Source organism: Clostridium tagluense (genome assembly GCF_003865095.1).
Taxonomy (GTDB): Bacteria; Bacillota; Clostridia; order Clostridiales; family Clostridiaceae; genus Clostridium_AD; species Clostridium_AD tagluense.
This window is the reverse complement of sequence record NZ_BHYK01000025.1, coordinates 1-57,671: the sequence shown is the minus strand read 5'-3', so window position 1 is coordinate 57,671 and position 57,671 is coordinate 1. Positions and strand designations below refer to the sequence as shown.

Genomic DNA, 57,671 nt, shown 5'->3' with positions numbered 1-57,671 from the left:
AATCTCTCAGCAGATAAGCAGCACCTGCCAGGGAAGCTAAGCCCCCACCAATGAAGTAAACTTGCCTATGATCATTATCTTTATTCTCAGGTAAATTTTTTTCTTTTTTATGTTTTTTATTAAACTCCTTTACACTAATAGTTGCTACAGCAGCGGCTCCAGCTATTGCACCTAGTGTAAGTAATATATTTATATTATTCTTGTTTGATTTTTTAGACATAAAAATTACCTCCATTTTCTATTTCATTAATAATAAATACCTTATTCATTATTATAACGCAATTAAAATTAATTGTATTTATACACTTTCCAGTATTTGTCCAAAAAACACTGAATTCATGCTTTATTCATGATTTATTTATGTTAATATTTATTTAATAGTTATATTATAAATATAATCACAATTTATTACGGAGGACAATAATGATTAAAAATGTAATCTTTGATATTGGAAATGTATTACTAGAATTTAAACCACTAGATTATCTTAAAAGAACCTTCAACGATGATAACATTGAAAAATTTCTATACAAAGAAATATTTCAAAGTGAAGAATGGCTTGACCTAGATAGAGGAACCTTAACTCAAGAGGAGGCGATAAAAATAATATCTTTAAGAAACCCTAATTATGAGATGCATATTAGGAAGTGCATGCATAATTGGATTGACATATTGATACCTATTGAAGGCACAGTAAAAATACTCAATGAACTAAAAGAAAAGGGTTATAAACTATATCTCCTTTCAAATTTTCATTTATTAGCTTTTGAAACTATTTGTTCTAAATATGATTTTTTCAAACATTTTGATGGAGGCATAGTATCCTATAAAGAAAATCTTTTAAAGCCTGAAGCTGAAATTTACACTAAACTTTTAGATACTTATAAGTTAAATGCACCAGAATGCTTATTTATTGATGATACCTTAGTTAATATTGAAGCTGCCCATAGACTTGGTATTAAAACACTTCATTTTGAAAGTGCCACTCAGATGGCACATAGCATAATTAAATTGTAATACACTCAATCATTACAAGAAGACAAGCCCATGAATAATGACTTGTCTTTTTGTCTATATATAATGTAGCTGTTAATTATATATTCATATTAACATTGTGTTTACTTTTATATCTTCAATCTTACTTAGGTCTTCTTTTAAAGCAGCTATTTCTGTTTCTTCACCACAAAGTTGTAATAAAATTAACCCTCTTTCTGCACATAAATCTTTCGACGTTTCATGTAGTCCGAGTCTCATGCTAATAATGCAACCATGTTTTGTTAATATTTCTTGTAAATTTGGAGCAAACCTATTTCTTTTTTCTAAGGCAATAGCCATAATTGTAGTATTCATTTTTAATACCTCCTAAATTATTTCATTCTTTAATTTGGTAGATCTTACCCCCTTTCTAAACTTAAAAGTATACTTTACTATTTGATTTTTATTACAATTTTATACCTTTTTATTCATTATGTATAGTGATACAATTATAAATAATATTGTATTTTAAATTAATAATAAAACAGATAGATGCTCTCATAACTACAAAGGATGTTTCAAATAAGTGGCATCTTTAAGAAGCCTGATACCACATTAGTACTCTACGTCTTTTATTGCTGCAAAAAATAATTTTTGACTATCCATAAAAGACATCATAATATGTTTACCTTAACAGTTATAATTTATTTACACTATTGACACGTAATTTCAACAATTATTTAGTATTATATTAATTGAAGATATTATTTTCACAGAAAAATCCATTAAGTAAGTCTTAGATTAAATTTTATAGTATGGCCTTTAAAGGCAGAAATGGAGACTGTTTATTATGAAATCTGAATACGGAAATGTTCCTGAAATGTCCAGATTATCTTCTATCTTAATTGCTCTGTGTGTTGGTGCTTCAGTACTATCATTGGTTGGAATTAAAATACTTTTAACAGCTATGTAACCCATTGATATAATGTAATATCCTCATTTCCTATTGCAATAGAAACTGTACATGGTGTATTTTTTATTTTCACATAAACTCCCCTTGATTTCCACAAGATTTACATTTGCTAAAACATAGTGTTTAAGTTATAATTATCATTAATAATGGAGGTGTTTTTATGAACGTTGATTTTTCTAATATTAATCTAAATACCGTTATTATGTTTGCATTAGCTATATTACTTGCTTATCTTGGTATTGCTGTATTTAAAATGATTGGAAGGATACTAAGTATTTCAATTGGTATATTCCTTTTAATATATGTCCTTCAACAAATAGGCATTACAATACCTATATTAACGGATATTCTTAGCGCGATTTTACAGCTAATAAAGCCAATTATCGATATTGTAACAAATCTATTTAATTCTACAAAAATTAAATAGTCATATACTTTTTTATGTTGCAAAAAAACACTATACATTTATTCTTGTATAGTGTTTTTTTCGTCATATAAAATTGGCCTTTTACTTTAATAACATTAACTTTCTTATTTATTAACGATATTATCATTAATAATAATTAAATCTTGCAAAGGCTCCACCTTGAAGATTTAAGTTCAAACTTTATTTTATATATTTTTTCAATACCATCAACACTACTTTGACAAGTAAAAAGCTGCATATAATTGCCAGTAAGTTTTTCTAAATCTATTTTTAAAACCCTTCCTATAACTATAGTTTCAAAGGTATTATCATCATTCTCAATTCTAAATCTAACTGGGTGAATTTTGCCTGATTTATCAAACCAAGCGACCACCTCTATTGGTTTTGCAACTACCTTCATTTTAATTCACCTCTAATTATTAATTGTACGAATATATGTTCTTATTGTCAAATTAAAAAGAATTAATTGTAATCCAAAGAAATCATTGACAAATTACTGTGTCTATTGTATAGTAACAGTAGATAAGGAGGTGATGTGCTTGAATATTCTTATATCAACCCTTTCCCAAACCCCCATATATGAACAAATACAAACTCAGATAAAAGAAATGGTACTCAAGGGAAAGTTAAAATCCCAGGAGCAACTGCCTTCAATAAGGCTTATGGCAAAGGATTTAAAAGTTGGCATCATAACCGTAAAACGGGCTTATGAAGAACTTGAAAAAGAAGGTATCATAATCAATCTACAAGGACGAGGATGCTTTGTAGCAGATATTGACAAAAATAAAATTAAGGCAATACACATTGATATGCTTAGGGAACGGCTTCTTGAAATCAAAGAATTTGCAGACACAACAGATATATCATCTATAGAAATGTTTGAAGTTCTAAATGAAATATACGGAGGTAGTGAAAATGACAAATAAGGCTTTAGAAATCAAAAACTTGAAGGTCAGTATCGGCAATTTTTCTTTAAATGATGTAAGTTTTTCAATAGAAAAAGGAACTATTATGGGGTTTATAGGAAGAAATGGCTCAGGCAAAACCACCCTTATCAAATCAATACTTAATATGATTCCACAAACAAGCGGAAATGTGTTATTCGACGGTATCAGTATGTACGGAAATGAAGAAATAGTTAAAGCAAAAATAGGAGTTGTATTTGATAGTTTAATCTATCCTCTTAACCTCAAACCTACTAAAATAAAAAATATGATATCACCTTTTTATAAAACCTTTGATTCTAAACGGTTTGAGGAACTTATGAAACGCTTTGAACTTGATAAGAATAAAAAGCTTTCCGCCTATTCAAAGGGTATGCAGATGAAATTTGGAGTTGTAATGGCACTATGTCATAATCCTGATTTAATCATACTTGATGAACCCACATCAGGACTTGACCCTATTGCAAGAGCTGATGTTATGGATTTACTTTTAGAACTTATGCAAAATGAGCAAAGGTCTATACTATTCTCAACCCATATTACAAGTGACCTTGAAAAAATTGCTGATTATATAACAATGATTGATGATGGTAAAATTGTTTTTTCTAAGGGCAAGGATGAAATGCTTGATATGTACGCCTTGGCACACATTGATAGAGATGCTATGACAGATACAATTAAATCTGAACTTATAGGAATAAAAGAAACAACTTTTGGATATGAGGGATTATGCAAGAAAAATTTAAAGCTTCAAAATGCAGAAGGAATTAAAATTGCCAGACCTACCATTGAGGACATTATGCTTTATATGGGTTCAAAAAAATGAAGCTTACTGGAAACTACAGCATAATAAATTTTACAGGGAGGCGAAAAAATGTTAAATAGATTTTGGAATTACCAACTACTTTTAAGTGGTTCACTTGGCTTTGTTAATGATAAAAAAACTTCGAAATTACATTTTTTTATTCTATTTATTAGTATAATATTTTTGGGCATTTTCACTGGTATGCTTGATGGATGCGGAGTAATATTTTATCCCATAGTTTTTACTTTGTATGCGGATTATCACATTATAAATTCACAAAATAAATTGTTTGAAATTGTACCAGTTTCAAAGTTATATGTGCTTATAAACATTTATTTATATGTCTTTGTCATGAGTTTGTTTTTTACCGGTGGAGCTATAATCGGATTAGTGCCCTTTAAAATTTTGACACTATTTACTTCTACCTTCACTTTAGTTGACACTATTATAAGTTTGTTAGTAAATAATTGGAGAGCTATATTCGTAACAGGTTGTATATCAACCATAATAGTAAGCATTTTATTGCCCATATTTTTTATAAGGCCTAATTTACTTAGAAAAGCCCTTACAATATCAGCAGTTGCACTTGTTACAATAGCACTTCTATTATTTAGGAACACCTTGCCTGTTATAACTGAACTTGGTGAAATAAACTTTTTAGAAAGCATTACAATAATGCCTCATTATAATGAAATATTATTGATATTATGCTGTGTATGCGTAGTAATAATCCCTATTTCAATATTAATATCCTACAAACTATATAAAGGAAAGAGGTGCTTAGTATGTTAAAAAAATTTATTGCTTATCAAAAACTATTGCTAAATTCAATACCACCAATTGGTATAATACCTGAAAAGCCTTCCAAGATATTATTTTGTTGTTTCGTAATAGTATTTATGGATATACTTATATTTTCTGGAAATAAAATATCTACAAATAGTATTTTACCCATTTGTTTGCCTATTGGAAGTGTATGGATGATTAATAGAATGCTTTACAATGATCACCATCACAAACTATTCCAAAATGTTCCTGTAAGCAGAAAATATACAGTATTAAATATATTCTTACTGTATATAGTATCTATCTTTATAGTGTATTTACTATATTTGGTATCTGCTACAGCATTAATAGGTATTACCTTTGGGATTATATATCTTGCAAATCCTAAGAGTTTTAGTAATTCACCTCCAGAATCTGCGGTTCATCAAGTAATAGACACAACAAAAGGTAATATGTTAATGTTATGTATATTACTAATAATCCTTTTTATTGGCGTTGCAATTACTCTTATAAAAAATAAAAAACTCAGACTTTCCAGCTTTGCAGGATTCGCTACTATTAGTTATGGACTTTTATTTTTCCTAAAGTTTAATATGCCAATATCACCCATCTCTGACAAGGTTGAATTTCTTGAAAGTTTTTCTATAATGCCTCAGGGAAATACAATTCTGCTTTATGTATCTTTTGCTACAATTATAATATGCATTTCTTCAGTTTTTGTGGGATATAAGCTTTATGTTGGTAAATCAAATGATTCCAAGTACTATTAGTTCTCATTAAATAAACAGCTATTTACCTCATAGCTGTTTATTTATTTTTTTACCATATTATTCTATATATGCTTGTCGCAATATCTTAATTTCCTGCGCATAACCAGACAACTCATTTGGAGTTTCTAAAAAGAATGGTAAGTGACGTAGTTTTGGGTGATTAATAACTTTAATAATCACATCTTTTCCAATAGAACCTTCACCTATTTTTTCATGACGATCCTTATGGCTTTCAAATGGATTTTTGCTATCGTTTAAGTGAATTGCATATAGTTTATCAAGACCGATAATTCTATCAAATTCATCTACAACACCATCTAAATCATTGACAATATCATAACCTGCATCATAAATATGACAAGTATCAAGACATACACCCATCTTCTCCGAAAGTGTAACCCCATCAAGAATTTGTTTTAGTTCTTCGAAAGTTCGACCAACCTCCGTTCCCTTACCTGACATTGTTTCAAGAAGTACTGTAGTGGTTTGCTCTGGTTTTAGCACAGTGTTTAGCATATTTACAATATATCCTATCCCCACCTGAGCTCCTTGCTTTACATGACTACCTGGATGAAAGTTATAAAGACTATTAGGCAAATATTCCATTCTTTTCAAATCATCTTCCATAACATTAATTGCAAATTCTCTTGTGTGCTCATCAGCAGAACAAGCATTTAATGTATATGGAGCATGTGCTAAAATTATAGCAAATTTGTTTTCTTTTATTATTTGTAAAAGTGCTTCTACATCTTTCGGGTCAATTTCTTTTGCTTTACTCCCTCTAGGATTACGGGTAAAAAACTGGAATGTATTTGCTCCTATTTTAAGAGCTTCTTCGCCCATAGCTTTGTAGCCTTTTGATACTGATAAATGACAACCTATATTTAACATAATTTTTCCTCCAATATTGTAGAGATAATGTAAACACTATCGTTTTTATTTTTTTATTAAACTTTCCCCATTTGTTGAAATTACTTCTTTATACCAATTAAAACTTTTTTTCTTATATCTTTCTAAAGTACCAGTTCCATCATCATTACGATCAACATATATAAATCCATAACGCTTTCTAAGTTCTGCAGTTGTTGCACTAACAAGATCAATACACCCCCAGGAAGTATATCCCATTATCTCTACACCGTCTTCTATGGCCTCCGCTACTTGAACCAAATGATCATTTAAATACTTAATTCTATAATCGTCAATCACTGTCTTATTTCCATTTTCATCTGTTATTAATTCATCCACAGCACCTAAACCATTTTCCACAATGAATAGTGGTTTTTCATAACGATCATAAAAAAGATTAAGAATATAACGTAACCCTTGTGGATCTATTTGCCATCCCCACTGAGAAGCTTCTAAATATGGATTTGCAACGCCAGAAATAATATTCCCCTTAGAATTTTTTTTCTTCTTTGGATCTGCTGTTGCGCAAGAACTCATATAATAGCTAAAGGAAATAAAGTCCACTGTATTTTTAAGTATCTCTTTATCCCCCGGTTCCCTATGAATTTTAATATTATTATCTTTAAAGTACCTATCCATATATTTAGGATACGCCCCTCTTGCATGAATATCTGCAAAATATAAATTTTCTCTATCTTGCTTCATTGCTTCCATTACATCGCTTGGATGGGGAGTTAATGGATAATTTGGAACACCAAGAATCATACATCCAAATTTTGCACCAGGTATCATTTCATGACCAATTTTAACTGCCATTGCACTTGCTACTAATTCATGATGAATTGCCTGGTACAGATCTTGTTTTGTTAATTTTTCTTTGTCTGTGAATATACCACCACTCATATAGGGTGCATTTAATACTGAATTAATTTCATTAAATGTAAGCCAATATTTTACCTTATTTTTATATCTAGCAAAAATTGTTCTTACATAATTCTCGAAAAATCCTATTAACTTGCGGTTTACCCAGCCATCGTAGTTCTTAGCAAGAGCAAGTGGAGTCTCATAATGTGAAATTGTAACAAGTGGCTGCATTCCATATTTTAAACATTCATCAAATAAATCATCATAAAATTGTAAGCCTTTCTCATTTGGCTTTGCATCATCGCCATTTGGAAATATTCTAGACCATGCAATAGATGTTCTAAATACTTTAAATCCCATTTCAGCAAATAATTTAATATCTTCTTTATATCTATGGTAAAAATCAATACCTATTAATTTCATATTATCTTTTGTGGGCTCTTCTGTAACTCCACCCATTATACCTTTTGGTGCAATATCTTGTGTTGACAAGCCTTTGCCATCCTGATTATACGCACCTTCACACTGATTGGCCGCTACAGCTCCTCCCCATAGAAATCCTTTTGGAAAACCTTTTGTCATTTTACATCGCTCCTTAGTATATCTCGCGCAACATACGCTAAACAAATTAATTTTACTTATTTACTATTTCTGTACCTGAATTTCTTCATCAATCATTTTATTTTGCTTCCACTTAATAAATTCAATTTTTCGAGGTAGTAATCCTGCCTATAAATACTTAAACACCGTTAAATTTAAATTTGTAGAATATATTATCAATAACTAGTGTATCCGAAACTTATATATTAATATGTATAAGAGCTTCCATAAAAATTAATTTTATGGAAGCTCTTTAATTTACTGAAATAAAAAAATGGAAGTCTCATTTTTAACTTATGAAACTCCCACTTTATTTAAAATGCATTTTTATGCTATTCTACTATTATTAAATCCTTTGTATAGTGGTTTAATACTTCGCAACCATCCTGGGTCACTATTACTAAATCTTCTATACGTACACCAACATCCCCTGGTATGTATATACCTGGTTCTATTGAGAAACACATTCCTACTTCTACTTTATCTGTATTAGCAGAAGAAACATCTCCAAACTCATGATCTTCAATTCCTATAGAATGTCCTAATCTATGAGTAAAGTATTTCCCATAACCTTTTTCTGTAATATAGTCTCTTGCTGCAGCATCAATGTCGCAAAATCTAACTCCTGGTTTAACTTTTTCAATGCCTCTTTTATTAGCTTCTCTAACTATGTTGTAAACTTCTCTGCTATGTTCTGATACACTTTTATAAAAAACTGTTCTAGTCATATCTGAGCAATATGAGTCTTTTATACAACCAATATCAATAACTACACAGTCGCCTTCTTTAACAGTTGAGTTATCCATAACATGATGAGGATCTGCTGCATTAGCACCATAACCTACGATTGGGTCAAAGGAATGTCCTTCAGCTCCCATTTCTTCCCACATGTCACCAAGTAGTTTCCCCATTTTCTTTTCAGTATATTTTTTAGTTACAAGTTTTATCATCTTTTCAACGGCAATATCATTAAGTTTTGATGATGCCCTCAAAAATTCTTTTTCTTTTTCATCCTTTGAACTTCTTACTTCATCAATAATGCTAGAACCATTAACAAATGCGCTACCACCTTTTAGCTCCATTAATCTTAATAAGAAATGAGCAGCCCAGTTTTTATCTATACCCATTGGCAAATCTTTATTGATATGTTTTAAAAGAATTTCCACTGGTTTATCAGTATCGCTATACCATACCATTTCTACGCCTAAATCTTCACTTATAGGGAATAATTCATTAATAAATAACTTGTTATTTCCATTTGTATTAAGATACAATGCAAGCATTCGCTCACCAGGTAATATCCATTTGCCCGTAAGATAGAAAATAGCATTTGAATCAGAAACTATCATTTGAGGTATTTTCTTATCTCCCATAATTTTTAAAACTTTATTAAGTCTTTCCTGTATCATTAAAAATCCCTCCTAAAATATTATGATTATATTTTGATTCTCTGCCTTTGGCAGGGAAATATAAACTATTTTTTTTCTTCTTTGAATCCCGTTTTACGTACAAAATTTTTCCAAATCATATTTCCACTAACTATAACAACTAATGCTCCACCAATCATTTGCACCTCGTATATTATATTTTCTTTCAAACTTGGCATTACTGGTGCTGCTGATAGAACTATACCAAGTACGACTACAACTAATACCATTTGTGCAATTCTAATTGAAGTATTATTGTTTTTTGAAAGTTCATATGGTCTTACTTCATTCGGTCTTGTTTTTCTAAGTTTTATATAAGCTGCAAATAGTAATATATAAGGGAACAGCGCTGTAAGTGCTGTCATTGTAACAAGTACATTATATATCGTATCAACTGAAGGTAGCAAATTTATCGCAAGTAAAATTACCGATACTATTATTGCTTGAAGATAAACTGCTTTTACTGGTATATTATTCTCATTAACTTTTGTAAATTTTGCTGAGAATATACCCTTATGAACACTTCCAAAAAGCATTTTTATTGGTGATGCAATATAAAGTATTATTGCTCCAAACACTGAAAGTGATATTCCAAATGCAACAATTTTTATAAACCAAGTTCCAATTCCAAGACTTGCAGCAACTGTTGAAAGTGCTACTAAAATCCCCTGTGAAGCTGTTATCTTGCTAGCTGGTAAAATAAGTGTAATAGCAATTGAACCTAAAACATAAAGACCTGCAACTAAGGAAGCTGCAATTAATATTGCTTTTGGTAAATCTTTTTTAGGGTTGTCCATCTCTGTTACAAAGTTTGCAGTTGTCTCTGCCCCAGATAGTGCAAACATTACACTTGAAATCGCTGCAAATGAGTCCATATTTAATTTAGGGGTAAGCGTTTTCACTGTATAAACAGATGCTGGCTCATTACCAAAAACGTATACAGAAACAATACCCATAACTATTAACAATACTGCAGGTACAGTTGAACCTAAAGCTCCAATATTCGTAAATAGTTTTGCAAACCCCATCCCTCTTGTACTTATATATGATAGTATCCAGAAAATTATTAAAGACAATATCATTACAAACATCTTATTGCTAGCAAGCTCAGGTCTTCCAATAGTATAAGATATATTTACAATTAAGAATGTCAAAAATGAAGTATACCAAAATAATTTTGCAGTCCAATTCAGCCATGAAACCAAGAACCCTTGTTTTTCACCATAAGCTTCCTTTACCCACTCGTAAAGACCACCATCTCTTGGATAGGTTGCTGCAAGCTCAGCACAAATAAGTGCACCTGGTACAAAGAATACAAATGTGAAAACTATCCATGTTGGAATAGCTCCTAGTCCTAGTCCAAAGCTCGATGCCGTTGACTTTGCAATCCACCTAATTCCAAAGAGTGCTGATACATTCATAAATACTAAATCCCATAAACCAATTTTTCTTTTAATTAAACCAGTTTTTTCTTTCATTTTTTTCCCCCTGCTTTCTTTTCAGTGTTTTATTAATATTCAGTATATTGTGCTATTTGTACTTCTACTCTACCATAAAAATTTAACAATGTACAGAATTATTTAAGTATTACAATAATAATTTCAATGCTACAGTAATTTATTAAATAATTTTTTTCTTACAAATATCACAATTCATTAAATATTGTAATAACTATGCTGTTTGGTATATTGAATAATTATTTTTAGTATGGTACTATGTTGAATAATAGATGTAATCACTGTAGTAAAAAAATGAGAAGTTTTTTACTTATAAACTACTATGCACTGTAACAATTGATTAGATTTGGAGGAAAATAATGTTAACTGAAATAGCAGGAAAAATTCGTAATTTAAGAAAAGAAAAGGACTTAACGTTAAAAGATTTGAGCATAAAGACTGGCCTTTCAGTAAGCTTTCTATCTCAGGTAGAAAACGGCTATTCTTCACTTGCAATAACTTCACTAAAGAAAATTGCAGAAGCGTTGAATGTTCCAATGAATTATTTCTTCAAGCCTCCTGAAATACACAATTTTTTAGTTAAGGCGCAGGAAGAAAAAGCATTTAAAATAGAAGGATCAAATTCAGAATTTATTAGAATTAGCGGAGATTTTACTGGAAGAAAAATTGAATCTTTGATAATCATTATTCCTCCTGAGCAAATGCATGGAAGCAAATCTAGTCATCCCGGTGAAGAATTTGTTTATCTACTTGAAGGAGCACTAATTGTAAATCTTGCTGGAAACGATTATTTATTAAAAGCAGGCGATTCAATACAATATCCCTCAACCACTGATCATTCATGGACAAATCCACTTAATCAAAAAACAAAATTGATTAGCATTGTTACTCCATTAATTTTCTAATTCAATTAAAAAGGAAGGCCATAAGCCTTCTTTTTTAATTTATCTTAAGATAATTTCAAGTCTATGTTGATTTTTCCATTTACCAAACAATAAGCCGTATCGTCTTCAACCTTTAAATATACATCTAAAGTCTTAAGTTCTGAAAGTTTATGAGATTTAACCCACTCATCATGAATTTTTTCTAGTATTGTATGTTTGCTAACCTCTTTCCCCTGATATTGAACGTAAAATGAAACATCGACTTTCTTAGCTATTGTTTTTTTTGCAGCAGTTGTGGCAACGGTGGCTGCTTTAGTAGCCTTTGCTTTAACATTTTTAGCAGTAGCTTTCACTGCATTAATAGTCTTTTCCATATTTTCTTTTTTCACAACGTCAGAAGCCACTTTTATTGCTGTTTCTTCCGTAGACTTTATAACTTTTTCTGCTTTTGACTTTACAGACTCTTTAGCAGATATTAAATCACTATTTTTTTTCATATTTTTTACCTCCACTTATAATTTTTTTGTTTTTTTATTATATTCTATATGTTTTTCAAAAATCCTTTTTTGTAGGACTAAAATGATTATAATATTTATTTTCAATAATATACTATTTATAATAGTATTCTATAAATAGTATAATATGAATTTACATTAAAATAATTATATACCAAATATTAAAAGCACATGGAATTCCATGTGCTTTTAATATTTGGTACTAACTTGCCACGTGGGTGGCACTCTAAAGATAATATCTTATATTATCAATTACAACTCCTGAAACTAGAATCACAACATTTACAATCAGTAGCACATTAACAAAGTTTATAATCTGAAACCTTTCTTTCCACTGTTTTTCATTTTCTAGAGACCTTCGTGCGTCTCTCTTTAATATAAACGCAGAATAAACAATTAAACCAAGGCCTCCTACAACGAATAATGTACTACGGACAACTTCTAGTGTAACTTTAGCACCATCGCGTTTTATTAAAATAGCTCCTAATGTTGATATTAATATTAATATTAATGAAATTATTAACCCTAATATTATTGATTTAATTATATCCTTAATAAAAATTAAGACTTTATCCATATGTTATCTTCTCCTAAACTTTAATATTAAAACAACAAATTATTTTAATATAAATGACATGCTACAAAATGATTTGGAGCAGCTTCTTTAAGTGGTGGCGTTTGCTCACTACATATCTTCATAGCATAGCTACATCTTTTCCTAAATCTACATCCAAGTGGAGGATTTATTGGACTTGGAACCTCACCTTCAAGCATTATTCTTTTTCTCATTCTTTCAAGCCTTGGGTCAGCAATTGGAATTGCTGATAACAAAGCTTTAGTATATGGATGAAGAGCATTTCTATAAAGTTCTTTACTCTCTGTAAGCTCAGCCACAACCCCTAGGTACATAACAGCAACTCTATCAGACATATGCTTAACCATTGAAAGATCATGAGCAATAAATAAATAAGTAAGACCCATTTCTCTCTGAAGTTTGATAAGAAGGTTTACAACCTGTGCCTGTATTGAAACATCAAGGGCTGATATAGGTTCATCACACATTATAAATTTAGGTTCAACAGCTAATGCTCTTGCTATTCCTATTCTTTGCCTTTGTCCACCTGAGAACTCATGCACAAATCTATTACTATGTTCTTTATTAAGGCCAACTTGTTGCAAAAGATATTGAATTCTATCTGTTCTATCTTTACTATTAGCAGCTAGATTATGAATATCAATTCCTTCTGCTATTATATCTCCAACCGTCATTCTTGGATTTAATGATGCATATGGATCTTGAAAGATTGTTTGCACTTCCTTGCAAAATGCTTTCTTTTCAGCTCCATGTATTTTGTGAACATCTTTTCCCTTATATAGAACACTGCCTTCAGTTTTATTATACATTCCTATACAAGTTCTGCCACAGGTAGTCTTTCCGCAACCAGATTCACCAACCAGGCCTATGGTTTCGCCTTCTCTTATTATAAAACTCACATCATCAACTGCTTTTAAAACTGCATTTTTTCCTACATCAAAATATTTTTTTAAATTCTTAACTTCTAATACTACTTCTTTTTTATCTTGCATTATAACACACCCCCGCCAACTTCAAAAGGTAGATTTAAATTCGTAGCCATTTCATGATGTAGCCAACAAGATGCCCTATGTTCTCCTCCAAATTTGTATGCTGGAGGTTCCTTGGTTAAACATATCTTCATACAATGTGAACATCTTTGCGCAAATCCACAGCCCTTTGGAGGACAAACCATATCAGGTGGCGTTCCTTTAATCGATACTAGTTCTTCCTTATTTTCAAGATCTAATCTTGGTACTGATTTAAGCAGTGCCCAAGTATACGGATGTTTTGGGCTATAGAATATTTCCTCAAAATTCCCCGCTTCAACTATCTTTCCAGCGTACATAACAAATATCCTATTAGCAAGGTCCGCAACAACTCCAAGGTCATGAGTAATTAGTATAACTGATGTCCCTAGCTTTTCTTGAAGATTTTTAATTATATCTATAATCTGTGCTTGTATTGTAACGTCTAATGCTGTGGTTGGCTCGTCAGCTATTAGCATACTTGGATTGCATGCCAGCGCTATAGCAATCATAACCCTCTGCCTCATACCTCCTGAAAATTCATGTGGATATTGATTAATCCTTTTATCCGAATCCGGAATTCCAACAAGCTGCAACATTTTTAAAGCCTCTTCTAAAGCCTCTCTCTTACTCATTCCTCTGTGAATTATTAAATTTTCTGCAATTTGGTTGCCAACTTTCATAGTTGGATTTAAGGCTGTTAAAGCATCTTGAAAGATCATGCTACATTGAGCACCCCTAAAATCTTGCCACTGCCTTTCAGTAAATTTTAATATATCTTCACCTTTATATATAATTTCACTGCCTTCTTTAACAACGCCTTGTGGTGCTTGTATAAGTCCCATTATTGCTTTGGAAGTAACAGTTTTACCACATCCAGATTCTCCAACTATAGCTATACATTCTCCTTTTTCTACATCAAAGGACGTACCTCTTACCGCTTGAACCTCACCAGCATAAGTATTGTATGATACTGTTAAATTTTTAACTTCTATTAATTTTTCCATTGTTTGCCTCCCACTATTGACGAAGTTTTGGATCAAGTGCATCTCTTAAACCATCACCAAACAAGTTAAATGCTAACACCGTTAAACAAATTGCAGCTGCTGGGAAAAATAATTGATATGGATAAAAAGCCATTGCATTTTGTCCGTAGGATATAAGCACACCCCAACTTGTATTTGGAGCTTGGAGTCCCAGTCCTAAAAAGCTTAGTCCTGCCTCATCAAATATATACCCTGGTATGCTAGTTGAAATAGTTAATATCAATACCCCTATTGTGTTTGGTATTAAATGCTTTATTATAACTCTTGATGGTGATGCACCTAGTGCTGCCGCTGCAAGCACATATTCACTCTCCCTAAGTTGCATTAACTGTCCCCTTATCATTCTTGCTGTACCACACCACGATGTAATAGTCAGCGCAAAAATTAAAGTTGGAACACTACTACCAAAAACCACTATTATTAGTATTGTTAAAAGTAATCCTGGAATACTAGTTATTACCTCTATAAATCTCATCATAAGCTCGTCTATCCACCCACCAAAGTAGGCCATTACACCGCCGTATAAGCATCCAACAACTATTTGTATGGCTGTTGCAATTAATCCTATTGCAATGGATACCCTACCACCATACCAAACTCTTGAAAATAAATCTCTTCCCAATGAATCAGTTCCAAACCAATATTCACCACAAGGTACTATATTTTTTTTAGTTCCATCAACAGTTTTAAAATCTTTTCCATTTATGTATGGACCTACAATAACCATTATTATCAATATTATTAATATTCCTAAAGATATCATTGCTATAGGATTTTTTTTAAGTCTTCTCCAAGCATCCTGCCAATATGTTATATTGGGTCTTGTTATCACATCAGAATTCTGCTGGTCACAATCAATTAATTCAAATTCTTCCTTTTTAAATTTTGTCATTGATAACTCCCCCCCCTTATTTTTTTCCACCTATAAGCCTTATTCTTGGATCAACAACTGTATATAACACATCAGATATAAATATACATACTATATACATAGCTGTAGTTATTATAGTCTCACCCATAATTATTGGAAGATCTAGACCTTGAACTGCTTCTATATAATAGAGCCCAAGTCCAGGTATAGAAAACACTCTTTCTATAAAGAATGATCCCGTTATACACATTACAATAGTCATAGGAAGGAATGTAACTATGGGAATCATTGAATTCCTCATTATATGCTTAAAAATTAATCTCTTGCTTGATAATCCTTTAGATTTTGCAGTTAATACATAATCTTGATTAATAACATCAAGCATAGAAGTTTTTAAAAGTCTTGAATAATATGCAATATACCCAAAACATCCTGCTAATGTAGGTAGAACTGTATACTCCCATCCACCCAGCCACAAATCTTTACCCTTGGGCCATCCTATTACTGGAAACCACCCAAGATCTCCTGCAAAGTATTTTTGAAGTAGTAATGAAAATACAAAGGTTGGTATAGAAATAAGTAAAACAGCCGTGGTTATTATGCTATAGTCAACCCATGTACTCCTTTTCATAGCTGCTAAAATTCCTAGCATAATACCAATAACTATTCCCAGTAGCATTTGTTGTATTCCAAGTCTTGCAGATGCTGGTAGTTTTGTTTTTATTATACTTCCCATAGTTTGTCCAGGAAAAACTATAGATTCACCAAAGTCTCCTTTTAACATACCCGTCATAGACTTAACATATCTTTGACTAACTGGTTTATCATATCCATATTTTTTATACATTTCTTGTTTTATATTTGGTGGTAATTTTTCTACTTTTGCAACTAGAGGATCACCTGGCACAGCTTGCAATAAAAAGAATGTAGCTGTTGCTATTATAAAAAGTGTCAGTAACATTTCCACAAATCTTCTAATAGTGTAACGAATCATAAAATTCTCTCCTTTTTTTAATAACGCACAGGGCTCTTAAGAGAGCTCCTATGCATATTATTATGATTACTATTTTCTACCTGAGGTGTATGCCCATCTCCATTCATAATCTGCTCCATAAGTAGGATACATGAAATCTTTAAGGTAGTTTTGTAAAAATCTTCTTGTATCTTGATAATAGATTGGAGCTAAAGCAATATCATCTTTTATTAGCATTTCTTCAAGTTTTTGATATTGTTTTAATCTTTTTGCAGGGTCTATTTCAGTAGCAAGTTCTTTAGAAATCTTGCTGTACTCTGGGTTAGCATACCTAACCATATTATTCACACCTTTGGTTGAAAACATATCTAGGAAACCTATTGGATCGTCGAAATCTGCTCCCCATCCAGTCATTACAGCATCATACTTCATATCTTTTTTAGCTTGAGAATAAAGTGTAAGGTTTCCAAGTACTTCTACATTTAAATCTATCCCTAAATTCTTTTTAAATTGTTGTTGCCACCATTCAGACTTTTGTTTTTCATCTGATCCTGCTGCATAGGTGATATATTTAATTTTTATCTTGCTCAAATCAGTTGTAGTATTGCCAAGCTCTTTAAGCCCTTCTTTAAATAATGCCTTGAGTTTTTCAGGCTTGTTTGCATACTCAGCTGCTAGCTCTTTTAATGGCTCTTTGCTTACATCTCTGTAGACTTCTTTTCCTGATTGTACTGGCTTTGGAACCCACCCATAAGCTGGAGTAAATCTATTCACAAGTGTATTTATATAGTCTTCTCTATCAAATGACAATGCCATTGCCATTCTTATCTTTTTATTTTTCATTAATCCGCTTGGACCACCCTCATTATTGAAGCCTAAAGCCCAAGTAGTTGGTACGTCGCCTTCTGCATATTGGAATTTTCCTGCCTTAGCCTCTTCTTGCCATTTTTTAATATATTGTTGTGTGGATCCAGTAACGTCTAGTTGAGCTGTTTCAAATAATTGAGCTTGAGTTGAGAATTCCTTTATATCATTCATTTCTACAGTTTTAAGATATACATTTGCAGCATCCCAATAAGTAGGATTTTTTTCAAAGGTTATGCTGTTATTTCTTACCCATTCTTTTATTATATAAGGTCCACAATAAACTTGTTTTGTAATGTCTGTTTTCCAATTTTCCCCACCTTTTTTTATAACATCAAGTCTTATTGGTAGGAAAGCTTTAAATGTTAATTTTTTATCAAAATATGGTGTAGGTCTAACTAAGGTTATAACCAATGTCTTATCATCTTTAGCCACTACTCCAATATCTTCAACCTTTCCAGTTCCAAGATTGTAAGCTTCGGCACCTTTTATTTCATATGCATAGTATGCATACGGAAAGGCATTATCCTTTTTTAATAATCTTTGGAATGAATCCACATATTGCTGAGCTGTAACTGGTACACCATCACTCCATTTATAATCTCTTAAGTGAAAAGTCCAAGTTAATCCATCCTTAGATGTTTCCCAGCTTTTAGCTCCTGCTGGTTCTATTTTATCTTTTCCATCAACAGTCTTCAGCCTTGCTAATCCTTCTTGAACTGCATTTAATGCTGTGTTAGAGTATGTGTCTTGTGCCTGATTTGGATCTAGCGTTTCAGGTTCAAGGAATATTAACTTTATATGTTGATCATCATCCTTTTTAGCCTCAGTACTAGACTTTTTTGTTTCAGCTATTGATGGAACTGTTGCGGTCTTCTTTTTGCACCCCGCTAGGCCCGCTGAAACTGTTAGCATCATTGTTGATGCTAACAGTAAGCTAAGCATTCTTTTTGTTTTCATTAAATAACCCCCCCTTAAACATTAATAATTTCTATATATACCTTATATTATATATAAGAGAATATAGCATTTTATTCTTAATATTTTAAACTTTGCTTTACCAAAAAAACTTATTATTATTTTTAATAATATACTATTATTTCTAATTAAGTATAATAATTTTATTTATTCTATTGTATTCTATTTTATACTTTAATTCAACATTTTTCTTTATATTCCCATAAATATTTTTTCAAATATTTAATTTTTTAACTTCTTGGTACAAATTTTAATCACACTATTATATTTACAGTAAATTTCTTTTCCATACATATTTTTCAATTAAATTCATTATATTGCCTGATAATTAATATGTCAAACGTACCATAATATTGATTTTCTATTTAATTCAAATTTCACAACTGAGAATGCAATTTAAAACATTGAAAATTCAAGGCTTCTCAGCATTTTAGTATGATAATTTTTTCTTAAAATAAATATTATATTTATTTTTAATTATAATATAATTACATCTAAAACAATTAATAGAATTTATAATCAAGCTGAGTATTATTGTTCTAATGAATTTAAAACTATAAAAACAAAAAAACATAGTTAAATAAAATACTGCAGTTTCACCTGATAGGTACCAACTTACGCTATAATTTTTTATTTTAGATCTTTGCTTTATTTTATATTCACACTTAGTGAAACCCAGAATATATTAAAGTACCACCTATAATTTTTTTTATTTAATGATTTTAAAGTAGACCTCCATTACCTAGATGTGCTGGTATTAATACCAAAGCAACTACAATACTTAAGTTAAAGTGTAAAATTTCTTCCTAAAGTAGCGGGTTAAGCACTTTAGTTGATTTTCAAACTTTTAACTTAGGCACAGTCAAATAAATAGCAAGCATGCTTATCTGTTATTTATTTGACTGTACCGAAATATAAAGGGAGGGTTTTTATATGAGTCATAGACATAAAAACTGTTGTTGTAGTAATAATTGTTGCTGTAAACCTGTTTGTAGATGTGAAAACATTTGTGGAAACAACTGTGGAAATGGCTGCGGAAATGGTTGTGGAGGCGGCTTTGGGAATGGTTGTGGCGGTGGCAGTGGTATTTGGTTAGCTCTTTTACTTTTAGGCATTGGTGGACGTGGTGGTTGCGGCGGTTGTGGCGGTGGATTTGGTGGCTGCGGCTTTTAATTAATTTAAAAAGCACTTCTAATAAAATTTTTATTAGAAGTGCTTCTCTTTATTTGTACATAAGTTCTAATTCTTTTTGAATATCATCACTTTCTTGGAATTCATCATAAGACATTTGTTTATCCATTATACCCTTAGGTGTAATTTCTATTATTCTATTTGCAACTGTTTGAACTAGCTGATAATCATGAGACGTAAGTAGCATCGTTCCAGTAAAGCTAGTTAACCCATTGTTTAAAGCAGTAATAGACTCTAGGTCTAAATGATTAGTAGGCTCGTCTAATATTAATACATTAGCATTACTAAGCATCATCTTAGAAAGCATACATCTAACCTTTTCTCCACCAGACAAGACACTAGATTGTTTAAGAGCTTCTTCTCCTGAGAAAAGCATTCTTCCTAAAAAGCCTCTAATAAAGCTTTCTGCCTTTTCCTCTGAAAATTGTCTAAGCCAATCAACTAAGCTACAATCTACATCATTAAAATATTCTGAGTTATCCTTTGGTAAATAAGCCTTAGAAGTAGTAACTCCCCATTTAAATTCACCACTATCTGGCTCCATTTCACCCATTAAAATCTTAAATAATGTAGTTTTAGCTATTTCATCTGCACCTGTAAAAGCAATTTTATCTCCCTTGTTAACTATAAAAGACAAATTATCAAGAATCTTTACTCCATCTATAGTTTTACTTAGATTTTCAACTACTACTAAATCATTTCCAGCTTCTCTTTCTGGTTTAAAACCAACAAAAGGATATTTACGTGAAGAAGGTTTTATATCATCTAAAGTCAATTTATCTAATTGCTTTTTACGAGAAGTAGCTTGTTTTGCTTTAGAAGCATTAGAACTAAATCTAGCAATAAAGTTTTGAAGCTCTGCAATTTTTTCTTCTTTTTTCTTATTTGAATCTTTAGCCATTTGAAGAGCAAGTTGACTAGACTCATACCAAAAATCATAATTTCCAACAAATAATTGAATTTTACTAAAGTCTATATCTGCAACATGAGTACATATTTTATTTAAAAAATGCCTATCATGAGAGACAACTATAACAGTACTTTCAAAATTTAATAAGAAATTTTCAAGCCACTTTTTAGATTTTGCATCTAAATTGTTTGTAGGCTCATCCAGTAATAAAATATCTGGCTTACCAAATAGTGTTTGTGCAAGGAGTACCTTAACCTTTTCTGATCCTGTTAGTTCCTTCATTTTTTTGGTTTGAAGTTCTTCAGTTATGCCAAGGCCCATTAAAAGAATTGAAGCTTCTGATTCCGCTTCCCATCCATTAAGCTCCGCAAATTCACCTTCTAGTTCTGAAGCTCTAATTCCGTCTTCATCCGTAAAATCTGATTTTGCATACAATTCATCTTTTTCTTTCATTATTTCAAAAAGTCTTACATGTCCCATCATTACAGTATTAATAACTTCATGTTCATCAAACTCAAAATGATCCTGCTTTAAAACTGCTAGTCTTTCTCCTGGTGTAATTATAACTTCTCCAGTATTGGACTCAATTTCACCTGATAATATTTTAAGAAAAGTTGATTTACCAGAACCATTTGCACCAATTAACCCATAACAATTACCAGGTGTAAATTTTATATTAACATTATCGAATAATTTACGTGCACCATATCTTAAACTTATATTATTTGTACTAATCATATATTTATAAATACCTCCATACATTAAGTGATTCCATTATAGTCAAACTACTGCCCATTATACCACAGGTCAGGAAAGTAGGCTAATGAAATTTATTCCTAATTTATTTATTTTTATTGAATTTATTAGTGTTTGATGTTTTATTTTGGATCCTTTCTGCGCGCTTGGCTTTAGGGGCATCCTCTGGCTCAATAATTCTTCCCATGTAGATATCTTTTTGCAGAATTTCTATATTAAAATCTTTTTCATAAGTTTTAATAAGATCAAGTTCCCTCTCTTCTGCTATGGATAGTGCTAGCCCACGCTGACCCATTCTTGCTGTTCTTCCTACTCTATGTAAATAGTCCTTAGAGTTCTCTGGTATATCAAGGTTGAATATATGTGTTACTCCTCCTATATCCAGTCCTCTAGCCGCTAAATCAGAAGCTACCAAAAGCTGGATTTTCCCTGCATTGAAATCCTCAATAGCTTTCTTTCTATTTTCTTTTTCAGATATTCCATGAATTCCTTCTACGCTTAATCCATGATATCTAAGCTTTGAAGTTGTAATTTCTACCTCATCACTTTTATTTATAAATATTATTGCTTTTTCAGGGCTAGTAGCACTTATAAGTTTCCTTAAAAGAATCAATTTTTCTCTTCTTTCAACCAAGAAATACATATGTTCTATGTTAGGGTTTACAACACTTTTATCCCCTACTTTAATAACCTCTGCGTCCTTCATTAGTGTTTTTGAAATTTCTACGGCTTTAAGTGATACTGTAGCTGAGAATAACATGATTTGTCTATCCCTAAGGGTAGTTTTTATTATTGCTTTTACTCCCTCTATATTATTTTCATCTATCATTCTATCACCTTCGTCAATTACTATAGTCTTTACAAAGTGTGATTTTAGTTTTTTCATAGTTATAAGTTCTAAAATTCTTCCTGCAGACCCAACTACTATATGTGGTTTTTCCTTAAGAGACTCTAGCTGTCTTTTGATATTAACATTGCCTATTATGCTAGTGGATTTTACTTGCGACGCTGAGTTCTCTGATAGAAGTTCTATCTGCTTATGTATTTGCATTGCAAGCTCATGAGTAGGTGCAAGAATAATTGCTTGAATATCCTTTGATGTTATATCTATTTTTTGGAATATAGGCAGTAAATATGCTAATGTTTTACCTGTACCCGTTTCTGATTCTCCTATTATGTCTTTGTTTTCAAGTCCTAGAGGAATAGCCTTTGCTTGGATTTCTGTAGGGCTTTCGATTCCTTGTTTTTTTAAACCTTCTATAAGGTTTTCTTGTAATCCTAATTCAATAAATGATTTATCCATATTTTCTCCTTTTTTCTAAGAAATTTTATTGTTCGCGTGCTTAAATATAGTTGCTTTTATAGCTAAATAATCTACTTCCTTTGGTAGCGCGTCTTTAATAGGTTTTAACTTTGAAGCTCCAATTTTTTCTATGACCTCTATAATAAGTGCTTCATGATTTTTTGGAATAAAATCATCTAAATTCACTTCAAATCCCTCATAAGCACATTTTAATATATGATCTTGCACTGTAAGACTTTTTAATTGTCTCTCAGAAATTATATCTTCTATGCGCATGCCCTCTTTATACATATTATAAGTAATAACATAGCTAGGCAGCTTATCTTCATTTTCGCCCTTCTGTTCCACTGCCGCTTCATTTAAAGCCGTAATATCAACTTCTTCATTATATAGTATTTTTTCCTTAATTTCTATATTATTTTCATTCATATATTTTTTTATAACCTGAATAAATTCTTCTCCATACTTATTAAGTTTAGATTCTCCTACCCCTTTGATACTTAACAACTCACTCTTATTTACTGGGAAATATTCACTCATTTCTCTTAGGGCACTATCTGCAAAAACAATATATGGTGGAACTTTTTCCCGCTCAGAAATCTCTTTTCGAAGTGAGCGCAATATTTCAAATAAACCATTACCGCTAGCTGCCTTAGCTTTTCTTTTCTCAACCTTCTGATAGACCTTTTCCTGGTTTTTGAGTACTGCCACAGCTTTCTCTTTTAAACGAACCACTGGAAATTGACCATCTGCAAGGGATAAATAGTCTTCTGCCGTAAGCACATTTATAAGGTCTCTTATCTCTTTAACAGTATATTGCTTTATTATTCCGTAGGTAGATAGTTTTTCAAATCCAAGGTCCAAAACTTTTTTATTCTTAGAACCTCGAAGCACCTCTGCAATTAAGGTAGTACCAAATCTCTCCTTCATCCTAAGGATGCAAGAAAATATTTTTTGTGCCTCAATAGTTATATCTACTAGCTCACTTTCATCATTGCAAGTACTACAATTGTCGCATTTATCTCTAGTATTTTCTTCACCAAAATATTCTAAAATAAACTGCCTAAGGCATCTAGTTGTATGCGCGTAATCCACCATAGCTTGAAGTTTCTTGTATTCGCTTATCTTTCTTTCAGGAGACACGGTGCTTTGTTCTATAAAGAATTTTTGAAGTAGTACGTCTGCTGCAGAAAATAATAATATGCATTCACTAGGCTCTCCATCACGGCCTCCACGCCCTGCCTCTTGATAATAAGCCTCCATGCTCTTTGTTAAATTATAATGAATTACATATCGAACATTTGATTTGTCTATTCCCATTCCAAAGGCATTTGTAGCAATAATAATATTTATATCATCATACAAAAACTTTTCTTGGTTTTCTTTCCTCTGCGAGTCAGCTAGTCCTGCATGATATTTTCCAACATTGTATCCCTTTTTATTCAAAAGCTCATAAAGATTATCCGTTTCCTTTCTTGTAGCGGTATAGATTATACCTACCTTGTCTTTATTATCTTCAATATATTTCAAAACAAAATCTCTTTTGTTTTCTCCACGAATAACAGTAAAGCTTAAATTTTCTCTATTAAACCCAGTTACATAAATATCTGGCTCCCTTAATTCTAGTAACTTTATAACGTCTAATCTTACAGCCTGCGTTGCAGTTGCAGTAAAAGCTGCTATAATTGGTCTTACATGTAATTTTCTTATCAAACTAGAAATTGCTGAATAACTAGGTCTAAAATCATGTCCCCATTGAGATACACAATGAGCTTCATCCACTGCTAAAAGTGATATTGTTAATCTATTTAGCATGTTACAGAAAAATTCTGATTCTAGTCTTTCAGGTGCAACATAAAGCAGCTTAACCTCTCCCTTAGAAGTCTTATCAATTCTTTCATTAACTTCATTAATGCTGAGTGAGCTATTTATATATGTTGCCGGTATACCTACACTATTTAAGGTATCTACCTGATCCTTCATAAGAGATATAAGTGGTGATATCACAAGAGTTACTCCTGGTAGAAGCAGTGCCGGAATCTGATAACAAACTGATTTTCCTGCACCTGTAGGCATTACAGCAAATGTATCCTTCCCATTTATAATACTCTCAATTACACTCTCTTGTCCTTTTCTAAAACTATCATATCCATAATACTTCTTTAATTTTTCTTGTGCTTTACGTAACATACATCTCTACCTCTCATCCGTAATAATTTCTTATAATAGTATAACATTATTTAAAAAACTTTGTACTCTTATGGTGCCAAACTTTATCTTATTTTAAAGTCAAAACAAAAATATTTAAGTATAACGCTTTAAACAAAAGCCTGCTATTATTTATTTTTGTCAATTTTATCATATTTAAAACATAAAAAAATAGATTTATCCTTTCATTTTTTCAATTCGAAAAAATTAAAAGAATAAATCTAAAAATCTATAGTGACCCTAATTAAGTTTTAATCCCAGTACCTCTGTAGCTATGGCTAAAACTTCATCAAAATAAAAAGGCTTGGTAATGTATTTATCACATAATACAACCTTACCTCTATTTTTATCTTCTGCTTGTCCCTTTGCAGTTAGAAGTACTATATAGGTATTCATTAGGTTAAATTCCTTTTTCACTATATTACATACCTCATAACCATCTATTTCAGGCATCATAATATCTAAAAACACTAAATTTGGTTTCTCCCTTAGGATTATATCCAGTCCTTGCTTTCCATCTTCCGCAAGAACTATCTCTACCCCTTGCTCTTTAAACTCTTCAAGTATTTCCTCTAATAATAATCTATTATTGACTTCATCGTCTACTATTAATATTTTTTTCATTTACATCCCTCACCTTTAGCATTACATATTAATTATTTTTTTGAATTCTTTAACATAGTGTCTGCTTACAGGCACTTCCTCTTTCCATCCTTCTATTTTTAGCACAAAGGTACTATTAAACCAGGGAACTATTTTATGAATTTTATCTAAATTAACTAAATAACTTTTATGACTCCTAAAAAAATTATAATTGCTTAATTTATTTCCTAATTGATTTAAAGTGTACTGTGTTGTAAAATTGCCATCTTTAGTTAAAACAAGCACCTCTTTATTTAACACGGTACAATATAATATATCTTGTGGATTCACAAGATATATGCATTCTTCTTTCCAAAGTGGTAGCTTTTTCATGCCCGTAATTTCTTGTTTTTCAGGAAATATATTATTATAGCTAAATGGAGGTATATTTTCATTACAATTATATCTTTCATTTATTTTATCCATAGTAATCTGGAGCCTTTCCTCTGAAAATGGCTTCAAAACATAATCAATAGCATTAATTTCAAAAGCTTTTACAGCATATTTATCAAATACTGTTGCAAATACAATGTTTACTGGGAAATCCATCTTACATATCTCTTCAGCTAAAGTAAACCCATCAATCTCTGGCATTTCTATATCTAGAAATACAATTTCAGGTTTAGCTTTTTTTATAAACTCTAAAGCGGTTAAGGAATCCACATACGTACCTATAATTTCTACCCCACTGTTTTTACTTAAAATAAAACTTAGTTCATTCAAAGACAATTTTTCATCATCTACTAATACTACTCTTAACATATAAATCCCACCCATATTTAAATTTCATCATACTAATAAAATGGAAGCTATTCATATTTTATATTCTCTATTGGTATATATAATGTTATACAAGTCCCCATATTAAATTTACTAACTACTTCTACTTCCGCATTATATAACTCTTTATATTGAGAATTTAAAGTTGAAATTGAGCCCCCACTTTCATCTTTAAATAGCCTCCTTATTTGCACATCCTCCATACCAACTCCATCATCTTTGACTTTTATTACTATTTTTTCACACTTAATAGCAACCATAAAGGTTATTGTTCCCCCATGATTTTTTTTTAAAATTCCATGTATAATTGCATTTTCAATTAAATTGTATATTGAATTTTTAGGGATTAAAAAATTTACATCTCCTTGAATATCGTACACAATATTTAATCTATGGTCAAACCTAACCTTTTGAATATACAAATAAGATTTTATGCACTCTATTTCCTTATGCAAAAAAACGATTCCATCCGTTGCGTCAAATTTAAATCTTAGATAGCTACTAAGTTCTAAAATAACTTTTCTAGCTTCCTCCGAATTTTCCCTACACAATGATAATATGCTATTTAATGTATTAAAGAGGAAGTGTTGATTTATATCGGTTAACATTTGTTTAGGTTCTTTATTAATTTCAATGTTGTTTATATTTTTTAATTTGTTTTTTTCATATACTTTCACTTATTTTTCTCCTTACAAGCATTTTCGTTTTACATTATCTAACATAGCACTTATGATATATGCTATGCAATTAAAAAAACATCTTATTTTTATCTCTAGTAAGTATATCGTTAAATTTTGTAAATACCTTAGAAAAAAAATTATATCCTTTATTAATTAACTCCTTTACATTTTCATATTATTAATTTACTATTAATTAAGAGAATTCTATTAATTAGTGAATTCTATTAAAGTATAGAGGAGGTTTTTAATTATGGCAGCTGCACATTCGTTTGACATAGTATCAGATGTAGATTTGCAAGAAGTAGACAATGCAATAAACCAAGCATTGAAAGAAATCAAACAAAGATATGATTTTAAAAACACTATTACTGAAATCAACCTAGTGAAGGAAGATATCAAAATAGTATCTGATGATGATTTTAAATTAAAATCAGTTATAGAGGTTCTTGTAAGTAAATTAATTAAAAGAGGTATATCTGGAAAAGCATTAGATCTAGGTAAACAAGATGTTGCTACATTAGGTTCTGCAAGACAAACCGCTAAAATTGTAAAAGGTATTTCCACAGAAAAAGCAAAAAAAATAATTGCAGAAATTAAATCTAGTAAAATTAAAGTTCAAGCTCAAATTATGGATAACCAATTAAGAATTACCGGTAAAGACCTTGATGATTTGCAAGAAGTAATGGCACTTGTAAAATCAAAAGATTTTGATATTGCTCTGCAGTTCACTAATTATAGATAGTCACCTACTCAAAGGCTAGTACCCATGGTACTAGCCTTTTTTTTACTATTTATTTTAAACACATTTTTACTTTATACCCTATATTTTTTTACACTAATTACAATTCATTATAGATATTGTATTTATATAAAAAATTATGTATAATGTAGAGGGCATTATAATACTGTTTAAAATGACAGACTATTATGACCTTTTTGCATAATACGTAAAAGTTTATTAATTTTTATTATTATTATTAAATATTTTCATAAACCTATTGACGTTTTATGTTATTTTTGCTACAATTTAATTATAAATAAGTCGAAAGATGTTCGAGGAGGAAATTATATGAAATCAACAGGTATAGTAAGAAAAGTGGACGAACTTGGAAGAATTGTTATTCCTATAGAATTAAGAAGAACTTTGGATATAGATATCAAAGATGCTTTAGAAATCTATGTAGATGGTGAACAAATCATCCTAAAAAAATATGAGCCAGCTTGTATTTTCTGTCAAAACGCAAGAGATGTTGTAAACTACAAAGGTAAAAACATTTGTAAAGATTGTCTTGCTGAATTAGGATCAGGAAAATAATTTAAGATTTTTTTAAATAGACCCATAGCTTGAATAAGCTATGGGTCCAAAAAACAAACGAGATTTCCTTTATTGGGATATCTCGTTTATTTTTTTATGTTTTTAGTCTAAATTCGCTACAACACTTAGAACAAGTTACAATAATTTTACCCTTACCCTTTGGAAGTCTTAATTTTTGCCCACATTTAGGACAAATGGTAATTACATATTTTCTTCTTTCTTTTAATCTTTCCATAAGTTTATATTTCTTGATTTTAGCATTAAGCATTTCCATATCTTTCTTAATATTAATTAAGTTCATGTTTTTCTTGAAATTATCCATTTTATAATTAAAACTTCTTTTTGTGGTTTCAAAAACAAATTTTTTATTATTTCTACCATGTACTTTAATTGATTTGCTCCTCCAAATTGAATAGATAATAATTGCTGTTCCTAAAATCCATGCATACCCAGTTACAAACAAAAATACTCCTATTAATAAGATTATTTTTGAAAACCTATCCCAGCCATAAAATTCTCTAGCAAAGTTAACAGACATTTATACTATTCCTCCTATTATCCTCTGGAGTAATTAACAATTCACAATTGTTACTACCCTTCTTATTCTTACTTTCATTTTATCACTATAACACTTAAATCATTATTAATTTTCTGTAAAAAATATCCCTAAAAAGTTCATAAAATTTTGTAATGATTTTTATTTAATTACATATTTTATACTTTTTGTCGAATGTGTTTTGATTTTTCATTTTTAGTCTTTATCATATTAACTTTTTAAAAATTCTATTGACTATTTGTGTTAATCATGCTATTCTTAAAATAGGAAATAAGTCGAATAACAACGATAGTAACCAACTAAAGATAAAACTTATTTCGATATAAACCTACAAAGATTAAAATCCCCCAAAAACAAAAGATAAATGGAAACTACTTATTTTTTATATTTGACAATGATGGTGATTATTTGTTCTAATATTTAAGCTAACAAACAAAAAAATATTATCGTATTCGTAGTTGTAAATATCTTATATTGATGTAGATATATTTGTAGCAGTTATAAATATTTAGTTTCCTTTTCCTTATCCCCCCATGTACTTAATAAATTTTAATTGTTTATATAAAAAGAACTTGAGCAAATGCTCAAGTTCTTTTTAATTTACTCCCAAAATTCACAAACCTTTTTCCTTGCATCTTCACTACTATTTATTTTAATAAAATCATCCCATTGCTTCGGAAATAGTCGTCTATACCTTTGCTCTAGAAATCTATCATCTATTAAAAGGACCGTACCTCTATCTTCCTCCGTTCTAATTACCCTTCCCGCTGCCTGCAGTACTTTATTCATTCCTGGGTACATATAAGAATATTCATAACCGCACTTGCTTTTTTTATCATAGTATTCCACAATAATTTCTTTTTCAAAGCAAATCATAGGCAGTCCTACCCCAATTACTATTGCACCAATCAGCCTGTCACCTTTTAAATCAATTCCTTCCGAAAATATACCACCTAAAACTCCAAAGCCTAAAATATTTTCAGAGTCCCTATCACTAAAATTTTGGAGAAAAGCTTCTCTTGCATCTTCAGTCATAAAATTAGTTTGAATCCTTACTTTAATTTGTGGGTATTTTAGAACAAATATATCACTAACAACCTCCATATATTTATAAGAAGGAAAAAACACCATATAATTCCCATTCTTAGCACTTATTACAGCATATATGTATTCTACTATTTTGGAGTAACTATTTTCTCTATATTTATATTTAGTAGAAATATCCCTAGCTATCATTACTTTAAGGTTTTTTTTATGGAATGGAGAATCTAAGGTTAGATGGTAATCTTCCTTTTCTCCACCCAAAATTTCTTTAAAGTATAATAAGGGTAGGAGAGTTGCAGAGAAAAACACCACTGATTTCCCTCTTTTTGCTGCCTCTCTTAAAAGCTTGGATGGATCGAGGCAAAACATCTTTAACACTACATCATCTTCAGTACACTCTACATAAGTTATATATTTATCATCATAAAGTTCAGATATGCGAATAAAGCTCAAGGAATTAAAATACAAGTCCAAAAATTTATCATACACTTCAGACTTTTCATTTTTTGTCAGCCATACTTCTAGTATTTTAGTAAGTTTATTAAGAAGACTATATATATCCTCAGGCTGAGAATTTTGTTTATAATATCCGTCTTCATTGCACATTTTCTTCATACTAAGCATAAGTGCATTTAACTTGTTCAAAACTTTATATAAGTTATCCTGGCGACCTTTTATTTCTTTTTTTAACTCTAGAAGTGGTTTTTTATGAAACTCGCAAGAAAACATTTCGCGAGCTCTATCCACTAGATTATGAGCTTCATCAACTAAAATAGTATAATCTCCATTATTGTCCATAAAAAATCTCTTTAGGTAAACTCTGGGGTCAAACACATAATTATAATCGCATATAACACAATCAGACCATATTGTTAGATCCAATGAAAATTCAAAGGGACAAATATTATATTTATTTGAATAACTCTCAATTACTTCTCTACTAAATGTATTTTCATTTTCTAAAATGTCCTGTATAGCATCATTAACTCTGTCAAAATGCCCTTTTGCAAACTTACATTGCTCAGGATTACAGGCACTACCCTTACTAAAACATATCTTATCCTTTGCTGTTATTGTAATGGTCTTGAATTTAAGTCCATTATCCTTCATTTTATGGAAGGCATCCTGGGCAACTTGTCTTGTTATAGTTTTGGCTGTTAAGTAAAAAATTTTTGAAGTATATCCTTCTCCCATAGCTTTAACCGCTGGAAACAGAGTAGATATAGTTTTACCTACTCCAGTGGGGGCTTGCAAAAACATTTTCTTGTGTTCTACCACTGTCTTATATACAGAAACAGCCAGTTCCCTCTGACCTTCCCTGTAATTATCAAAAGGGAATTTCAAATCTTTTATGCTGCTATCTCTTGCCTTATTCCAATCACTAGTAATATTTGCCCATATAAAATAGCTAGAGATAATTTCATTAAAGAATTCTTGGAGTTCTTTAATTGAAAAGGCTTTAATAAATCTCTTGATTTTTTCACTATCTATTTCATAATATGTTAATTGCACATACATATCCTTACGGTTATTTTGAATCCCATATATATATGCATAGCACTTTGCTTGAGCCCAATGAAGACTATTGTAATCCTCATGGACCAATTCTAAATCCTTAGTAACTGTTTTGATTTCATCTACAGTGACCTCATTATCTTTTATTAGAATACCATCAGCACGCCCATCAATTACAATGTTGCCACCATTGTATGGTACAATATGCTTTAAGCTTACCTCAGAGGAATATTCTTCTCCAAGAAATACAGAATATTTTTCTCTGTTTTCCTTCTGAATTTTCTGGTGTGCAATAGTACCCTCTACCGCTCGACTGCTTCCCATAAACCTCATATCTAAGTCCCCTGCACGCATTACAAACTCTACTAAATTGCGGACTGATATTTTTATATCTCTATTTTTCTCCATAAGTTTTACCTTCTTAATAACTTTTAGTTGTTTTTCTGCGCCTCTATTTCCTCATCTAATTCATTTAGATATGTCCATCTTGTAATGTAGTGTTCAATCTCAGCTTCTATATTCTTTTGCTGCTCAACTAGTTTCTGTAAAAATTCAAAATCACTACTTCCAGCATTGATTTTTTTATTAACTTCTTCTAGCTGCTTTTCTTTTTCCTCAATTCTACCGTCAATTTCATCAAATTCCTTCTGCTGCTTAAAAGTAAACTTCAAAAGCTTATTTTCTTTAATTTCCTCAGCTTTACTGCTTTCATCCTCTGCATTTACACTTTTGAGTTCTTCTTTATCTCCGTCTATTAAATTCGGATTTTTTTCTATATATTCTTTATACTCAGAATAATTGCCTACAAATTGAATTATCTTTTCATTTCCCTCAAAACTGAATATTTTATCAGAAACTCTATCTAAAAAGTATCTATCATGAGATACAGTTATAACTACACCATTAAATCCATCTAAATAATCTTCAAGTACTGCTAGAGTTTGAATATCAAAGTCATTAGTTGGCTCATCTAAGAACAGTACATTTGGAGCTTCCATAAGAATTCTTAATAAGTATAATCTTCTTTTTTCCCCACCAGATAAACTAGAAATAAAAGAATGTTTTGTAGTTCCATCAAATAAAAATCTCTCAAGCATTTGAGAAGCTGTAATTTGTTCTCCATCGCCTGTAGTTATATATTCTGCACCTTCGCGAATGTACTCTATAGCACGCAGTTTCTCATTCATCTCACCATTTTCTTGATGGAAGAAGCCAATTTTCAATGTTTCCCCCCATTCGACGACCCCTGAATCCGGACTTAATATTCCACTTAAAATATTCATAAGCGTAGATTTCCCCATACCATTAGGCCCTATAATACCTACTTTATCTCTCCTAGTGAAAATATGGCTAAAATCACTAATTAATTTCTTCTCACCAAATGCTTTATAAATATGTTCTACATTCATAATTTTTTTACCAAGTCTAGTAGATGCCGAAGATAATTCTAACTTTTCGTTTGTTACCTCAACTTTTCCATCGCGAAGCTCATCAAATCGGTCTATTCTAGCCTTTTGTTTAGTAGTTCTAGCTTTTGCTCCACGCCTTATCCAAGCTAGTTCCTTTTTAAATAAACTCTCTCTTTTTCTCTCTACTGAATCCATTAAAGCCATTCTTTCAACTTTCTTTTCCAAAAACACACTATAATTCCCCTGATAACTATATAGATTACCCTTATCTAATTCAATTATTTTATTTGTAATTCTATCTAAAAAATACCTATCATGCGTAATCATAAGTAGTGCGCCTTTTCTACTATTTAAAAATTTCTCAAGCCAATCTATTATTTCATTATCCATATGATTTGTAGGTTCATCCAATATTAGTAAATCTGAGGGAGTAATTAGAGCACTACATAAAGCCACTCTTTTTCTTTGTCCCCCTGAAAGCTCACCAATGTGCTGCTTGAAATCAGTTATTCCAAGTTTCGTAAGTATAATTTTTGCATCATTTTGAACTTCCCATCCATTACATGCATCCATCTTAGTGTTAAGGTTCATTAAAGCATTTTGAACGGACTCATCTTCTGGATTTTCCTCCATTTTCTCTATAACTACTTCATATTCCCGTATAACCTTCATAACATCAGTTTCACTTTTAAAAATTTGCTCAAGCACTGTAGCCTCTGGGTCAAATTCAGGATTTTGAGGTAAATATTCTATATTCATCTTATTTCCCTTTAAAATTCTTCCGGCGTCCGGAACTTCAAATCCAGCTATTATTTTTAAAAATGTGGATTTCCCCGTACCATTTACTCCGATTAATCCAATTTTATCGCCATCACTTATACCAAGTGACACCTTATTAATGAGTACTCTCTCACTATAACTTTTACTCATTTCTTCTATTGTTAATATATTCATATAAGTACCACCCTTTTCATGTTATAACTTTATACCTTAATTATAACCAAATAAACACCCCAGTGATAGTGTAAATTTGTATTCGACAAATTTTTCACTACTACTGAGGCCTATTCCTTTAAAATCTAGAGTTTTTTATGAATAGTAGTTACCTATTATTAATTTTGCATCCATACTTTCATTATAATAAATAACAATAGACCCATGACTAAGGCAGCTACAACCATTATAGGCATCAATATCTGAAATTGTGCTATAACAATGGCTACAATGTCCCTCCAACCTACAGCTTGATTTTTTTCCAAATCATTACATCGTAAATCATCAGCCTTTATCCTTTCTATTTCTGTTCCCTTTGTCATACATTTATCCCCCTTGTTGGATTTTACAGTAGATGACAAGCTACAAAGTGTTCTCCCCCTACATTTTTATATTGTGGGCATTCTTCACTACATTTTTTCATAGCATAAGAGCAACGGGTGTGAAATTTACAGCCTGATGGTGGATTTGCCGGGCTTGGTATATCACCCTTAAGTATAATTCTTTCTCTCTTTAATGTTGGATCAGGCAATGGTACAGCAGATAATAATGCCTTTGTGTATGGATGAAGAGGATTATTGTACAATTCATTTTTTGGTGCGAGTTCCACCAAAGAACCTAGGTACATAACCCCTATTCTGTTACTAATATGTTTTACTACACTTAAATCGTGTGAAATAAACAAATATGAAAATCCCATTTTTTGTTGAAGATCACACATTAAATTTACTATTTGAGATTGAATAGACACATCTAGTGCAGATACAGGTTCATCTGCAACTATAAATTCTGGATTTAATATAAGAGCTCTTGCTATTCCTATTCTTTGCCTTTGCCCACCTGAAAATTCATGGGGATATCTTCTTATATGATAGGGCGCAAGGCCACAAATTTCTAGTACCTCTTGAACTCTACCAGCTATTTCACTTTTAGGTAATATTCCATGATCTATTAGTGCTTCTCCAACTATTTGGCCTATAGTAAGTCTTGGATTAAGAGAGCTATATGGGTCTTGGAAAATTATTTGCATCTTAGGTCTTATTTTTCTTAAATCTTTTTTTGAAAGTTCAAATACATTTCTATCTTTAAAATATACATCCCCTTCTGTTTTATTTAGAAGTCTTAACATAGTTCTGCCAACTGTAGTTTTACCACAGCCAGATTCCCCAACCAGGCCCAAGGTTTCTCCTTTATTTATATATAGAGATACTCCATCTACAGCTTTAACAAAGCCCACAGTCTTTTGAAGTATTCCACCTCGAATAGGAAAATATGTTTTTAAATTTTCTACTCTAACTATTGCCTCGCCCACTTACTTCCCCTCCTCATATAAAAAACAAGCTACCTTATGTCCTGGCGTTATCTCTTTAATAGGTGGTTGCTGCTTTCTACAAATATCCATAGTTTTCGAACACCTTGCACAAAAATAACATTCTTCCGGCATATTAATTGGGTTTGGAACTTGTCCAGGTATTGAATATAATCTATCCACATCTTCATTCAGTGAAGGTTTAGATTTCATTAATCCTTCAGTATATGGATGCATAGGATTCTTAAATAACTCAATTACAGGTGCTTCCTCAATAACCTTACCAGCATACATAACCACTACATATTCTGCCATTTCAGCTATTACTCCAAGGTCATGAGTAATAAGCATTATTGAAGTATTAAGTTTTTTCTTTAAATCCTTCATAATATCAAGTATCTGTGCTTGAATTGTTACATCTAATGCAGTTGTTGGCTCATCTGCTATTAAAAGCTTTGGATTGCAAGACACTGCCATTGCAATCATTGCCCTTTGGCGCATACCTCCACTAAGCTCGTGGGGATAGCACTCAACTATTTCTTCTGCTCTTGGTACTCCAACTAGCTTTAACATTTCTATTGCCTTTTCCTTAGCTTGTATCTTATTCAACTTTTGATGAAGCAGAATTACTTCTTCTATTTGATACCCTATAGTAAATATAGGGTTTAAGGAGGTCATAGGTTCTTGAAATATTACCGCTATATCATTGCCCCTAATTGCCCTCATTTCATCATCTTTAAGCTCTAATATCTTTTTATCTTCAAATATAATTTCACCCCCAACTATTTTCCCTGGTGGAGAAGAAACTAATCTCATTATAGACATTGCTGTAACGCTTTTACCACAACCTGATTCTCCAACAACTCCTATTATTTCACCTTTCTTAATATTAAAGCTAACATCGTCAACAGCTTTTACAATACCATCCTCTGTATAAAAATAAGTTTTCAGATTTTTTATTTCAACTAAATTATTACCCATTATGTGCCTCCTAAACTTTTAGTTTTGGATCGATGGCATCCCGAAGTCCATCTCCAAATAAATTTATGCCCATTACTGTTAAGAAAATGCATATACCAGGAGGCGCCCAAATCCAAGGTTTAAATTGTAATATATATGAGTTATTAACTGCTTGAACCATTTGACCCCAAGATGGTGTTGGTGGCGTAACCCCAAGTCCTAGAAAACTCAATGTTGATTCTGTTAAAATTGCACCACCTATACCCAAAGTAGCTGAAACTATAATAGACGCAAAGGTATTGGGTAATAAGTGACTAAATATTTTTCGCCTATCCTTAAGGCCTAAAGCTTCTGCGGCCTGCATAAATTCCTGTTCCCTAAGGGATAATATTTGGCCACGAACAATACGACAAAGACCCGGCCATCCAATGAATCCTATAATAAACATAACTACGTACATCCTATACTCTGGGGGAACTTTTAAATCTGACATTACTGCTGCCAGCATTATAAGTAGTGGAAGTCCTGGAAAACATAAAAATATATCAACTATTCTCATTATTATCCCATCCACTATCCCACCATAAAAGCCTGCTATTCCGCCTAATACACTTCCAATTAGCACTTCAACAAACACAGCAAGTATTCCTACAGAAAGAGAGATTCTACCCCCATACATTACTCTTACTAAAACATCTCTTCCTACATCATCCGTACCCAATAAATGTTTGAAAGATGGGTTGGCTGATACATTAAATAAATCTATACTTTCCATTTTATAAGGTGATATTAAGGGGCCAATGAAGGACATAAGTATCATAAAAGTCAGTATATACATTCCAAACATAGCTAGTTTATTTTTCTTTAATCTTTTCCTTATTATCTTCCAAGGACTCAAGATTTCTTCTTTTTTTAATTGTTTAACTTCTGGTTTCAATTCTAGTTGCATTTTGACACCTCCTATTTAAGCCTTATTCTCGGATCCACTACGGCATAAGTAACATCTGCAATTAAATTTCCAAACAAAGTTAATATTGCAAATAAGATATTTATCCCCATCATCAGTGGATAATCCCGTCCACTTACTGCACCGATATCTATAGGTCCTATGCCTGGCCAGCCAAAAATGCTTTCTGTAATAAATGCTCCAGAAAATAATGCTGGAAGCCAAAATCCAAGTAGTGTAATAACAGGAATCATCCCATTTTTAAGAGCATGTTTATATATAACAACTTTTTCCTTAATGCCTTTAGCTCTAGCAGTCCTTATGTAATCCTGCCTTATTACCTCTAGCATACTAGATCTTGTGTATCTCATAAGCCCTGCAACACTTCCTAAGGTAAGCACAATTAGTGGCAGTATCATATGACGACCTACATCTAAGACATGGGTTATACCTACTGCGGTACTCCCTGCCGTACTCATACCCGAAACTGGTAACACTAACAAATCCACCGCAAAGACTTTGATAAGAAGCATTCCAAAAAAGAAGGAGGGCATTGAAATGCCTATCAGGGCAAATATGGTGAAAAATCCATCAAACTTAGAATACTGTTTAGTAGCAGAAATCACTCCAATTGGAATTGAAATTAATACACTTAATATTAATGAGAGTATAGATAGATAAAAGGTATTCCAAATATATGTGTTCATAACTTTTCCTACTGGTTGTTTAAAGGTGGTAGATTCGCCCAAATCACCATGGAGCATTCCACCTGCCCACCTAAGATATTGCTTGTGCACCGGTAGATCTAGTCCCATTTGGTGTCTTAATTCTTGTTTTCTTTCTGGTGTTAAATGTCCATCCATTTTCCCTGTTAATGCATCACCTGGTGCCAACTGCAATATGAAAAATATTACTATAGATACCCCTATTAAAACAGGTATCATTTGCAGCAATCTTCTGGTTATATACTGCCTCATGATAATCCCCCTTTATAAACTATGCTTGGATTTAACCAAGCATAGTAAAATATATTAATAATTTTTTCACCTATTTAGCTTTAGGTTCAATTAATTCTGCCTTTGCAATTTGATGTGTAAACCTAATATATGGAGATAAGTCTATACCTTTAACTCTTGAACTTACAGCCCACATTTCTTTACTTTGATCCATAAAAATGTATGGGAGCTCTTCATTAACAATCTTTAGCCATTCTCCATATATTTTTTTTCTTTCTTTCAAGTCTGTGGTTTTAAGAGCTTCGTTCATTAATTTGTCACTTTCTTCATTTTTCCAACTTCCAGCATTATATCCACCTAGTTCTGCTTGTTTAGAAGCGAATATTCCTGATGGGTCAGGATCAATATTTAAAGTCCAGGACATATTATACATTTCAAATTTTTGTTCATCAAAAACCTTTGTACTCAAAGTGTTGAATTCCATTAATTCAGGAATAACATCTATTCCTATAGCCTTCCAATTGTCTTTTACTATTGGAATTAACATTTCAACGTATTTGCTTCCTTGAAAAGTCATCCAATGAATTTCAAACTTTTTACCATCCTTATATCTAAAGCCATTATCTTTTTTAATCCATCCTGCAGCTTCTAATAATTGATTTGCTTTTTCAGGATTATATTCATATTTGTTTATATCCTGAGTATATGCCCAAGAAACTTTTGACATAGGCACATTGCACACATCAGCATAACCCTTATATCTAGCATCTATAAATCCTTTTCTATTAAGTCCATAAGTAAGTGCTTGACGTACTTTCTTATCTTTGAATTTTTCATTTTTAAGGTTTAAACTTATAAACCCATATCCATTTTCAGGATAAAGTTGCATATTTACAAATGCTGCACTTTGAAGCATTTGAATATTTTCTGGTGCAGCTGGAATTCTATCCATATCTACTTCACCAGCAGATAACCCTTGAATATTAGTTTGGGCAGTAGTAACCTTTAAGATTACCTTGTTAATCTTAGCTACGCCATCCCAATAGCTTGGATTTTTTTCAAAGTTAGCTTCTTGTCCTGCTTTATAATTTTTAAAAATATATGGACCACATCCCATAGGTTTTAAGAACAAATCTTTTATTTTTTTAATATCACCTTTTTCAAAGTTGTAGTAGCTCTTGCACATAATTCCTGTACCAAAATCAGAACTAAGTGCTGGAGCTTTTACTTCAGTTTCAGTGAAGGAAATTGTATAATCGTCTATAACCTTTATACCTTCAACAGTTTTAGCCTCTCCCTTATGATACTCTTTATATCCAACTAATTTGTCTACAGAGTCTGACCTTGAGCCATCATACTTTGGGTCACAAATAGATGTAAACGTAAATTCAACATCCCTCGCCGTTAATTTTTCTCCATTACTAAATTTAATGTCTTTGTTTAAATGGAAAGTATAGGTTTTACTATCTTTTGAAATCTCCCATTTCTTAGCTACTTTTCCTATAGGATTTCCTTGAACATCATTTGACATTAACCCATCAAACACCATCTCAGTAACATAACTATCATCTACTGTACTTGAATATATTGGATTGAATTTCCCTTCTGGTGCTGCAAAACCAATAATTAAAGTATCTTTTCTGCCTCTTGCTGTAGGTGGTACTTTTTCTGGATTTGTAGCAGCTAAAACTTCTGATGCTTTTAAATCCTTTCCCGCTCCTCCAGAACTGCTTTTACCACAAGCTGAAAATAATAGAGTCATTGACATGGCTAAACTTAAAAATCCAGCAACTTTTCTTTTCAATGTTTTTTCCCCCTTTTATTTTATAAACTTTTGAGGTTTTAATATAACCCCTTTATATTTGCAAGTCTATTTCTAATATTTTTTTCCAATATATTTATTATCTTTTACGTCAACTTTTTTGGAAATAAAACATATTAAAAATATAACTTAAGGCAAATCATTAAAAATATACTAAAGTACCTTAATTAAGGACTTCAGAAGGATACTTATACACCACTGAAATTTTTCTACCCATATAATTATATGATTTACAGGTAATTTAATGTTATGGTTTACCAATTTAAATAAATTATAGTATCTTTGCTATAAAATGGCAATATTTTTTCTTCGACTTATATTTCCTCTCGTTTTTTTCGTATTTTTTTCAAAATAATAGTTTTTTATACAAAAATTAGTCGTAGCATTGTATAAATAATAAATTTGTAAATAGAAATTATTATCTTACAAATCTGATTATTAAATTTCATTTTTTTAACTACCTATCAATAAAGTCTTGTAACATCTATCCTGGAATAGGGTTTAGGAAAATTGACTAATAAAAAAAAGACTCACAATTTTTTTTAAAATTGTGAGTCTTTCTGGAATATATCCTCAGCCTTATATGTTTTGTTTGTTAAAGTTTTAAATCTTATACTCTTTTTTAAAAAAAAATTCTGTTTTAGGGTACTATATATTTAATTACAATACCTTGTTTTATTTTTTTTCCACTTACATCCCGTACACTATCATTAACTACTAGATAATATGTTTGTCCTTTTTTTAATTGTTCATTTGGCGTTGCTATTACTGTATTATTATTATTATTAACATCTAATTTTATTGGAATTCTTTTTCCTGTAGTCTCAGCCATAAGCTCAATTCCTTGTGACTTTATACTATCAACCTCTATAGGCATATTGAAATTAATGGTAAAATGCTTATCTACATTTATGTCCTTTTTTAAGTCACTTAATATTTTATAATTTGAAAAACCCGCAAGGCTTTTATTACTTGCCTGTTCACTCGTAATTTTTTCCCAACCTGCAATAGTTCCCAGGTAATTATTATTTAGTGAATTCTTACTTAGTATGTAAGTAAATGCAGTCCAATATTCCTCACTTCTAGCCATTTTAAGATCAATATAAAACTTTTTGCTATCAATGTCAATTCTCATATATCCACTTTTGTCTTCTGGCACACTTGTACTACTTAGTAGTAAATTTGCTACCTTCAAAGAGTCAACCTCTTCATCCTTTACTTCAAAATCTGGAGATACTCCAGTCTTATGAATTATATTTCCATAAGGTGAGTAAAACTTTTCCACAGTAAGCTTAAGGACGCTACCATCAGACAATGGAAACATTTGTTGAGCAACTCCTTTTCCATAGGTTGTTGTGCCTATAAAAACAGCCTTGTCATAATCCTTAACAGCTGCTGCTAATATTTCTGATGCACTAGCCGAATATTTATTTATTAAAAAAATAACAGGCTTTTCTATTAATTTTCCATGACCTTGAGCTTTGTATTTATATTTGCCTCCAAGCTTATCCTCTATAATAATTGCGGGCGCACCCCCAATAAAATGACCTGCTATATCTAGCGCTGTGCCCATATAGCCCCCACCATTATACCTCAGGTCTATAATGTAGCTGCTGGCTCCTAGCTGGCTCATTTTATTTACGGCTACTGAAAACAAATCACCAGTATCCTGTCCAAAAGACACAATAGATATATATGCTACCTTACCCGGTAGCATTCCACTACTTACAGTTGGTGACTTTATTTCTCTACGCTGAATGTTAAAATTTAGTGCCGTGCTATCTCTTTGCACTACTAGCTTCACATAAGTACCGGTTTCACCCTTTATATATTTTATTGCTTCCTCAGCAGATGGAATTCCGACTAAATTGTTGTTATCTGCTTGTACTATAATATCTCCCACCTTAAGTCCCGCATCTATTGCTGGAGAATTCTCAATAACCCTAGACACTCTTATTCCCTGTGGCAGCATATCAATTCCAATACCTATTCCACTAAATGTATTGTTTATGCTCCCTACAAACTCAGAATACTCCTTCTTTGCAAAGTAATCAGAATAGGGATCATTAAGTCTCTTCACCATTTCAGTTAAATCTGGTGCATCTAATACGTAATCTGATACTGTATTTACATAGTTAGTTTCTAATACTTTTTTACCTTCTTCTAGTACTGTAGGTTGAGCTAGTACTTTTGCATAAATGGGGTTTAGAAATAATATTATTAGGAATACACTTAATACCTTTTGGAACTTTTTCATATTTATAAACGATTGCTTTTTCATATCCTCTCTCCTGTCAAATAATGATTTTACCTTTGGTGCTGTAATATTAATTGTCTTTATAATCCAATAAATAGTTACAAATCTATAATACTACAATATAGATTAAGTGGCTATAAATAATAAATTATAATCTTCAAGGTTAAATCATATAGAAGTCTGTCCAATAGCATATATTGAATTCTACAGGATCTTACTTTATATAATAAAAATAAAAAAAAGAGAACTATCTCTAGTCCCCTTTAATATATAAATCTTTAAAACTATAAAATTTTTGCTAAAAACTCTTTTGTACGCTGATTTGTGGGATTATTAAAAACTTCCTCAGGAGTTCCATCTTCAACAATATATCCATTGTCCATAAATAGCACCCTACTTCCCACTTCTTTCGCAAATCCCATTTCATGAGTTACAACTACCATAGTCATACCCTCCACAGCGAGACTCTTCATAACCTCAAGCACTTCTCCTACCATTTCAGGATCTAGAGAAGATGTTGGCTCATCAAATAGCATTACATCTGGCTTCATAGCAAGAGCTCTAACAATTGCTATTCTTTGTTTTTGCCCTCCTGATAATTGAGCTGGGTAACTACTTGCCTTATCTTCCAGTCCAACTTTTTCAAGCAGTTCAAAAGCTAATTTTTCTGCACTTTGTTTTGAAAGTTTTTTAACCTTAATAGGTGAAAAAGCTATGTTATCTAGTATTGTCATATGGGGAAAAAGGTTAAATCCTTGAAAAACCATACCCATCTTCTGCCTTTGGATATCAATATTATTATGTTTACTTATTATCGAAACCTCTTGAAAATATATTTCACCAGAAGTTGGCTGTTCAAGTAAATTCAAGCATCTTAAAAAAGTGCTTTTACCTGAACCGCTTGGACCAATAACTACCACAACTTCTCCTTTTTTAACATGAATATCAATACCCTTAAGCACTTGCAATTTTCCAAAATCTTTCTTTAAGTTACAAACTTTAATCACTGATTTTCAACCTCGCTTCCACACGCTTCATGAATTTAGAAAGTGTAAATGTCATAACAAAATATATAAAAGCTGAAATTAGCAATGGCTCAAAAGGCTTAAATATATTTCCTCTTACGGTATCTGCATTATAAGATAACTCATGAATTCCTATTATGGAAACTATAGAAGATTCCTTAATAATTACTATAAATTCATTTCCTAGCACTGGTATTATAGTCTTAACAGCTTGCGGAATTATAATATTTATCATAGCCATGTTATAAGACATGCCCAGTGACCTAGCCGCTTCCATTTGTCCCTTATCAATAGAATTTATTCCTCCACGAATAATTTCTGCTACATAAGCAGAACTATTTATAGAAAGAGCAATAATACCCGCTACCATATCTGGTAATTCTACACCAACATAAGGCAAGCCATAAAAAATAATATATAACTGCACTAAAACTGGTGTTCCGCGAATAATCTCAATATATGTGGATGCGATCATGTTTAAAATCACACTTTTAGATATTTTCATTAGCGCAAAAATAGTCCCACCAATAACTCCGAGTAACACAGAAAAAAATGCAATTATCAACGTAAATTTAGCACCATTTATAAAAAACATGTAGTATTCACTTAAAAATGAAAAATCCATATAATCCTCTTCTCCTATAATTCATATAATTTTTTAGTATTCTGCACCTTTATTAGCATCTTCAACTAATTTATCAATGGTTTTATCCTTAATTAATTTAGTAATAGTAGTATTTATTGAACCTACTAAGTCTTCATTACCTTTTTTTACTGCCACTGCTGAGCCCTCTTCTTTTGTTTTAAGCTGTACTTTTGACAATGTTAGAGATGAATTTTGATTCACGTATGCTTTTGCAACAGGAAGCTCAACAATCACAGCATCTACTTTTTTAGTATTTAAAGACAGTATAAGGTCTGATACTTTCCCAAGTGGTTTTATCTCTGAGGTTGAAAGTTGCTCCTTTGCTAATTGTTCTTGCACTGCACCCTTTTGAACTCCTATTTTTTTATTTTTTAAATCTTCTAATGATTTAATCCTGCCTTCGTCTTCAGTTCTTATAACAACACATTGAATTGCTGTATAATAGATTTTAGAAAAATTCACATTCTTTTTTCTATCTTCTGTAGGCGTCATACCTGCCGCAACAAAATCTATGTTTCCTGTTTCTAAGGCAGCAAGCAGGCCATCAAACTTCATATCCTTTATTTCAAGCTTTACTCCTAAATCCTTTGCTACTTCTTTTGCTATTTCTATATCAAAACCCACAATTGTATCCTTGCCCTGGATTGATTTATGAAATTCATAGGGTGGATAATCTGCACTTGTACCAATTACTATTTTACCTTTTTCTTTAATGCTATCTATCTTCGAAACTGCAACTGATTGTTTTCCTTGTGAGCACGCAGATAAACTAAAGGCTATTAAAATTGTTACTATCATACTAATTATTTTTTTACTATTAATATTCTTCATATGTTATTCCCCCTTGTATATATATTACCTCTATAAGAATACATTATATTGCATAAATATGCAATATCTTTTTTAAACATTTATATATTATCTGCATCGTAAAGCACCCTACTCCTTTGAATTGTAAATATTTTATGAGTTTACACACAGTTTTTATAAGTTTTTTATTTGTTTATATCTTGTATATTCGTGTATATTACCGCATAAAAAAATCGCCTTTCGGCGATAATTTAATTGTATTATATGAAATTAATTTACTCTTTGTCCCTAGTTAAAAGCGGATTACTAATTTTTCTTTGTTTAGCTAAATTAATTTGGTATTCTATCAATTTGTTTTGCAAATCAATTATTTTGTACTTAGAAGATTGGAGCTTAAATCTCATGTCCTTATTTTCTACTTTTATCTTTCTATTTTCTTCAATACAAACTTTCGTAGACTCTTTCATTACTTGTAATTCTTGCGCAATCCTTATATTTTCTTGCTCTAAGGTTTTTACATACTCACCATTTTCTATATTTTTAAATTTATTGTACAATTCTTGATTATATGCTTCCATATGATTTAATTGTTTTTTAAAATCTTCTAATTGTGCAATAGATTCTTTATCATGTTTTTCTAAAGATTCGTTTTTATTTGAAAGTTCCTTGCAAAGTGAATGACTTTTAAACATATCATCGCCTAAATTTAAAGCAGTTAAAATTGCTGCTGAGGAAGTGCTAAGCTTTTCATTGTTACCCATTATGCTCTTTATTTTCTTATCCACATAGCTAGCTACCATATGTAAATATTCTTCTCTTTCGTCACCTTTTAAATTATATTCATTGCCGTTTATTTTTATTGTTACAACGTTCATCTAAAACACCCTCTTAGACAGATTAGTTATATTCATTGTACCACAATATATCCTTTAATAAAACCAATATTTTCAAATTAATTCACAGAATATTTCTTCAATATCCCAACCAATGATAAAACCCCCTTATTTCTAAGAGGGTCTTAATCTAAGATTATTATCTAAGCTGCGCACCTAATTTATGTTCTAGAGTTCTTAATATTTTTTCGTGCACCTTGTTTACTTCTTCATCTGTTAAAGTCTTATCAACACGTCTATATATTATAGCATAAGCTATACTTTTTTTACCTTCAGCTATTTGCTTGCCCTTATACACATCAAATAACTTAGTACTTTCCAAAATATTTCCACCTTGCTTTACAATTATATCTTCAATGTCTTGAACTAGAACTTCCTCATCAACTATAAGTGCAATATCTCTTGTTACAGCAGGAAATTTTGGTAGTGCATTATATTTCTTATTTAAGTCAGCATATTTATATAGTATATCTAAGTTTAATTCTGCTATATAGCACCTTTGTTCCACTTCGTAGTTCTCTGAAACACTAGGATGGATTTCTCCAACTACGCCTACAAGTTCTCTCTTTATATATAAATTTGAAGTTTTTCCAGGGTGATAAGTTGGATTCTCACTTTCTCTTTTAAATGAGATATTTTTTAATCCCAAACTGTCTATTACATTTTCCACTACACCTTTTAAATCTAAATAATCAACATTCCCATACATTCCTATAGTTAATATGTTTCTTTCTTCCGGAAGCTTATCTGAATCCTCATTTGGTATATACACTTTTCCTATTTCAAACAATCTAGCTTCTTCATTATTTCTCGAGTAATTACGACCTAAACATTCCATCATAGATGCTATGGTTGTAGTTCTCATTATACTATAATCTTCTCCTAGAGGATTTTTTATAGTAACCACGTTTCTAATTTTACTATCTTCTGGCACTAAAATTTTATTGAAAATTTTAGGACTTACAAAAGAATAGCTTATAGATTGATTAAGCGCACTAGAAGTTAAAGAAAGCACTACTTTATCTTCTAATTTTTGCTTTTCACTTTTTCCACTTTTCGAAGTGGCACAATTAGGTAACGTAGATGGTATATTGTCATAACCATATATTCTAGCTATTTCTTCAGCGATGTCTTCTCTGATATTAATATCAGCTCTATTTGTAGGCACTTTTATAATTAAATAATCACCTTTTATTTCTGTAGCTAGTTCTAATCTATCCAAATATGTTTTCATATCACGCCTCGATATATCAGTTCCTAAAAAACTATTAATCCAAGTTGCATCCACTTCTAAAGTATGAGGTTTTAGAATTTTCGGATATACATCTATACACCCTTCCATTATTTCACCCGCACCTAATTCTTGTATTAAATTACAAGCCCTATCCATAGCCATTTGGACCATATTAGGATCTAAATCTTTTTCAAATTTTGAAGATGCATCAGTTCTTAGTGATAATTTTTTAGAAGCAAATCTAATATTTACCCCATCAAAGTTCGCACTCTCTAATATTATGCTTGTGCTATCTCCTTTAATTTCGGAATTTAAACCTCCCATTATACCCGCAAGACCTATAGTTCTATCTCCATCTTTTATATTTAAAATACTTTCATCTAATTCTCTTTCTACTTCGTCCAAGGTAATAAATTTTTCGTTAGAATTAGCTCTTTCAATTACTATATTATTAGTAGTAATTTGCCTAGCATCAAAAGCATGCATAGGTTGACCAAGCTCTACCATAACAAAATTTGTAATATCCACTATGTTATTTATCGGTCTAATTTCAGCTTCTAAAAGTCTTTCTTGCATCCATTGTGGAGAAGGCTCTATTTTAACATTTTTTATACCTTTTAACATGTACCTTCTGCAAAGTTCATCTTTAATATTAACCTTATAAATATCTTCCACATTCTCAGCTGCGGTAGCTTTATAATCAAGGGCTGGCTTTCTATATTCTATACCTAAAGTCGCAGCTGTTTCTCTAGCTATGCCTAGAACACTTAAGCAATCTGGTCTATTTGAAGTTATTTCAAAGTCTATTAATACACTTTGAAGCTTTAAAACTTCTTTTATATCTTTTCCAATAGGAGTATCCCCTGGAAGTATCATTAACCCATGAACAGGTTCATCCCCAGCAATTCCTAGTTCTTCCTCAGAACAGAACATACCATTTGAAACTATACCACGAAGCTTACCTTTTTTTATTTTTAATCCTCCATGCAAACTTGATCCATGAAGCGCTACCGGTACAATATCTTGCTCTTTCATATTAGTAGCCGCCGTAACAATTTGTGTTGGAAGGTCTAATCCTATATTTACTTGACATATAACTAATGCGTCAGCATCTGGATGTTTTACTATTTCTATTATTTTACCTGTAACAACATTTTCGATTTCAGCACCTGATATAATAAGCTCTTCTACTTTTGAACCAGACATAGTTAGTTTATCGGAAAGTTCCTTTGCTGAAATATTTATATCAACATAATCTTTAAGCCATTTAACTGGTACTTTCATTTTATATCCTCCTACCATTCTATTTTAGTAAACACTTGTCAATAGTTTAGCTTCTTGTATTCTTATAACTAGTAATTATAACTTTATACTTAGAATTGTTTTAAAAATCTCATATCACTTTCATAAAGTGCTCTAATATCATCTATTCCATATTTTAACATTGTAATTCTATCAAGACCAAATCCGAAAGCAAATCCACTATAAACTTCTGGATCAATTCCACAATTTCTTAAAACGTCTGGATGAACCATTCCGCAACCTAAAAGTTCTATCCAGCCACTACCACTACAAACCTTGCAGCCTTTACCATTACACACAAAACAAGTAGCATCCATCTCAGCTGAAGGTTCTGTAAACGGAAAATGATGTGGTCTAAACTTCATTTCCATCTTATCGCCAAACATCTTTTTGGTAAATAGCTCTAATGTTCCTTTTAAATCCGCAAAAGTAATACCCTTATCTACTACCAATCCTTCAATTTGATAAAATATCGGTGAATGAGTAGCATCTACTGCGTCTGATCTATAAACCTTACCAGGTGAAATCATTTTTATAGGTGGTTTCTGAGCTTCCATAGTCCTTATTTGTACTGGCGAGGTTTGAGTTCTTAAAACTATACTATCATTTATATAAAAGGTATCTTGCTCACCTCTTGCCGGATGATTTTTAGGTATGTTTAAAGCCTCGAAATTATAATAATCTCGCTCTACTTCGGGACCTTCTTCAATAGCGAATCCCATAGATAAAAATATATCATTAACTTTTTCAAGCGTTAAATCTAATGGATGTCTTTTCCCTACTACTTGTTTTTTTCCTGGCAATGATATATCTATAATTTCACTTTTTAGCTTTGTTTCCACTTCATGTTTTTTAAATAAATCTGAGGTTTTAGTTATAAGTATTTCTATGTCTTCTCGAACTTCATTTGCTATTTTACCAACAATTGGTCTTTCTTCATTTGATAGCTTTCCCATGCCCCTTAATATTTGTGTTAATTCACCTTTTTTACCTAAATATTTAACTCTAATATTTTCTAAATCTGCTTTAATATTTGTTTCTTTTAGTTCTTGCATTGCTGCTGCTTTTATGGCTTCTAATTTTTCCTTCATAATCAACACTCCTTTCCTATTTATGTAATTTTTACATTTAATAATTTTTTATAAAACAAAAAAAACCGTCCACAATGAAGGGACGGAAAATCCGCGGTACCACCCTAATTGACTTAAATAAAAGTCCTCTTAGATAAAGTTATCGATTCTACCCGCTAAGCAGCTACTTTATTTCGCTGTTAGAACTCTAGAGTGAACTTCGATATAAGAATTTCCTGTAGAAGCTCTCAGTCTAAGGCTTCTTATCCCTGTAAGTATTCTTATATTTACTTTCTCCGTCATAGTTTGTTATTATTTAAAAGTATACAAAATATTATAACCACAATTACAAAAAAATTCAACTATAAATTCAAAAATCCTATGTTATTTTTTTGCCTTACCACTTCATACATCATAATTGATGCAGCCACTGCTACATTTAAAGATTCTGCACCACCTGGCATAGGAATTTTAATTTTCAAATCACATAGGTCATAAACTTCGGTGCTTATTCCATTGCCTTCATTTCCAACCGATATAATAACTTTTTCTTTTAAATCTACCTCATAAAAATTTTTATCAGTGTCGAGGGAACTAGCAACGAGTTTAAATCCACTATTCCTAAGTTTTTGCACCAATGATAAATCATTATCATAAAGAACAGGTATTTTAAAAATAGAACCCATGGTTGCTCTTAAAGTTTTCTCATTATAAATATCTACAGTACCCTTTGTAATTATAACCCCTAATGCTCCTGCCGCATGAGCTGTTCTAATTATAGTTCCCATATTACCAGGATCTTGAATTTTATCAGCTAGAATATAGAACCCATGGTGATATTTAATTTCTACAGGCTTATTTCGAACAACAGCCATAATACCTTGTGGATTCTCCGTATCGCAAATACTTTTAAACAAACTGTCGCTAATGCTATAAACTTTAGTATTACTTTGTAGCTTGTTTTTCAAAGAAGAGTCTTCATATTTTAGCTCTCCTCTTGAACTTATAAAAATATTTACCACTTCGAAATCGGAATCTATTGCTTCCTCTGCAAATCTAAAACCCTCAACTAAAAACATATTACTGCTTATTCTATATTTTTTTTCTTTTAACTTTTTAATATCTTTAATCAATAAATTATCTTTACTTTGAATATTTTCCAAACTCAATACCCCTTATTTAACTAGACTTTCTAATTTATTTAATTCTTCAATACTACCTATCGCCACAATAATATCACCTTGTTCAATTACAGTATCCGGCAACGGAGAAACATCAATGTCATTATTTCTTTTTATAGCCATTACATTTATACCGTATCGAGCTCTTATATTCAATTCTCTTACAGTCTTATTATGCCACTCTTCCGGACTAACAACTTCTGCTATACTATAATCAGGAGATAATTCTATGTAGTCTAATATATTTGATGAGACTAAATTATGAGCAACGCGTACACCCATATCTCGTTCTGGAAAAACTACTCTATTTGCACCTATTTTATATAATACTTTAGCATGCAGTGCATTAGTTGCTTTTGTAACTACATATTTTACGCCTAGTTCCTTAACTAAGAGTGTTGCTAAAATACTAGATTGAATATTAGTACCTATACTAATAACTGCACAATCAAAATTACGAATACCAAGAGCTCTTAAGCTATTTTCATCATTTGCATCAACTTGAACTGCATGAGTCACTTTATCTGAAATATTCTGAACTACATCTTCATCAAAATCAACTGCTAATACATCATTCCCTAGTGAATATAAGGTCTCAGCAACGGATGTTCCAAATCTTCCAAGTCCTATAACAATAAACTGTCTTTTACTCATTAACCCCACCCCTATCCAATTAAAATTTTCCCCTCTGGATATTTTATAGTTCCAGATTTAGAATTTTTAGTTTTAGCTAATGCCAATATTATAGTAAGCAGTCCCACTCTCCCTGCATACATGGTAAGACTTATTACTATCTTACCTACAAATGTTAATTTTGTAGTTAACCCTAGGGTTAACCCAACTGTAGCAAATGCTGAAGTAGCCTCATATAAAAAGTATTCAAAAGGAATATCCTGCTGCTCAGTAATAGATAATATCATGGTAACTGTTATAACAAGCAGTAAGGAAAGAATAGTTATTACAACGGCTTTATATACAATATCCTTGCTTATGCGTTTTTTAGATATTTCAGTATCATCACGACCGCGAACAACAGACACTACCGTCATAAAAAGCAAAACCGCAGTGGTTGTTTTTATTCCACCAGCTGTTGAACCAGGAGATCCACCAATAAACATTAAAATTATTGTTAAAAACTTGCCTGCCATAGTCATTTTGTCTAAGGGAATAGAATTAAACCCAGCCGTTCTTGGAGAAACTGATGCAAAAATAGAAGATAAAAATTTGCCTTTAAAAGACATTCCTTGCATAGTGTAAGGATTATTCATCTCAAAAATATACATAAGTATTGCCCCTCCAACAATTAACACTAGGGTGGTATAAATAACTACTTTAGAATGTAAGGACAACTTTTTAAGCCCCTTGGAATTATAGACTTCTGCCCAAACATAAAATCCTAAACCACCTATTACAATTAGTGCTGAAATTGTCAATATTATTACAGAATTATTTGCATAAGCAGTAACACTACTAAAGTTCCCCATAAGGTCAAACCCAGCATTACAAAAAGCAGAAACCGCATGGAATATGCTATAATAAATTCCTTTGGCTAATCCAAATTGAGGAATAAATTGTGTTGAGAATAATACTGCACCTACTGCCTCAACAGAAAATGTAAATATCAATATATATTTAGCCATTTTAACTAACCCTTGTAGTGAATTAGCATTCATAGCTTCCTGCATTATTAATCTTCCCTTTAATGTTATCCGTTTACCTAAAATCAAAAAAACTAGTGTGGTAATAGACATGAATCCCAGTCCACCAATTTCTATAAGTAACATTATCACTGTTTTTCCAAAATATGTCCAGTATGTTCCTGTATCTAAAGTTACTAGTCCTGTAACACAGACAGCAGAAGTAGATGTAAATATACAATCTATAAAGGGCGTAATTTTACCACTCTGAGAAGCTATAGGTAGACTAAGCAATATTGCACCTACGAATATTACTATAGCAAAACCTAATGCAAGTATCTGAACAGGAGTATATATGTATTTCCTTTTAACAGCCTTAATACTTGATTCCAAATTAATCACCTCTAAATTTTGCCATTAATGTAATATTACTATTATAGCACTTAACATATTTTATTGCTAATTATATTATTTATAATATTTTTGTGAATAATGCAATAAAAAATGTAGCCTTAAAGGCTACATTTATAATAAATAGTTTTTAAGCTTGTAATTGTTTTTTTGCAACTTCTACTAATTCAGCAAAAGCTTTTGGATCATTTATAGCTATTTCAGAAAGCATTTTTCTGTTAATTTCTATGCCTGCAAGTTTCATTCCATTCATAAATCTTGAATATGAAAGGTCACTAAGTCTTGAAGCGGCATTGATTCTAGCAATCCAAAGTTTTCTAAAATCTCTTTTCTTTAATCTTCTTCCAATATAAGCATTTCTTAATGCTCTTATTACTGATTCATTAGCTGTTTTAAACAACTTGCTTTTTCCACCATAGTATCCTTTTGCAAGTTTTAATACTTTTTTATGGTTTTTACGAGCGTTAACTGCCCTCTTTATTCTTGCCATTTAATATTCCTCCTAATCACCATTCACTTATAAGTATGGTAACAATTTTCTCATTGCTTTCAGTTGAGTTGTTGAAACAAACGCAGTTTTTCTAAGGTTTCTTTTTGTCTTTGAGCTTTTGTGTGTTAACAGATGACTTTTAAAAGCTTTCGCTCTTTTTAACTTTCCTGTACCTGTCTTCTTAAATCTTTTTGCTGCGCCTCTATGTGTCTTCATTTTAGGCATAATAAAATTCCTCCTCTCGGTTATGCTCTTTTAGGAGCTAAAATCATTATCATATTTCGTCCTTCTTGCCTAGCTGCTTTCTCAACAATATAAACATCACCGATTTTTTCTACAAAAGAGCTTAGTATCTTGTATCCCACTTTTGTATTTTCAATTTGTCTTCCTTTGAATCTAATGGTTATTTTCACCTTATCTTCATCCAACAAAAATCTTTTAGCATTGCTAGCCTTGATTGCAATATCATGGTCTTCTATTGTTGCATTTAGTCGTATTTCCTTAAGATTTACAACTTTTTGCTTCTTCTTGGCTTCTTTTTCTTTTTTCTGTTGTTCGTAGATAAACTTACCAAAGTCCATTATTCTACATACTGGTGGCTTTGCAGTAGGGGACATCATAACTAAATCCATGTCTTTTTCCTCTGCTTGCTTTAAGGCATCTTTAGTATTCAAAATACCTAATGCAGAACCATCAGCGCCTATAACTCTTATTTCTATGTGTCTTATTTCCTCATTCATCATGAAATCTTTGTTTTTACTAATAATTTTCACCTCCTAGGTGTATTAAGAAAATTTTATAATATTAAAATAATAAAAAGGACAGCAAATGCCGTCCTTAATAGTAACAAGTTTAAATTACTAATTAACCTAACTAGCATTACTGTTAGGTGAGAAACGGCTGTTTCTTCTTGTTAAATACAATTCTATTATATTAAAATATTTTTTTATATTTCCATTCACAACAATTAAAACTATACTATTTAAATCTCTGTTTGTCAATATTTTTTTGTTTTTATTTTAAATATAGACATTTTCGGCTTGTTGTTTTTTGAGATATCATAATTACCGTAGTTTTATACTATTTTTTATCTTTTCACATGCAGTGCACTCTTCACAATAATAGACCTTATCCACAAAGACTTTACTTATAGTTTGTAATAGTTCTTTATTTTTACAATTATGGGCACAGTGTATAATTATCTTTTTAGGAGCACTAGTTATCATTGTACTAATTATAAGTTCTTCTGTATTTTCCTTTGAATCAAATTTAACTTTTGGTAGTTCCATTAGCATATCTCCTGCTAAATCATTTCCTTGTTCATCCCTTAAGTAATATTCTCCATTTTTTTCGATTAAAATATTAATCTCATCTACCTTGCTTTCTTGAATATCAACAAAATATTTAAGTAGCTTTATAAACTCATTATATTCTTTTTCTACCATATATTCTTCTACAACTTTATCAACCATACACTCTAAATCAGTTTTCAAGGCTTTTGTCCTAAAAGTTAAAAATCCACTTATATTAATTTCCTTATTTTCTTCTATACATTTAGTTATTTTATCCATAATACTATTTTTTCTATTCATACAATATACCGCATTAGGACCTGCTATTGATCCTTCATTGAGCAATGCCTCTTGTATTCTAGGCTTAACCTGTTTCAGTTCATCATATCCAAGAAAAAAATAAGTTTCAGTTAGAAAATCATTGATTTCCTTTTTACAAAATTCCCTTATTACTATTTTATATAACATATTAGCAATATTTAAATTAAACATTTTTATACTACTATCACTTAAGTTATCATCCCCACAAAAAAATTTTATAAAGTGAGTGTCTTCTATTATACACTCTGCTATACCTAAAATCATCTTTTTATGTTCAAAGCACTTTTTAATGTCTTTGATTTCACCAATAATGCATTCCATACTGCTATTATATACAACAGTTAATAAAAGCATTTCGCACGCTCCCTTCTCATAAGATAGTATGTGTGTAAAATTAATGGATATGCAAAATACATTAAACAATAATCGACATATTGCAATTTACAATAGCTTTATGTTATAACGTAAACTATACAAATAAAAAAATATATATGAAATAAGAGGATGAAAATGAAAAATCTTATTGTTGATTTTAGAATTCATAATGAAGAGAAAGAAAATTTAATTTCTCTGGGATATAACTTACTTATTTGCCCTCCCAGCAATCTTTTATATGAGGCTATATGTGGTCACCCGGATATGCTTATGCATATTTGGGGCCATAGTATTATGGTTCATAAAGATATTAGCAATGAATTTATACAGGAGTTAGATTTGCTAAATTACAAAGTTTATAAATCAAATTCAACCCTGCAAAGTTTATACCCTTATGATATATGCCTCAATGCATTGTGCATTGGAAATCTTTTTGTTCATTCTGTTAATTATACAGATAGTAGTCTTTTATCATTTTTTAAAGACAAAAAAATAATAAACGTAAAGCAAGGTTATACAAAGTGTTCTACTTGCATAGTAAATAATCACGCAGTCATCACTAGTGATGTTTCTATTGCCAAAGCCTTAAGTCTTGAAAAAATAGATGTTTTATTAGTGCCTCCTGGAGATATTCTCCTTCCAGGCCTTAACTACGGTTTTATCGGTGGCGCAACTGGCCTTCTTTGCGATAACGTTTTAGCTTTTTATGGTCACTTAGATAACTATTTGTATGGAAAAGAAGTATTAAAATTTTTGAATAAACACAAGGTAGAACCTGTGTTTTTAAGAAATGGGAAACTAATTGATAGAGGGAGTATTTTTAGAATCTGAAAAAAAGATGCTCTTTAGCATTTCACCATAGTCGCTTCCGTGCCATGGTTTAAACGCCAAAAAAACACCATATAATTATGGTGTTTTTCATGGAGGCGCCACCCGGATTTGAACCGGGGAATAAAGGTTTTGCAGACCTTGACCTTACCGCTTGGCTATAGCGCCATTAATTGAATTTAAAATTGGAGCGGAAGACGAGATTCGAACTCGCGACGTTCACCTTGGCAAGGTGACGCTCTACCACTGAGCCACTCCCGCAACATTGGTGGCTAGACCAGGAATCGAACCAGGGACACGAGGATTTTCAGTCCTCTGCTCTACCGACTGAGCTATCCAGCCTTAATATTTTTCCAATTTTAAAATGGCGACCCAGAACGGACTCGAACCGTCGACCTCCGCCGTGACAGGGCGGCACTCTAACCAACTGAGCCACTGGGCCATATATGGTGGGAACAACAGGGTTCGAACCTGTGACCCTCTGCTTGTAAGGCAGATGCTCTCCCAGCTGAGCTATGCTCCCATATATTTTCATCAACTATTTTATTGTACATCACTTCTTGGCACTTGTCAACAACTTTATGCATTAATTGTTTTGCACTCTTTTGTTTGTTTGCTAAGGACTAAGTACATTTATATATTATAAGATTTTCTTAAACTTGTCAACAATAACTATCATGGATATTCATATATATTTCACTTATACTCCACAATTGTCAATTTTACTCTATTTATCTGCGTTTTTCAATATATGGCAACTTAGGGGTTTAAAAATAAATAATAAGCCAAGTATACTATCCTTAATTTAGTCATATAAAAAAGTTGCGAAGCAATCTTCTCGAATGATCATTGATCATTCGTTGCTTCACAACTTTCTCCTTTTAAAAAGTATATCTTAACCTATGAATTAGCGTTTTCAAGCAATTTCCCAATATCTTCATGATTAAATTCATAATTCTTATTACAAAAATGACATTTAATTTCCTCTGTTTTACCGTCATCATATAATTCTTCTAGGTCCTTTCTACCTATACTTATTAATGCCCTCTCCACTCTTTCTCTACAACAATCGCATTTATATGTTGGCAGAATCTCTTCATGTATTTTAAGTTCCATATCTTCAAATATAAATTCTAAAATTTCTTCAATAGTCATACCTTTTTCTATAAATTCCGTTATTGATGGAATTTCTTCAAGCCTATATGTTATTATATCAGCCAAAAATTCATCTGCACCAGGCATCATTTGGATTATAAACCCTCCTGAGGCTTTAATACTCATATCCGTATCCACTAATACTCCAAGGCCCACAGCTGAAGGTGTCTGCTCGGAAACAGTAAAGTAATAAGCTAGATCATCTCCAATTTCCCCTGTGGAAATTGGTACTTGCCCTATATACGGCTCCCTTAGCCCCATATCTCTTATAACTCTTAAATAACCATCTACACCAATGACGCCACTTACATCAAGTTTTCCCTTGCTATTCGCAGGTAAATCTACATTTGGATTTCCTATATATCCTTTTACACTTGAATCTGCATGAGCAGTTACTACAACACTTCTAGCTTTTCCTCCACCATCTATTTGCAGTGTTAAACTATCACTCTGCGACTTTAGCATAGTACCCATAAGCGTCCCAGCTGTTAGCATCCTACCTAATGCTGCGGCTGCAGTAGGCGCACATTTATGCATGTTTACTCCCTCATTTACTAAATCCGTAGTTATGGCTGCAATTATTCTAACCTGTCCACCCTTTGCAGTAGCTCTAACTAATTTATCCATATACTAATTCCCCCTTATATCCTTTGAGCGTTCACGGAAACTCCTTAGTTCCTGTGATTACTCATTTTTAGTATCATTAATTTTTGTTGATTCCCCCACTTTTTTCGCATAAAACACTTGACAAGTTTGTAGAATTTTGCGGTCCTCCTATT

56 protein-coding genes, 5 tRNA genes and 2 other annotated features (1 of these 63 running past the window's edge) are annotated in these 57,671 nt (G+C 31.4%); of the genes, 12 read left to right on the top strand and 49 right to left on the bottom strand.

Annotation, left to right across the window (positions count from 1 at the left end):
- Window positions 1-220: the beginning of an oleate hydratase gene (locus Ctaglu_RS18460; RefSeq protein ID WP_125004428.1), read on the bottom strand. 1,508 nt of this gene lie to the left of the window's left edge; the window shows 220 of its 1,728 coding nt (coding positions 1-220); the start codon lies at window positions 218-220; its stop codon lies beyond the left edge, outside the window.
- A gap of 203 nt (window positions 221-423) precedes the next feature.
- Here Ctaglu_RS18460 and Ctaglu_RS18455 point away from each other — a divergent pair, with 203 nt between their 5' ends.
- Window positions 424-1,017 (top strand): HAD family hydrolase, encoded by a 594-nt coding sequence (locus tag Ctaglu_RS18455; protein ID WP_125004426.1) that lies wholly within the window; start codon window positions 424-426, stop codon window positions 1,015-1,017.
- A gap of 84 nt (window positions 1,018-1,101) precedes the next feature.
- Here Ctaglu_RS18455 and Ctaglu_RS18450 read toward each other — a convergent pair whose 3' ends face one another.
- Window positions 1,102-1,350, bottom strand: coding sequence for a CPF_0552 family protein (locus Ctaglu_RS18450; RefSeq protein WP_125004424.1), 249 nt, complete (start codon window positions 1,348-1,350; stop codon window positions 1,102-1,104).
- A 475-nt stretch (window positions 1,351-1,825) separates the two neighbouring features.
- Between Ctaglu_RS18450 and Ctaglu_RS26280 the strand changes: the two genes are divergently transcribed.
- Both Ctaglu_RS26280 and Ctaglu_RS18445 read left to right on the top strand, forming a co-directional pair.
- Window positions 1,826-1,948: a hypothetical protein gene (locus Ctaglu_RS26280; protein WP_258881004.1), complete on the top strand. Its 123-nt coding sequence runs from the start codon at window positions 1,826-1,828 to the stop codon at window positions 1,946-1,948.
- Between the two features lie 160 nt (window positions 1,949-2,108).
- Complete coding sequence (locus tag Ctaglu_RS18445; RefSeq protein ID WP_125004422.1) at window positions 2,109-2,375, top strand: hypothetical protein; 267 nt, start codon at window positions 2,109-2,111, stop codon at window positions 2,373-2,375.
- 136 nt (window positions 2,376-2,511) lie between these two features.
- On the opposite strand, the gene Ctaglu_RS18440 is transcribed toward Ctaglu_RS18445, so the two are convergent.
- Window positions 2,512-2,775 (bottom strand): hypothetical protein, encoded by a 264-nt coding sequence (locus Ctaglu_RS18440; RefSeq protein ID WP_125004420.1) that lies wholly within the window; start codon window positions 2,773-2,775, stop codon window positions 2,512-2,514.
- Between the two features lie 139 nt (window positions 2,776-2,914).
- Here Ctaglu_RS18440 and Ctaglu_RS18435 point away from each other — a divergent pair, with 139 nt between their 5' ends.
- Genes Ctaglu_RS18435 through Ctaglu_RS18420 form a run of 4 tightly spaced genes read left to right on the top strand, consistent with a single transcriptional unit; the run spans window position 2,915 to window position 5,680 of the window.
- The gene (locus Ctaglu_RS18435; RefSeq protein WP_207669499.1) at window positions 2,915-3,301 is read left to right on the top strand and encodes a GntR family transcriptional regulator; all 387 of its coding nucleotides are present in this window, start codon (window positions 2,915-2,917) and stop codon (window positions 3,299-3,301) included.
- Window positions 3,291-4,145, top strand: coding sequence for an ABC transporter ATP-binding protein (locus Ctaglu_RS18430; protein WP_185732799.1), 855 nt, complete (start codon window positions 3,291-3,293; stop codon window positions 4,143-4,145). Before Ctaglu_RS18435 ends, Ctaglu_RS18430 begins: the two co-directional genes overlap by 11 nt.
- A gap of 48 nt (window positions 4,146-4,193) precedes the next feature.
- The gene (locus tag Ctaglu_RS18425; protein ID WP_125004413.1) at window positions 4,194-4,916 is read left to right on the top strand and encodes a hypothetical protein; all 723 of its coding nucleotides are present in this window, start codon (window positions 4,194-4,196) and stop codon (window positions 4,914-4,916) included.
- Window positions 4,910-5,680, top strand: coding sequence for a hypothetical protein (locus Ctaglu_RS18420; RefSeq protein ID WP_125004411.1), 771 nt, complete (start codon window positions 4,910-4,912; stop codon window positions 5,678-5,680). Before Ctaglu_RS18425 ends, Ctaglu_RS18420 begins: the two co-directional genes overlap by 7 nt.
- A gap of 57 nt (window positions 5,681-5,737) precedes the next feature.
- On the opposite strand, the gene Ctaglu_RS18415 is transcribed toward Ctaglu_RS18420, so the two are convergent.
- The 4 genes from Ctaglu_RS18415 to Ctaglu_RS18400 form a co-directional block, all read right to left on the bottom strand.
- On the bottom strand, window positions 5,738-6,571 hold the full coding sequence (locus tag Ctaglu_RS18415; RefSeq protein WP_125004409.1) for a deoxyribonuclease IV: 834 nt from the start codon (window positions 6,569-6,571) through the stop codon (window positions 5,738-5,740).
- A gap of 45 nt (window positions 6,572-6,616) precedes the next feature.
- Window positions 6,617-8,035 (bottom strand): glycoside hydrolase family 1 protein, encoded by a 1,419-nt coding sequence (locus Ctaglu_RS18410; RefSeq protein WP_125004407.1) that lies wholly within the window; start codon window positions 8,033-8,035, stop codon window positions 6,617-6,619.
- Between the two features lie 350 nt (window positions 8,036-8,385).
- Window positions 8,386-9,462 carry a M24 family metallopeptidase gene (locus Ctaglu_RS18405; RefSeq protein ID WP_125004405.1) on the bottom strand — a complete coding sequence of 359 codons (1,077 nt, stop codon included), beginning with the start codon at window positions 9,460-9,462 and terminating at the stop codon, window positions 8,386-8,388.
- Window positions 9,463-9,527: 65 nt separating this feature from the next.
- On the bottom strand, window positions 9,528-10,937 hold the full coding sequence (locus Ctaglu_RS18400; RefSeq protein ID WP_125004439.1) for an APC family permease: 1,410 nt from the start codon (window positions 10,935-10,937) through the stop codon (window positions 9,528-9,530).
- A gap of 359 nt (window positions 10,938-11,296) precedes the next feature.
- On the opposite strand from Ctaglu_RS18400, the gene Ctaglu_RS18395 reads away from it, so the two are divergent.
- Window positions 11,297-11,842, top strand: coding sequence for a helix-turn-helix domain-containing protein (locus tag Ctaglu_RS18395; RefSeq protein ID WP_125004403.1), 546 nt, complete (start codon window positions 11,297-11,299; stop codon window positions 11,840-11,842).
- Window positions 11,843-11,886: 44 nt separating this feature from the next.
- Here the strand turns inward: Ctaglu_RS18395 and Ctaglu_RS18390 are convergent, their stop codons facing one another.
- From Ctaglu_RS18390 to Ctaglu_RS18360, 7 genes are all read right to left on the bottom strand, one after another.
- The gene (locus Ctaglu_RS18390) at window positions 11,887-12,318 is read right to left on the bottom strand and encodes a DUF6465 family protein (protein WP_125004401.1); all 432 of its coding nucleotides are present in this window, start codon (window positions 12,316-12,318) and stop codon (window positions 11,887-11,889) included.
- A gap of 244 nt (window positions 12,319-12,562) precedes the next feature.
- Entirely contained in the window at window positions 12,563-12,913 is a 351-nt protein-coding gene (locus Ctaglu_RS18385) for a hypothetical protein (RefSeq protein ID WP_125004399.1), read from the bottom strand.
- 44 nt (window positions 12,914-12,957) lie between these two features.
- Window positions 12,958-13,923, bottom strand: coding sequence for an ABC transporter ATP-binding protein (locus Ctaglu_RS18380; RefSeq protein WP_125004397.1), 966 nt, complete (start codon window positions 13,921-13,923; stop codon window positions 12,958-12,960).
- Window positions 13,923-14,945, bottom strand: a complete 1,023-nt coding sequence (locus Ctaglu_RS18375) for an ABC transporter ATP-binding protein (RefSeq protein ID WP_125004395.1) — start codon at window positions 14,943-14,945, stop codon at window positions 13,923-13,925. Before Ctaglu_RS18375 ends, Ctaglu_RS18380 begins: the two co-directional genes overlap by 1 nt.
- A gap of 13 nt (window positions 14,946-14,958) precedes the next feature.
- Complete coding sequence (locus Ctaglu_RS18370; RefSeq protein ID WP_125004393.1) at window positions 14,959-15,876, bottom strand: ABC transporter permease; 918 nt, start codon at window positions 15,874-15,876, stop codon at window positions 14,959-14,961.
- 16 nt (window positions 15,877-15,892) lie between these two features.
- Window positions 15,893-16,849, bottom strand: a complete 957-nt coding sequence (locus Ctaglu_RS18365; protein ID WP_125004391.1) for an ABC transporter permease — start codon at window positions 16,847-16,849, stop codon at window positions 15,893-15,895.
- A 69-nt stretch (window positions 16,850-16,918) separates the two neighbouring features.
- On the bottom strand, window positions 16,919-18,652 hold the full coding sequence (locus tag Ctaglu_RS18360; protein ID WP_125004389.1) for a peptide ABC transporter substrate-binding protein: 1,734 nt from the start codon (window positions 18,650-18,652) through the stop codon (window positions 16,919-16,921).
- 951 nt (window positions 18,653-19,603) lie between these two features.
- Here Ctaglu_RS18360 and Ctaglu_RS18355 point away from each other — a divergent pair.
- Entirely contained in the window at window positions 19,604-19,843 is a 240-nt protein-coding gene (locus Ctaglu_RS18355; protein ID WP_125004387.1) for a ground-like protein, read from the top strand.
- A 49-nt stretch (window positions 19,844-19,892) separates the two neighbouring features.
- Here the strand turns inward: Ctaglu_RS18355 and Ctaglu_RS18350 are convergent, their stop codons facing one another.
- The 6 genes from Ctaglu_RS18350 to Ctaglu_RS18325 form a co-directional block, all read right to left on the bottom strand.
- Window positions 19,893-21,509 carry an ABC-F family ATP-binding cassette domain-containing protein gene (locus Ctaglu_RS18350; RefSeq protein WP_125004385.1) on the bottom strand — a complete coding sequence of 539 codons (1,617 nt, stop codon included), beginning with the start codon at window positions 21,507-21,509 and terminating at the stop codon, window positions 19,893-19,895.
- A 103-nt stretch (window positions 21,510-21,612) separates the two neighbouring features.
- On the bottom strand, window positions 21,613-22,830 hold the full coding sequence (locus tag Ctaglu_RS18345; protein WP_125004383.1) for a DEAD/DEAH box helicase: 1,218 nt from the start codon (window positions 22,828-22,830) through the stop codon (window positions 21,613-21,615).
- Between the two features lie 15 nt (window positions 22,831-22,845).
- A complete protein-coding gene (gene recQ, locus Ctaglu_RS18340) occupies window positions 22,846-25,020 on the bottom strand; it encodes a DNA helicase RecQ (RefSeq protein WP_125004381.1) in 2,175 nt (724 codons plus the stop codon).
- Window positions 25,021-25,278: 258 nt separating this feature from the next.
- Window positions 25,279-25,662 (bottom strand): response regulator transcription factor, encoded by a 384-nt coding sequence (locus Ctaglu_RS18335; RefSeq protein ID WP_125004379.1) that lies wholly within the window; start codon window positions 25,660-25,662, stop codon window positions 25,279-25,281.
- Window positions 25,663-25,683: 21 nt separating this feature from the next.
- A complete protein-coding gene (locus tag Ctaglu_RS18330; protein WP_185732798.1) occupies window positions 25,684-26,442 on the bottom strand; it encodes a LytR/AlgR family response regulator transcription factor in 759 nt (252 codons plus the stop codon).
- 47 nt (window positions 26,443-26,489) lie between these two features.
- The gene (locus Ctaglu_RS18325) at window positions 26,490-27,137 is read right to left on the bottom strand and encodes a sensor histidine kinase (protein ID WP_125004375.1); all 648 of its coding nucleotides are present in this window, start codon (window positions 27,135-27,137) and stop codon (window positions 26,490-26,492) included.
- A 253-nt stretch (window positions 27,138-27,390) separates the two neighbouring features.
- Between Ctaglu_RS18325 and Ctaglu_RS18320 the strand changes: the two genes are divergently transcribed.
- Window positions 27,391-27,882 carry a YajQ family cyclic di-GMP-binding protein gene (locus tag Ctaglu_RS18320; protein WP_125004373.1) on the top strand — a complete coding sequence of 164 codons (492 nt, stop codon included), beginning with the start codon at window positions 27,391-27,393 and terminating at the stop codon, window positions 27,880-27,882.
- Window positions 27,883-28,209: 327 nt separating this feature from the next.
- Complete coding sequence (locus Ctaglu_RS18315; protein WP_125004371.1) at window positions 28,210-28,455, top strand: AbrB/MazE/SpoVT family DNA-binding domain-containing protein; 246 nt, start codon at window positions 28,210-28,212, stop codon at window positions 28,453-28,455.
- A gap of 94 nt (window positions 28,456-28,549) precedes the next feature.
- Here the strand turns inward: Ctaglu_RS18315 and Ctaglu_RS18310 are convergent, their stop codons facing one another.
- The 23 genes from Ctaglu_RS18310 to ytxC all read right to left on the bottom strand — a co-directional run bounded on the left by Ctaglu_RS18310 (window position 28,550) and on the right by ytxC (window position 54,888).
- The gene (locus Ctaglu_RS18310) at window positions 28,550-28,993 is read right to left on the bottom strand and encodes a hypothetical protein (RefSeq protein WP_125004370.1); all 444 of its coding nucleotides are present in this window, start codon (window positions 28,991-28,993) and stop codon (window positions 28,550-28,552) included.
- A 618-nt stretch (window positions 28,994-29,611) separates the two neighbouring features.
- Window positions 29,612-31,978, bottom strand: coding sequence for an ATP-dependent DNA helicase (locus Ctaglu_RS18305; RefSeq protein ID WP_125004368.1), 2,367 nt, complete (start codon window positions 31,976-31,978; stop codon window positions 29,612-29,614).
- A gap of 23 nt (window positions 31,979-32,001) precedes the next feature.
- Window positions 32,002-33,933: an ABC-F family ATP-binding cassette domain-containing protein gene (locus Ctaglu_RS18300; RefSeq protein ID WP_125004366.1), complete on the bottom strand. Its 1,932-nt coding sequence runs from the start codon at window positions 33,931-33,933 to the stop codon at window positions 32,002-32,004.
- Window positions 33,934-34,091: 158 nt separating this feature from the next.
- A complete protein-coding gene (locus tag Ctaglu_RS18295) occupies window positions 34,092-34,295 on the bottom strand; it encodes a hypothetical protein (protein WP_125004364.1) in 204 nt (67 codons plus the stop codon).
- A 23-nt stretch (window positions 34,296-34,318) separates the two neighbouring features.
- On the bottom strand, window positions 34,319-35,284 hold the full coding sequence (locus Ctaglu_RS18290; protein ID WP_125004362.1) for an ABC transporter ATP-binding protein: 966 nt from the start codon (window positions 35,282-35,284) through the stop codon (window positions 34,319-34,321).
- Window positions 35,285-36,262, bottom strand: a complete 978-nt coding sequence (locus Ctaglu_RS18285) for an ABC transporter ATP-binding protein (protein ID WP_125004360.1) — start codon at window positions 36,260-36,262, stop codon at window positions 35,285-35,287.
- Between the two features lie 10 nt (window positions 36,263-36,272).
- On the bottom strand, window positions 36,273-37,190 hold the full coding sequence (gene opp4C / locus Ctaglu_RS18280) for an oligopeptide ABC transporter permease (protein ID WP_125004358.1): 918 nt from the start codon (window positions 37,188-37,190) through the stop codon (window positions 36,273-36,275).
- An 11-nt stretch (window positions 37,191-37,201) separates the two neighbouring features.
- Window positions 37,202-38,164 (bottom strand): ABC transporter permease, encoded by a 963-nt coding sequence (locus Ctaglu_RS18275; protein WP_125004356.1) that lies wholly within the window; start codon window positions 38,162-38,164, stop codon window positions 37,202-37,204.
- 70 nt (window positions 38,165-38,234) lie between these two features.
- Window positions 38,235-39,947 carry an ABC transporter substrate-binding protein gene (locus tag Ctaglu_RS18270; RefSeq protein ID WP_233439861.1) on the bottom strand — a complete coding sequence of 571 codons (1,713 nt, stop codon included), beginning with the start codon at window positions 39,945-39,947 and terminating at the stop codon, window positions 38,235-38,237.
- Between the two features lie 658 nt (window positions 39,948-40,605).
- Window positions 40,606-42,246 carry a S41 family peptidase gene (locus Ctaglu_RS18265; protein WP_125004354.1) on the bottom strand — a complete coding sequence of 547 codons (1,641 nt, stop codon included), beginning with the start codon at window positions 42,244-42,246 and terminating at the stop codon, window positions 40,606-40,608.
- Window positions 42,247-42,506: 260 nt separating this feature from the next.
- Complete coding sequence (locus Ctaglu_RS18260; RefSeq protein ID WP_125004352.1) at window positions 42,507-43,229, bottom strand: amino acid ABC transporter ATP-binding protein; 723 nt, start codon at window positions 43,227-43,229, stop codon at window positions 42,507-42,509.
- On the bottom strand, window positions 43,222-43,872 hold the full coding sequence (locus Ctaglu_RS18255; RefSeq protein WP_125004350.1) for an amino acid ABC transporter permease: 651 nt from the start codon (window positions 43,870-43,872) through the stop codon (window positions 43,222-43,224). The genes Ctaglu_RS18260 and Ctaglu_RS18255 overlap by 8 nt, the downstream gene beginning before the upstream one ends.
- Before the next feature lie 33 nt (window positions 43,873-43,905).
- Complete coding sequence (locus tag Ctaglu_RS18250) at window positions 43,906-44,724, bottom strand: transporter substrate-binding domain-containing protein (RefSeq protein ID WP_125004348.1); 819 nt, start codon at window positions 44,722-44,724, stop codon at window positions 43,906-43,908.
- 254 nt (window positions 44,725-44,978) lie between these two features.
- On the bottom strand, window positions 44,979-45,578 hold the full coding sequence (locus Ctaglu_RS18245) for a cell division protein ZapA (protein WP_125004346.1): 600 nt from the start codon (window positions 45,576-45,578) through the stop codon (window positions 44,979-44,981).
- 157 nt (window positions 45,579-45,735) lie between these two features.
- Window positions 45,736-48,114, bottom strand: coding sequence for a phenylalanine--tRNA ligase subunit beta (gene pheT / locus Ctaglu_RS18240; protein ID WP_125004344.1), 2,379 nt, complete (start codon window positions 48,112-48,114; stop codon window positions 45,736-45,738).
- An 89-nt stretch (window positions 48,115-48,203) separates the two neighbouring features.
- Window positions 48,204-49,223 carry a phenylalanine--tRNA ligase subunit alpha gene (gene pheS, locus Ctaglu_RS18235; protein ID WP_125004342.1) on the bottom strand — a complete coding sequence of 340 codons (1,020 nt, stop codon included), beginning with the start codon at window positions 49,221-49,223 and terminating at the stop codon, window positions 48,204-48,206.
- 75 nt (window positions 49,224-49,298) lie between these two features.
- Window positions 49,299-49,514, bottom strand: a binding site (T-box leader).
- Between the two features lie 50 nt (window positions 49,515-49,564).
- Window positions 49,565-50,365 (bottom strand): TrmH family RNA methyltransferase, encoded by an 801-nt coding sequence (locus Ctaglu_RS18230; RefSeq protein WP_125004340.1) that lies wholly within the window; start codon window positions 50,363-50,365, stop codon window positions 49,565-49,567.
- Between the two features lie 12 nt (window positions 50,366-50,377).
- The gene (locus tag Ctaglu_RS18225; protein ID WP_125004338.1) at window positions 50,378-51,037 is read right to left on the bottom strand and encodes a potassium channel family protein; all 660 of its coding nucleotides are present in this window, start codon (window positions 51,035-51,037) and stop codon (window positions 50,378-50,380) included.
- Window positions 51,038-51,048: 11 nt separating this feature from the next.
- Window positions 51,049-52,413: a TrkH family potassium uptake protein gene (locus Ctaglu_RS18220; protein ID WP_233439860.1), complete on the bottom strand. Its 1,365-nt coding sequence runs from the start codon at window positions 52,411-52,413 to the stop codon at window positions 51,049-51,051.
- Between the two features lie 148 nt (window positions 52,414-52,561).
- Window positions 52,562-52,921 (bottom strand): 50S ribosomal protein L20, encoded by a 360-nt coding sequence (gene rplT, locus Ctaglu_RS18215; protein ID WP_125004336.1) that lies wholly within the window; start codon window positions 52,919-52,921, stop codon window positions 52,562-52,564.
- A 27-nt stretch (window positions 52,922-52,948) separates the two neighbouring features.
- Window positions 52,949-53,146 (bottom strand): 50S ribosomal protein L35, encoded by a 198-nt coding sequence (gene rpmI / locus Ctaglu_RS18210; RefSeq protein ID WP_125004334.1) that lies wholly within the window; start codon window positions 53,144-53,146, stop codon window positions 52,949-52,951.
- 20 nt (window positions 53,147-53,166) lie between these two features.
- Entirely contained in the window at window positions 53,167-53,694 is a 528-nt protein-coding gene (infC, locus tag Ctaglu_RS18205; RefSeq protein ID WP_125004332.1) for a translation initiation factor IF-3, read from the bottom strand.
- Window positions 53,695-53,728: 34 nt separating this feature from the next.
- Window positions 53,729-53,839, bottom strand: a sequence feature (ribosomal protein L20 leader region).
- Window positions 53,840-53,985: 146 nt separating this feature from the next.
- The gene (gene ytxC, locus Ctaglu_RS18200; RefSeq protein ID WP_125004330.1) at window positions 53,986-54,888 is read right to left on the bottom strand and encodes a putative sporulation protein YtxC; all 903 of its coding nucleotides are present in this window, start codon (window positions 54,886-54,888) and stop codon (window positions 53,986-53,988) included.
- A gap of 156 nt (window positions 54,889-55,044) precedes the next feature.
- Here ytxC and Ctaglu_RS18195 point away from each other — a divergent pair, with 156 nt between their 5' ends.
- Window positions 55,045-55,740, top strand: a complete 696-nt coding sequence (locus Ctaglu_RS18195) for a DUF6873 family GME fold protein (RefSeq protein WP_125004328.1) — start codon at window positions 55,045-55,047, stop codon at window positions 55,738-55,740.
- Window positions 55,741-55,830: 90 nt separating this feature from the next.
- Here Ctaglu_RS18195 and Ctaglu_RS18190 read toward each other — a convergent pair.
- From Ctaglu_RS18190 to hslO, 6 genes are all read right to left on the bottom strand, one after another.
- Window positions 55,831-55,905 (bottom strand) — tRNA-Cys (locus Ctaglu_RS18190).
- 18 nt (window positions 55,906-55,923) lie between these two features.
- Window positions 55,924-55,998: transfer RNA gene (locus tag Ctaglu_RS18185), tRNA-Gly, on the bottom strand.
- A 5-nt stretch (window positions 55,999-56,003) separates the two neighbouring features.
- Window positions 56,004-56,079: transfer RNA gene (locus Ctaglu_RS18180), tRNA-Phe, on the bottom strand.
- A 23-nt stretch (window positions 56,080-56,102) separates the two neighbouring features.
- Window positions 56,103-56,179, bottom strand: a tRNA-Asp gene (locus Ctaglu_RS18175).
- A 5-nt stretch (window positions 56,180-56,184) separates the two neighbouring features.
- Window positions 56,185-56,260 (bottom strand) — tRNA-Val (locus Ctaglu_RS18170).
- Window positions 56,261-56,637: 377 nt separating this feature from the next.
- Window positions 56,638-57,519 carry an Hsp33 family molecular chaperone HslO gene (gene hslO, locus Ctaglu_RS18165; RefSeq protein WP_125004326.1) on the bottom strand — a complete coding sequence of 294 codons (882 nt, stop codon included), beginning with the start codon at window positions 57,517-57,519 and terminating at the stop codon, window positions 56,638-56,640.
- Window positions 57,520-57,671: the final 152 nt, after the last annotated feature.

Coding starts and splice junctions, on each gene's coding strand:
- Ctaglu_RS18375 (WP_125004395.1), bottom strand. CDS start 14,945: ATGGAAAAATTAATAGAAGTTAAAAATTTAACAGTATCATACAATACT.
- Ctaglu_RS18380 (WP_125004397.1), bottom strand. CDS start 13,923: ATGCAAGATAAAAAAGAAGTAGTATTAGAAGTTAAGAATTTAAAAAAA.
- Ctaglu_RS18445 (WP_125004422.1), top strand. CDS start 2,109: ATGAACGTTGATTTTTCTAATATTAATCTAAATACCGTTATTATGTTT.
- Ctaglu_RS18345 (WP_125004383.1), bottom strand. CDS start 22,830: ATGGATAAATCATTTATTGAATTAGGATTACAAGAAAACCTTATAGAA.
- Ctaglu_RS18455 (WP_125004426.1), top strand. CDS start 424: ATGATTAAAAATGTAATCTTTGATATTGGAAATGTATTACTAGAATTT.
- Ctaglu_RS18450 (WP_125004424.1), bottom strand. CDS start 1,350: ATGAATACTACAATTATGGCTATTGCCTTAGAAAAAAGAAATAGGTTT.
- opp4C (WP_125004358.1), bottom strand. CDS start 37,190: ATGCAACTAGAATTGAAACCAGAAGTTAAACAATTAAAAAAAGAAGAA.
- Ctaglu_RS18405 (WP_125004405.1), bottom strand. CDS start 9,462: ATGATACAGGAAAGACTTAATAAAGTTTTAAAAATTATGGGAGATAAG.
- Ctaglu_RS18295 (WP_125004364.1), bottom strand. CDS start 34,295: ATGACAAAGGGAACAGAAATAGAAAGGATAAAGGCTGATGATTTACGA.
- rpmI (WP_125004334.1), bottom strand. CDS start 53,146: ATGCCTAAAATGAAGACACATAGAGGCGCAGCAAAAAGATTTAAGAAG.
- rplT (WP_125004336.1), bottom strand. CDS start 52,921: ATGGCAAGAATAAAGAGGGCAGTTAACGCTCGTAAAAACCATAAAAAA.
- Ctaglu_RS18320 (WP_125004373.1), top strand. CDS start 27,391: ATGGCAGCTGCACATTCGTTTGACATAGTATCAGATGTAGATTTGCAA.
- Ctaglu_RS18415 (WP_125004409.1), bottom strand. CDS start 6,571: ATGTTAAATATAGGTTGTCATTTATCAGTATCAAAAGGCTACAAAGCT.
- Ctaglu_RS18245 (WP_125004346.1), bottom strand. CDS start 45,578: ATGAACGTTGTAACAATAAAAATAAACGGCAATGAATATAATTTAAAA.
- Ctaglu_RS18420 (WP_125004411.1), top strand. CDS start 4,910: ATGTTAAAAAAATTTATTGCTTATCAAAAACTATTGCTAAATTCAATA.
- Ctaglu_RS18335 (WP_125004379.1), bottom strand. CDS start 25,662: ATGAAAAAAATATTAATAGTAGACGATGAAGTCAATAATAGATTATTA.
- pheT (WP_125004344.1), bottom strand. CDS start 48,114: ATGAAAGTACCAGTTAAATGGCTTAAAGATTATGTTGATATAAATATT.
- Ctaglu_RS18440 (WP_125004420.1), bottom strand. CDS start 2,775: ATGAAGGTAGTTGCAAAACCAATAGAGGTGGTCGCTTGGTTTGATAAA.
- Ctaglu_RS18225 (WP_125004338.1), bottom strand. CDS start 51,037: ATGAGTAAAAGACAGTTTATTGTTATAGGACTTGGAAGATTTGGAACA.
- recQ (WP_125004381.1), bottom strand. CDS start 25,020: ATGTTACGTAAAGCACAAGAAAAATTAAAGAAGTATTATGGATATGAT.
- Ctaglu_RS18390 (WP_125004401.1), bottom strand. CDS start 12,318: ATGAAAAAAAATAGTGATTTAATATCTGCTAAAGAGTCTGTAAAGTCA.
- Ctaglu_RS18255 (WP_125004350.1), bottom strand. CDS start 43,872: ATGGATTTTTCATTTTTAAGTGAATACTACATGTTTTTTATAAATGGT.
- Ctaglu_RS18305 (WP_125004368.1), bottom strand. CDS start 31,978: ATGGAGAAAAATAGAGATATAAAAATATCAGTCCGCAATTTAGTAGAG.
- hslO (WP_125004326.1), bottom strand. CDS start 57,519: ATGGATAAATTAGTTAGAGCTACTGCAAAGGGTGGACAGGTTAGAATA.
- Ctaglu_RS18195 (WP_125004328.1), top strand. CDS start 55,045: ATGAAAAATCTTATTGTTGATTTTAGAATTCATAATGAAGAGAAAGAA.
- Ctaglu_RS18425 (WP_125004413.1), top strand. CDS start 4,194: ATGTTAAATAGATTTTGGAATTACCAACTACTTTTAAGTGGTTCACTT.
- Ctaglu_RS18315 (WP_125004371.1), top strand. CDS start 28,210: ATGAAATCAACAGGTATAGTAAGAAAAGTGGACGAACTTGGAAGAATT.
- Ctaglu_RS18250 (WP_125004348.1), bottom strand. CDS start 44,724: ATGAAGAATATTAATAGTAAAAAAATAATTAGTATGATAGTAACAATT.
- Ctaglu_RS18265 (WP_125004354.1), bottom strand. CDS start 42,246: ATGAAAAAGCAATCGTTTATAAATATGAAAAAGTTCCAAAAGGTATTA.
- Ctaglu_RS18350 (WP_125004385.1), bottom strand. CDS start 21,509: ATGATTAGTACAAATAATATAAGTTTAAGATATGGTGCACGTAAATTA.
- Ctaglu_RS18360 (WP_125004389.1), bottom strand. CDS start 18,652: ATGAAAACAAAAAGAATGCTTAGCTTACTGTTAGCATCAACAATGATG.
- Ctaglu_RS18330 (WP_185732798.1), bottom strand. CDS start 26,442: ATGTTAAGAGTAGTATTAGTAGATGATGAAAAATTGTCTTTGAATGAA.
- Ctaglu_RS18355 (WP_125004387.1), top strand. CDS start 19,604: ATGAGTCATAGACATAAAAACTGTTGTTGTAGTAATAATTGTTGCTGT.
- Ctaglu_RS18310 (WP_125004370.1), bottom strand. CDS start 28,993: ATGTCTGTTAACTTTGCTAGAGAATTTTATGGCTGGGATAGGTTTTCA.
- Ctaglu_RS18395 (WP_125004403.1), top strand. CDS start 11,297: ATGTTAACTGAAATAGCAGGAAAAATTCGTAATTTAAGAAAAGAAAAG.
- ytxC (WP_125004330.1), bottom strand. CDS start 54,888: ATGCTTTTATTAACTGTTGTATATAATAGCAGTATGGAATGCATTATT.
- Ctaglu_RS18430 (WP_185732799.1), top strand. CDS start 3,291: ATGACAAATAAGGCTTTAGAAATCAAAAACTTGAAGGTCAGTATCGGC.
- Ctaglu_RS18275 (WP_125004356.1), bottom strand. CDS start 38,164: ATGAGGCAGTATATAACCAGAAGATTGCTGCAAATGATACCTGTTTTA.
- Ctaglu_RS18365 (WP_125004391.1), bottom strand. CDS start 16,849: ATGATTCGTTACACTATTAGAAGATTTGTGGAAATGTTACTGACACTT.
- Ctaglu_RS18370 (WP_125004393.1), bottom strand. CDS start 15,876: ATGACAAAATTTAAAAAGGAAGAATTTGAATTAATTGATTGTGACCAG.
- pheS (WP_125004342.1), bottom strand. CDS start 49,223: ATGAAGGAAAAATTAGAAGCCATAAAAGCAGCAGCAATGCAAGAACTA.
- Ctaglu_RS18385 (WP_125004399.1), bottom strand. CDS start 12,913: ATGGATAAAGTCTTAATTTTTATTAAGGATATAATTAAATCAATAATA.
- Ctaglu_RS18300 (WP_125004366.1), bottom strand. CDS start 33,933: ATGAATATATTAACAATAGAAGAAATGAGTAAAAGTTATAGTGAGAGA.
- Ctaglu_RS18410 (WP_125004407.1), bottom strand. CDS start 8,035: ATGACAAAAGGTTTTCCAAAAGGATTTCTATGGGGAGGAGCTGTAGCG.
- Ctaglu_RS26280 (WP_258881004.1), top strand. CDS start 1,826: ATGAAATCTGAATACGGAAATGTTCCTGAAATGTCCAGATTATCTTCT.
- Ctaglu_RS18285 (WP_125004360.1), bottom strand. CDS start 36,262: ATGGGTAATAATTTAGTTGAAATAAAAAATCTGAAAACTTATTTTTAT.